General features: G+C 30.7%; 40 protein-coding genes, 9 tRNA genes, 1 rRNA gene and 10 pseudogenes (2 of these 60 cut by a window edge). 55 read left to right on the top strand and 5 right to left on the bottom strand.

Translation table 11 applies throughout. The annotated features are described in order from the left end of the window. Positions 1–1009 carry the 5' portion of a class I SAM-dependent rRNA methyltransferase gene (locus AGR56_RS04640; RefSeq protein ID WP_053241315.1) on the bottom strand. 167 nt of this gene lie to the left of the window's left edge, so only the first 1009 of its 1176 coding nucleotides appear in the window; its start codon is at positions 1007–1009; its stop codon lies beyond the left edge, outside the window. Positions 1010–1476: 467 nt separating this feature from the next. On the opposite strand from AGR56_RS04640, the gene AGR56_RS04645 reads away from it, so the two are divergent. The 11 genes from AGR56_RS04645 (at position 1477) to AGR56_RS04690 (ending at position 10362) form a co-directional block, all read left to right on the top strand. Further along, the gene (locus AGR56_RS04645) at positions 1477–2982 is read left to right on the top strand and encodes an ABC-F family ATP-binding cassette domain-containing protein (RefSeq protein ID WP_053241316.1); all 1506 of its coding nucleotides are present in this window, start codon (positions 1477–1479) and stop codon (positions 2980–2982) included. Positions 2983–3103: 121 nt separating this feature from the next. Next, on the top strand, positions 3104–3631 hold the full coding sequence (locus AGR56_RS04650; RefSeq protein ID WP_053241317.1) for a hypothetical protein: 528 nt from the start codon (positions 3104–3106) through the stop codon (positions 3629–3631). 314 nt (positions 3632–3945) lie between these two features. After that, positions 3946–4197: a hypothetical protein gene (locus AGR56_RS04655; RefSeq protein ID WP_053241318.1), complete on the top strand. Its 252-nt coding sequence runs from the start codon at positions 3946–3948 to the stop codon at positions 4195–4197. Continuing rightward, positions 4194–4397, top strand: coding sequence for a hypothetical protein (locus AGR56_RS04660; RefSeq protein WP_053241319.1), 204 nt, complete (start codon positions 4194–4196; stop codon positions 4395–4397). Before AGR56_RS04655 ends, AGR56_RS04660 begins: the two co-directional genes overlap by 4 nt. Positions 4398–4401: 4 nt before the next feature. Continuing rightward, positions 4402–4575 (top strand): hypothetical protein, encoded by a 174-nt coding sequence (locus AGR56_RS20050; protein WP_157055663.1) that lies wholly within the window; start codon positions 4402–4404, stop codon positions 4573–4575. A 387-nt stretch (positions 4576–4962) separates the two neighbouring features. After that, positions 4963–7206 (top strand): RNA polymerase recycling motor HelD, encoded by a 2244-nt coding sequence (gene helD / locus AGR56_RS04665; protein WP_053241320.1) that lies wholly within the window; start codon positions 4963–4965, stop codon positions 7204–7206. Between the two features lie 239 nt (positions 7207–7445). Next, positions 7446–8693, top strand: a complete 1248-nt coding sequence (locus tag AGR56_RS04670) for a serine/threonine-protein kinase (protein WP_053241321.1) — start codon at positions 7446–7448, stop codon at positions 8691–8693. A 138-nt stretch (positions 8694–8831) separates the two neighbouring features. Beyond that, the gene (locus AGR56_RS04675; RefSeq protein ID WP_053241322.1) at positions 8832–9149 is read left to right on the top strand and encodes a hypothetical protein; all 318 of its coding nucleotides are present in this window, start codon (positions 8832–8834) and stop codon (positions 9147–9149) included. A 154-nt stretch (positions 9150–9303) separates the two neighbouring features. Beyond that, positions 9304–9510, top strand: a complete 207-nt coding sequence (locus AGR56_RS04680) for a hypothetical protein (RefSeq protein ID WP_053241323.1) — start codon at positions 9304–9306, stop codon at positions 9508–9510. Between the two features lie 16 nt (positions 9511–9526). After that, complete coding sequence (locus tag AGR56_RS04685; protein ID WP_053241324.1) at positions 9527–9820, top strand: spore coat protein; 294 nt, start codon at positions 9527–9529, stop codon at positions 9818–9820. 131 nt (positions 9821–9951) lie between these two features. Next, positions 9952–10362 (top strand): hypothetical protein, encoded by a 411-nt coding sequence (locus AGR56_RS04690; RefSeq protein WP_053241325.1) that lies wholly within the window; start codon positions 9952–9954, stop codon positions 10360–10362. Positions 10363–10527: 165 nt separating this feature from the next. Here the strand turns inward: AGR56_RS04690 and AGR56_RS04695 are convergent, their stop codons facing one another. The 3 genes from AGR56_RS04695 to AGR56_RS04705 form a co-directional block, all read right to left on the bottom strand. Next, positions 10528–11175, bottom strand: a complete 648-nt coding sequence (locus tag AGR56_RS04695) for an HAD family phosphatase (protein WP_053241326.1) — start codon at positions 11173–11175, stop codon at positions 10528–10530. 40 nt (positions 11176–11215) lie between these two features. After that, positions 11216–11734 carry a phosphatase PAP2 family protein gene (locus AGR56_RS04700; protein ID WP_053241327.1) on the bottom strand — a complete coding sequence of 173 codons (519 nt, stop codon included), beginning with the start codon at positions 11732–11734 and terminating at the stop codon, positions 11216–11218. A gap of 216 nt (positions 11735–11950) precedes the next feature. Next, a complete protein-coding gene (locus AGR56_RS04705) occupies positions 11951–13303 on the bottom strand; it encodes a [Fe-Fe] hydrogenase large subunit C-terminal domain-containing protein (RefSeq protein WP_053241328.1) in 1353 nt (450 codons plus the stop codon). A 238-nt stretch (positions 13304–13541) separates the two neighbouring features. Here AGR56_RS04705 and AGR56_RS04710 point away from each other — a divergent pair, with 238 nt between their 5' ends. From AGR56_RS04710 to AGR56_RS04725, 4 genes are all read left to right on the top strand, one after another. Further along, positions 13542–14723: an Ig-like domain-containing protein gene (locus AGR56_RS04710; RefSeq protein WP_053241329.1), complete on the top strand. Its 1182-nt coding sequence runs from the start codon at positions 13542–13544 to the stop codon at positions 14721–14723. Between the two features lie 116 nt (positions 14724–14839). Beyond that, positions 14840–14915, top strand: a tRNA-Pro gene (locus AGR56_RS04715). Between the two features lie 53 nt (positions 14916–14968). Further along, positions 14969–15043, top strand: a tRNA-Pro gene (locus AGR56_RS04720). Between the two features lie 382 nt (positions 15044–15425). Continuing rightward, positions 15426–15746, top strand: a complete 321-nt coding sequence (locus tag AGR56_RS04725; RefSeq protein ID WP_053241330.1) for a hypothetical protein — start codon at positions 15426–15428, stop codon at positions 15744–15746. Positions 15747–15961: 215 nt separating this feature from the next. On the opposite strand, the pseudogene murC reads toward AGR56_RS04725, so the two are convergent. Continuing rightward, a pseudogene (murC, locus tag AGR56_RS04730) lies at positions 15962–17336 on the bottom strand (UDP-N-acetylmuramate--L-alanine ligase). A gap of 550 nt (positions 17337–17886) precedes the next feature. Here murC and purR point away from each other — a divergent pair. From purR to AGR56_RS04930, 40 genes and pseudogenes are all read left to right on the top strand, one after another. Further along, a complete protein-coding gene (gene purR, locus AGR56_RS04735; RefSeq protein ID WP_053241331.1) occupies positions 17887–18702 on the top strand; it encodes a pur operon repressor in 816 nt (271 codons plus the stop codon). 114 nt (positions 18703–18816) lie between these two features. Next, positions 18817–19104, top strand: coding sequence for a septation regulator SpoVG (spoVG, locus tag AGR56_RS04740; RefSeq protein ID WP_053241332.1), 288 nt, complete (start codon positions 18817–18819; stop codon positions 19102–19104). 213 nt (positions 19105–19317) lie between these two features. Continuing rightward, complete coding sequence (gene glmU / locus AGR56_RS04745; RefSeq protein WP_053241333.1) at positions 19318–20679, top strand: bifunctional UDP-N-acetylglucosamine diphosphorylase/glucosamine-1-phosphate N-acetyltransferase GlmU; 1362 nt, start codon at positions 19318–19320, stop codon at positions 20677–20679. Between the two features lie 26 nt (positions 20680–20705). Next, positions 20706–21681, top strand: a pseudogene (locus AGR56_RS04750) (ribose-phosphate pyrophosphokinase). Between the two features lie 265 nt (positions 21682–21946). Beyond that, positions 21947–22633 carry a response regulator transcription factor gene (locus AGR56_RS04755; RefSeq protein ID WP_053241334.1) on the top strand — a complete coding sequence of 229 codons (687 nt, stop codon included), beginning with the start codon at positions 21947–21949 and terminating at the stop codon, positions 22631–22633. A 1-nt stretch (position 22634) separates the two neighbouring features. Continuing rightward, positions 22635–24059 carry a HAMP domain-containing sensor histidine kinase gene (locus tag AGR56_RS04760; RefSeq protein WP_053241335.1) on the top strand — a complete coding sequence of 475 codons (1425 nt, stop codon included), beginning with the start codon at positions 22635–22637 and terminating at the stop codon, positions 24057–24059. Between the two features lie 86 nt (positions 24060–24145). Next, positions 24146–25369 (top strand): trypsin-like peptidase domain-containing protein, encoded by a 1224-nt coding sequence (locus AGR56_RS04765; protein ID WP_231017018.1) that lies wholly within the window; start codon positions 24146–24148, stop codon positions 25367–25369. Positions 25370–25407: 38 nt separating this feature from the next. After that, positions 25408–25972: pseudogene (gene pth, locus AGR56_RS04770) on the top strand (aminoacyl-tRNA hydrolase). Between the two features lie 19 nt (positions 25973–25991). After that, positions 25992–29521: pseudogene (mfd, locus tag AGR56_RS04775) on the top strand (transcription-repair coupling factor). Between the two features lie 87 nt (positions 29522–29608). Continuing rightward, a pseudogene (locus AGR56_RS04780) lies at positions 29609–30617 on the top strand (peptidylprolyl isomerase). A 121-nt stretch (positions 30618–30738) separates the two neighbouring features. After that, positions 30739–31289: pseudogene (gene spoVT / locus AGR56_RS04785) on the top strand (stage V sporulation protein T). A 69-nt stretch (positions 31290–31358) separates the two neighbouring features. Beyond that, positions 31359–32893, top strand: a pseudogene (locus tag AGR56_RS04790) (polysaccharide biosynthesis protein). 26 nt (positions 32894–32919) lie between these two features. After that, a pseudogene (gene mazG / locus AGR56_RS04795) lies at positions 32920–34378 on the top strand (nucleoside triphosphate pyrophosphohydrolase). Between the two features lie 95 nt (positions 34379–34473). After that, on the top strand, positions 34474–34749 hold the full coding sequence (locus AGR56_RS04800; RefSeq protein ID WP_053241336.1) for an HU family DNA-binding protein: 276 nt from the start codon (positions 34474–34476) through the stop codon (positions 34747–34749). Between the two features lie 372 nt (positions 34750–35121). Next, positions 35122–35376 carry an RNA-binding S4 domain-containing protein gene (locus AGR56_RS04805; protein ID WP_053241337.1) on the top strand — a complete coding sequence of 85 codons (255 nt, stop codon included), beginning with the start codon at positions 35122–35124 and terminating at the stop codon, positions 35374–35376. Positions 35377–35435: 59 nt separating this feature from the next. Beyond that, positions 35436–35732: a sporulation protein YabP gene (gene yabP / locus AGR56_RS04810; RefSeq protein ID WP_053241338.1), complete on the top strand. Its 297-nt coding sequence runs from the start codon at positions 35436–35438 to the stop codon at positions 35730–35732. A 10-nt stretch (positions 35733–35742) separates the two neighbouring features. Further along, positions 35743–36102 carry a spore cortex biosynthesis protein YabQ gene (yabQ, locus tag AGR56_RS04815; RefSeq protein WP_242851316.1) on the top strand — a complete coding sequence of 120 codons (360 nt, stop codon included), beginning with the start codon at positions 35743–35745 and terminating at the stop codon, positions 36100–36102. Positions 36103–36220: 118 nt separating this feature from the next. Then, entirely contained in the window at positions 36221–36502 is a 282-nt protein-coding gene (locus AGR56_RS04820) for a septum formation initiator family protein (RefSeq protein WP_053241339.1), read from the top strand. Positions 36503–36558: 56 nt separating this feature from the next. Next, positions 36559–36969: a S1 domain-containing RNA-binding protein gene (locus tag AGR56_RS04825; RefSeq protein ID WP_053241340.1), complete on the top strand. Its 411-nt coding sequence runs from the start codon at positions 36559–36561 to the stop codon at positions 36967–36969. A gap of 308 nt (positions 36970–37277) precedes the next feature. Then, positions 37278–37367 (top strand) — tRNA-Leu (locus tag AGR56_RS04830). A 10-nt stretch (positions 37368–37377) separates the two neighbouring features. Next, positions 37378–37453: transfer RNA gene (locus AGR56_RS04835), tRNA-Met, on the top strand. Positions 37454–37466: 13 nt separating this feature from the next. Further along, positions 37467–37556, top strand: a tRNA-Leu gene (locus AGR56_RS04840). 10 nt (positions 37557–37566) lie between these two features. Next, positions 37567–37642: transfer RNA gene (locus AGR56_RS04845), tRNA-Met, on the top strand. Between the two features lie 4 nt (positions 37643–37646). Next, positions 37647–37723 (top strand) — tRNA-Met (locus AGR56_RS04850). Between the two features lie 648 nt (positions 37724–38371). Next, positions 38372–40762 carry a stage II sporulation protein E gene (spoIIE, locus tag AGR56_RS04855; RefSeq protein WP_053241341.1) on the top strand — a complete coding sequence of 797 codons (2391 nt, stop codon included), beginning with the start codon at positions 38372–38374 and terminating at the stop codon, positions 40760–40762. Between the two features lie 334 nt (positions 40763–41096). Then, entirely contained in the window at positions 41097–42485 is a 1389-nt protein-coding gene (gene tilS, locus AGR56_RS04860; RefSeq protein WP_053241342.1) for a tRNA lysidine(34) synthetase TilS, read from the top strand. Then, entirely contained in the window at positions 42485–43021 is a 537-nt protein-coding gene (hpt, locus tag AGR56_RS04865; protein WP_053241343.1) for a hypoxanthine phosphoribosyltransferase, read from the top strand. Before tilS ends, hpt begins: the two co-directional genes overlap by 1 nt. Positions 43022–43104: 83 nt before the next feature. After that, positions 43105–44913 carry an ATP-dependent zinc metalloprotease FtsH gene (ftsH, locus tag AGR56_RS04870; protein WP_053241344.1) on the top strand — a complete coding sequence of 603 codons (1809 nt, stop codon included), beginning with the start codon at positions 43105–43107 and terminating at the stop codon, positions 44911–44913. Positions 44914–45258: 345 nt separating this feature from the next. Next, positions 45259–46929, top strand: a complete 1671-nt coding sequence (locus AGR56_RS04875; protein WP_053241345.1) for a formate--tetrahydrofolate ligase — start codon at positions 45259–45261, stop codon at positions 46927–46929. A 15-nt stretch (positions 46930–46944) separates the two neighbouring features. Then, a pseudogene (locus AGR56_RS04880) lies at positions 46945–47726 on the top strand (type III pantothenate kinase). 4 nt (positions 47727–47730) lie between these two features. Continuing rightward, positions 47731–48696, top strand: a complete 966-nt coding sequence (gene dusB, locus AGR56_RS04885) for a tRNA dihydrouridine synthase DusB (protein WP_053243279.1) — start codon at positions 47731–47733, stop codon at positions 48694–48696. 154 nt (positions 48697–48850) lie between these two features. Beyond that, positions 48851–49324 (top strand): transcription elongation factor GreA, encoded by a 474-nt coding sequence (gene greA, locus AGR56_RS04890; protein WP_053243280.1) that lies wholly within the window; start codon positions 48851–48853, stop codon positions 49322–49324. A gap of 15 nt (positions 49325–49339) precedes the next feature. After that, positions 49340–50889: pseudogene (lysS, locus tag AGR56_RS04895) on the top strand (lysine--tRNA ligase). 160 nt (positions 50890–51049) lie between these two features. Next, positions 51050–51124 (top strand) — tRNA-Asn (locus AGR56_RS04900). 247 nt (positions 51125–51371) lie between these two features. After that, positions 51372–52763 (top strand): glycine--tRNA ligase, encoded by a 1392-nt coding sequence (locus AGR56_RS04905; protein ID WP_053241346.1) that lies wholly within the window; start codon positions 51372–51374, stop codon positions 52761–52763. A gap of 579 nt (positions 52764–53342) precedes the next feature. After that, a complete protein-coding gene (murD, locus tag AGR56_RS04910) occupies positions 53343–54725 on the top strand; it encodes a UDP-N-acetylmuramoyl-L-alanine--D-glutamate ligase (RefSeq protein WP_053241347.1) in 1383 nt (460 codons plus the stop codon). 674 nt (positions 54726–55399) lie between these two features. Beyond that, positions 55400–55515: ribosomal RNA gene (rrf, locus tag AGR56_RS04915) — 5S ribosomal RNA — on the top strand. 7 nt (positions 55516–55522) lie between these two features. Further along, a tRNA-Asn gene (locus AGR56_RS04920) sits at positions 55523–55597 on the top strand. Positions 55598–55761: 164 nt separating this feature from the next. Beyond that, positions 55762–56352, top strand: a complete 591-nt coding sequence (locus AGR56_RS04925; protein ID WP_242851317.1) for a lysophospholipid acyltransferase family protein — start codon at positions 55762–55764, stop codon at positions 56350–56352. 421 nt (positions 56353–56773) lie between these two features. Then, positions 56774–57671 carry the 5' portion of a 2-isopropylmalate synthase gene (locus AGR56_RS04930; protein ID WP_053241348.1) on the top strand. It continues 452 nt past the right edge of the window, so the window shows 898 of its 1350 coding nt (coding positions 1–898); it begins with the start codon at positions 56774–56776; its stop codon lies off the right edge, out of view.

Raw genomic sequence — 57671 nt, forward strand, 5'->3', positions numbered from 1 at the left:
GTGAACATGAGCAGGTAACTAAAAATCCGCCTGGTTTAACAAGCTTCATTCCTCTAAGATTAATTTCTTTGTAGCCCTTGGAAGCACTTTTTATAGTAGTCCTTGATTTTGTGAAAGCAGGTGGGTCCAGTATTACAACATCAAAGGTTTTACCTTCATCTGACCATTCTCTAAGTACATCAAAGGCATTATGACATTCAAATTTCACTGTATCAGATAAATTGTTAAGCTCAGCGTTTTTTCTGCAGAAATTAACTGCATGCTGAGATATATCTACACCAAGAACGCTTTTAGCACCGGCAATTCCAGCATTAAGCGCAAATGACCCAGTATGGGTAAAGCAGTCTAGTACAGTACTGTCTTTGCATATTTTATGTATTGCTTTTCTGTTTTCCTTTTGATCAAGGAAGAAACCTGTTTTTTGACCCTCTGCAATGTCAACATAATATCTAACACCATTTTCTGTTATTTGAACCATAGTATTAAAAGGTTCGGATAAAAATCCTTTTGTTTGTTTTAAGCCTTCTTTTTCTCTTACAGCTGCATCGCTTCTTTCATAAATTCCCTTTGCACCGTAATCTTCTTGTAGAATTTTAACGATAGTATCTTTGTATTTATCTATCCCAAGAGCCAAAGATTGAATTACATAATAGTCTTCAAATTTATCTATTATAAGACCAGGTAGAAAATCAGCTTCACCAAAGACAAATCTACAGCTTGAAGTGTCTATAACTTTTTTTCTGTATTCCCATGCAGCTTTAAGCTTTCTTCTAAAAAATTCTTTATCTATTTCTTCATTTATGTCTCTTGTTAAAATTCTTATTGTTATTTTAGAATTGTCATTTACATATCCTTTACCTATAAAATGATTATTATGAGCATATACTTCAACTATGTCACCATTTTCATATGTACCATAGTAGCCTTCTATGTCAGATGAGAACACCCATGGATGACCGAATTCTGCTAAAAGGTTTTTTCTCTTAATTAAATAAAATTTGCACGCCACTCTTACTACCTCCAATAATTTGAATGTATTACCTGGAAACTTTAAATTGACTAAAAGTTTTTGATAACATTTAATTTATGTAAAGTTAGTTCACAGTGCACAATTCACAGTTCACAATGAATGACAATTTTCTTCCGTTTCACTACGGAAAATTTTTAGATTTATCTGACCATAGGAAAGATAAATTATCCTTAACTGTGAACTGTGCATTGTGAATTGTGCACTGAAAAAATATTACTTGTAGAACTAATATTTTCGCTTTTTCAAGTATTACATTTATATTTAAAGTTTATTACCTATAGAATTATACCATACAGTAAAATTATGTGTTAAAAAGAAATAAAAATGCTTTGACTTTCGAGTATTATTAATTTAATATTTTATTATATATTTTAAAAAATTACGGAGGTAAGCGATGAGCATTTTTAACAGTTAAAAATGTAAATCATGGTTTTGGGGATAGAGCTATTTTTGAAGATGTATCCTTTAGACTTTTAAAGGGAGAACACGTAGGTCTTATAGGTGCTAATGGTGAAGGTAAGTCTACATTTATGAATATAATTACAGGTAATTTAATGCCAGATGAAGGTACAGTTACCTGGTCAAATAAGGTTAGAGTTGGCTATATGGACCAGCATGCTAAATTAACTAAGGGAATGAGCATTAGAGATGCTTTAAAGGGTGCATTTAAGTATCTTTTTGATATGGAAGCTGAAATGATGCAAATTACGGACAAGATGGCAGAAGCTTCTCCAGAGGAATTGGAAAAACTTATGGAGGATATGGGTACTATCCAGGATACTTTAGATAACAATGGTTTTTACACTATAGACATAAAAATAGAAAGCGTTGCAAAGGGACTTGGACTTACAGGTATAGGCCTTGATAAGGATGTTTCTGATTTAAGTGGTGGACAGAGAACAAAGGTACTTCTGGCAAAATTACTTCTTGAAAATCCTGATATTTTATTACTAGACGAGCCTACAAATTACCTTGATGAAGAGCACATTGAATGGTTAAAAAGATATTTGAAGGATTACGAAAATGCCTTTATTTTAATATCACATGATATACCTTTTTTAAATGAAGTTATAAATCTTATATACCACATTGATAATAGAAGACTTACAAGGTATGTTGGAGATTATGACAATTTTCAGAGAGTTTATGAAGCCAACAAAAAGCAGATTGAAGCTGCATATGAAAGACAGCAGCAGGAAATTTCAAAACTTGAAGACTTTGTTGCAAGAAATAAAGCTAGAGTTGCTACAACAGGTATGGCTAAATCAAGACAAAAGCAGCTTGATAAAATGGAAAGAATAGAATTAGACAAGGAAAAACCAAAGCCAGAATTCAATTTCAAGGAAGCAAGAGCAGCTGGAAAACTTATATTTGAAACAAGGAAACTTGTTATAGGTTATGATGAACCGCTTACAAAACCATTAAATCTTATGATGGAAAGAGGACAAAAAATAGCTTTAGTTGGCGCAAATGGTCTTGGAAAAACTACACTTTTAAAAAGTCTTCTTGGGAAAATTCCTGCCTTATCTGGTGAAGTTGAACTTGGAGATTATCAGTATTTAGGTTACTTTGAACAGGAAATAAAAGAAGCAAACTACAATACTTGTATAGATGAACTTTGGAAAGAGTTCCCTTCCTACAATCAATATGAAATAAGAGCAGCCTTGGCAAAGTGCGGACTTATGACTAAGCATATTGAAAGCAAGATAGCGGTATTAAGTGGAGGGGAGCAGGCTAAAGTAAGGCTTTGTAAACTTATTAATAGAGAAACCAATATATTAATACTAGACGAGCCTACTAACCACTTAGATGTAGATGCTAAAGATGAATTAAAAAGAGCATTGCAAGAATACAGGGGAAGTATATTGCTTGTTTGCCACGAACCTGAATTTTATAGGGACGTTGTTACGGATATTTGGAATTGTGAGGATTGGACAACGAAAATTGTATAATTGATATTGAGTAAAGAAGTCATAAGAAATGGCTTCTTTATTTTTTGTTAATTGTAATAATATACAAAATGTAATAATATATAGAATATAAATGATAATAAATGATGAAAGAGGGAGAATAATGTTTTATCATAAATTTGAGGCAATTGCATCATGGTACGGTTATGATTATCAAGGTATTCTTTCAATATATTATGCTATAAAAAAAATTAACAATTTGATTGATAGTATGTATGATGTCAAAAAAATGGAGATTAAAGATATATATAAGGCAATAGATGGATATAGTATTGAATTGGAGTATATGGAGGATTTTTCGATAAAATTTAATAAGAAATATGTATCAATTCATCAAGTTAAGAGTGGAGAAGGAAGTCTTAAGGAAAGTGATGTAAGAGATACATACTTAAAGCTATTAGAAGAATATAGTGAAGATAATAGAGACATAGTTGGTTATTTTCATGTAAATAAAAGTGGAAAGTTAAATGGTATTAAAGCGACATTACAGAATGGTATAGAGAGTTATTTTAATAGTTTAAAAATAGAGTTATTAGAGTTAAAGAATAAAGAATTAGGTTCAAAGAAGGGTGAAAAAGGTAGTGCAATACAAATTCTAAGATCATATATGGTAGAGAATAATTCTAATTGAGATAGAAGCACTGCATATAGCACCATTTACAGGAATTCACATGTTTAAAGGGAAACCTATTCAAACAATGGTTGGATTTATGCTAGTACAGGGCATTGACCAATTGTATGAGTTTGTGAAAAAAAAGTGGATGGAATCAAATTGCAGAGGTTATTACTGAACCATGGGGTGGAAAGACCTGTGAGGTTATTACAATTGATGGGAGTATTCTAAGGTTCTTTGAAATAAATGCGTGCATACAAAAATAAACATGTATTTTTAATATCTTTATGATAATATATATTATATAATTCATCTTAAGGAAGTGATGTTCTATGAATTGGAAAGAAGTTAGAACTTTGTATCCAGAACAATGGGTTAAATTGCATATAGTTAAATCACATAAAGAAAATGACTATTTATATATTGATGAAATGGATGTTATTCAAGCAATTTCAAATGACAAAGATGCTACTCATGAACTTGCTAATTGCAAGGGCAATTATATTGTATTTCATACGAGTCATGATACTATAAGAACTAAAATAATAAATAACATGGGGCTATTTAGGAGGATTCCAAATTGAAGCTTGAATATAAAAACGGATTATTGTATACGTCAATTAAACTCAAATATGGCAGCAAGATAGTTGAAATAAACAATATTGTGGTTGATACAGGAGCTTCATTTTGCATTATTGAACCTTCAGCTATTGAGATGCTTGGAATCACAATAAGTAAAGATGATGAGATTGAAAACGTTTTACGGTGTAAATGGTGCTTATAGTTATGTGAAAAGAATAGCTGAGAGTATTATCATAGATAAAGTAACCTTAAATAATGTAGAATTTTATTTAGGAACAATTGATGAAAATATTAATGGATTATTAGGACTTGATGTTTTAATTAAATCTAAGTCTATCATTAATCTCAATAAAATGGAAATTGAGATTAAGTACAACTAAATTACTATTAGGCGTTTAGTTTAATATTTAAATTATTGGATAACGAAAATAGTTTAATGCAGCATAGTTAATAAGATAGCTTAAACAGCAGTGTTTAGGCTATTTTTGTTTTAAATAGATATTTTATTTAAAGAAAATGCCATAATGCAGGAAAAGGTAATAAGAGTTTATTTAAAAATGGCTAAGATATGCATTAACACAAAAAGACACTTGTTCACTGACAAATGTCTCTATATTGACATAACGAAATAAAAATGATACACTAAATTAGAATTACTCACAATACTATATAATATAATCTTACAATTAAATTATACAGTATTGCGATGCTGATGTCAATAGTACTGCGAAAAGTATTTCATTATTTATGAAAATAGGGGGTATATCATGAACAGAAACGATGTTGAATGGAAGCTTGAAAATGAATGGCTGCAGGGGGTTCTTAAAGAAGTTCAAAAACAGTATAATGAAAAACGGGATTTTAAAGAAAAGTTTAAAAAAGACGGTATTGAAACACAAAGGGAACTTTGGCAGGAGATAGGGTCAGTTTCTGTGAGCAATGGACTTGAGCAAATTGTAGACTTTATGCAGTATATTAATACGATGAAAATGGAGAAGAGAAACTATGAGTTCACCAGAAAACTTGAGGAAAAATATGAGAGAATACTTTTATCACCCTATTTTGGAAGAATTGATTTCCTTGAAAAGGGAGATAAGAAAGCTGAAAAGTATTATATTGGAATCTCAAATCTTATTAATGATAATTATGATATTCTCATATATGACTGGCGCGCACCTGTTTCCAGTATGTTTTATGATCACGAAATTGGAGAGGCTAGTTACGAATGTCCCGAAGGAATTGTAGATGGGAAGCTTACAATGAAAAGACAGTATAAAATTAATAATGGTAAGCTTGAGTATATGTTTGACAGCAATCTTAAGATAGACGATGAAGTGCTGCAGGATATCTTGAGTAAAAGCACTGATAGCAAGATGAAGACAATAGTAACAACTATTCAGAAAGAGCAGAATAAAGTGATTCGCAATGAGGAGTACAAAAATCTGATTGTTCAGGGCCCTGCCGGAAGTGGGAAGACCTCTATTGCTCTTCATAGAATTGCCTATCTCTTATATAAACATAAGGATAAAATAAAACCTCAAAATATAGTAATATTCTCTCCAAATAATATTTTTAATGATTATATTTCTAATGTATTGCCGCAGCTTGGAGAAGACAATATGTACCAGACTACTTTTAAGGAATATATGCATGCAGCATTAGGAAATGGTTTTATAAAGGAAAATTATTGCGAGATGATGGAATATATCCTTGTCTCTAAGAAGCAAGATTCTTACCAAAAGAGGATTAGCAGTATAAAGTTTAAGTCTTCCATGGAATTTGTAGATATACTAAAACGATATGTATCCTATTTGGGAAATATGGATATAAATTTTAGAGATATCATTTTTAGAGGTAATTTGATAATTTCCTCTAAGGATATACAAGAATTATTTTTTAAAGATTATGCACAGCTTCCATTGAAAAGGAGGCTTGAAAAGATAAGGAAAAGAATTTTGTTCCTTTTAGAGTCTTATAAAGAACTACGGATAGAAGAAGTGGCTAGCGACCTTAAGGATTCAGATTCCTATATGGATAAAGTGGAAATTATGAGACGAAGTATACTTATTGTAAAGGAAGAAATGAAGAATATTTATTATGAAATCAATAGAGCCACAGAACTTGATTTGATGGATATTTATAAAAAACTTTTTGAGAAACTTGAGTTTTTTTGTGCAAGTTCAAATGTTAAGCACAGCAAGACTGAAATTGATGAAATTAAAAAGTATACTTTAGAAAACCTAAAGAATGGAATACTTAATTATGAGGATCAGCTGCCACTTTTATATCTAAAGGGGGCGATTGGCGACCTTCCAAAAGCGTCAGAAATCAAATATGTTATTATTGATGAAGCACAGGACTATACACCGTTACAGTATGAGATATTTCATCAACTTTTCGGGTCTGCCAATATTACAATATTGGGAGATTTGCATCAATCCATCAATCCGTTTATGAATGTAGGAGATTATAGTAATATAGCCAGTATATTTTCAAAAGATAATACCTGCATAATAAACTTAACCAAAAGTTATAGATCAACAGTGGAAATCACTAAGTTTTCAAGAAGGTTGCTTAATAAGGAGATTTCTGCTGAATGTGTAGAAAGAAGTGGAGATGAGCCTTTACTCCTTGGCTTCATAGATGAAGAGGCTATAAAAGAAAGACTTCTTGAGGATATAAAAATGTATAACGAAAAAGGTTACAAATCAATTGGTATTATAACAAGAGACGTAAACGAAGCAGAGGAGGTATACAGTTTCTTAAAAGACAAGGTACATGTTAAAGCCATAATAAAGGATGATGATGAATATGTAAGTGATACATTGATAATTCCGTCTTACCTTTCTAAAGGATTAGAATTTGATGTGGTACTTATATATAATGCAGGAGATGGAAATTATAGTTGTGAGGAGGAAAGACTGCTGCTTTATACTGCTTGCACCAGAGCACTTCATGTTTTATGCATATACTATTCCGGTAAGAGTACACCATTACTGAAAGGAATTTAATAAATGTAATAGTGTATTAAAATATTATTTATTCCGATGCATCCTTATCCTAGGTTGGAAGGTTTATCAAATTGATATTCAAATAACTTATTTATTTAAGTACAAATTTGTGAATTATTGATACATCATACCCCTCTAAATAATTTATATTATGCGTATAAACTTATGGCATCTTATATGCTGAGCAAGGAAGACGTAAAAATATATGTAGACGAGTTTTATAAGTTGGTGGTGAAAACATGCTAAATCAAGGACAGATACTAGAAGGAAAATACGAAGTGATAAGGATTTTAGGACAAGGCGGTATGGGAACAGTGTACCTCTGCAAGAATAATAGACTAGGAAATCTTTGGGCAGTTAAAGAAGTAAATAGTGAGTGGAAGAATAAAGTTGATCTTCTTGCTGAGCCTAATATACTAAAGAATTTAAATCACATAGGAATCGTACGAATTATTGATATATTTTATGAACATGATAATTTATATATTGTGGAAGATTATATTAAGGGGAAGAACCTAAAGGAGTATGTAGATGCTGATGGCCCTCTGTCTTCAGAATTGGTGATAGATATGTCATTTCAGTTGTGCAGTATATTAGATTATCTTCATAGCCTTAATCCACCAATTATATATAGAGACTTAAAGCCATCTAATATAATGATAACACCAAGCAACAAGGTAGTGCTAATCGACTTTGGAATAGCACGAGTCTATAAGGAAGGGCAGGAAGGCGACACTATGGTTTTAGGTTCTAAAGGATATATAGCACCGGAACAGCTTATGAATAATCAATCTAATGCAAAAACTGATATTTATTCTCTTGGTGTAACTATGTTTTTTATGCTCACAGGAAAAACCATAAGTTTAAATGCGGATGCAATGTGTAAAGAAAATTATCCTACACATGCAGCTGAAGGTTTAGTTAAAGTTATTCAAAAGGCTTTAACTGTAAATGCTGAAATCCGTTATAGTAATGTAAAGCTGATAATGTCTGAACTTAGTACTATCATGTCTGATAAGGAATGTAATAAAACAAAGTTAATGAATTCTAATAAGTCTTATGCCAAAGATGATAAAACAGTTCTTGTACAGAATAAAAAGCATAGTAAGAGAGTTAAACTAACCATAATAGCAGTGCTTGCGTGTATAATAATTTTGTCTATTTTTCTAATATCAATTATTAGTAAAAAAGAATCTGATAAAAAAGATTTTGAAGCTCCTGCTGTTCATAAAACATCTGTGAAGACTGAATCGAAACAGTTGAATAAGGCTTACGAGAAATCAGGAGAAGAGCAAAAAAATCAAGAGCAAAATTCTAGTGATAAACTGAAAAGTCAGAAACAAAATTCAAATGAGCAATTGAAGAATCAAGAAGAGCAAAGAGAAGAACTGAATAATGTGGAGGAGAAGCGAGGGCAAGGGCTTAAAAAGTCAGAAGAGAAACAAAACAAGAAGCAAAAAAAGTCTAAAAAAAGCCAAAAAAGTTAAGTATGATTACAAAAAGGATAAGGATTATTGAATAAGGTATTAAATGAACATTAAGAAATCTACATTGTAAGCTCCTTTATAAAATCTTCATATGAATAAGGTAATATATAATAAAGTTAAAAATCTGGAGGGATTTATATGAATTGTCATGGAGGTAATGAAGGAAAACAAGGTACTCATAACCATAGTCCACTTAAGCACATGTTTCATATGATTATTTGCTGCGGTTTACCAGTAGTTATTATAGTACTTTTACCAACTATAGCTAGATTTAGTCCTGGAGCAAGTAGAGTATTAGGATTAATAACACCGTTTTTGTGTCCATTAATGATGATTGGAATGATACCGATGATGATGAAGAGTATGAAGGGTGATAAAAAGAAAGATTGTTGTGATGATAAAAATAATGAGATAGAAAATGGAAAAGTGCCTAAATTAAATAAAACTATTAAATAGTAATAGTGTGATATTATTAGTTGTTTAGAAATGCTTTTAATTTAGGCATTTCTTTTTATTTATATTCATTTTATTTTTTAAATGTTTAATATGCATACAAGTTGCACATACTAGCTTAGAAAAAATATATAAAGAATAAAAAGGAGGAATGAAGATGAGAAAGCTTTCAGAAGGAGAATTGATTTCCTTGACTGGAATATTAAAGCTTGAGAGTGATGGTTTAGCAGTTTCAAGGACAATGCACCCACTTATAAAGGACGATGAATTAAAGAAACAAGCAGAAGCAGGCATATTAGCTGCGGAAGGTAGAGTTAAAGGATTACAACAATTTATTAATGAGAACAGTGTTACAAGATCATAAAAAGGAGGAAAAAGATATGCCAAGTATTTTAGACAATATAGTTAGAAGCACTACAGATATAAATGATGAGGTTATATGTGCAAATATGCTTGCATCGGCAAAATGTGCGGCAGATGCATATTTAAATGCAATGATGACAAGTACAACACCAGAATTAAGATCACTTTATTCAGCAAGTCTCAATGAAGTTGTTGCTGGTCATTCAGCACTTACTGAGTTAAGTGTAAATAAGGGCTGGGCTAAACCATATACTCCACCTGTGGATCAATTGACAGAAGTTATAGATAAGTCTCAAAGAGTAGTTGAATAATTTTAGAGTTTTAGAAAACGGGGTTGCCGCACTAAATGCAAAAAATTCATAAATCTAGTAGGTAAGTTGTAAATAATTACTGATAAGCAGACATATTATATAGTAATAAATTGATCATTAAAGGAGTAACTATGTTTGTATTTATTCTTTTTCTTATAATTATAGGTGTGTCTGCTTATTTTATATTAACCTATAGCAAAAAAATAGAAGAACAGAAGCGAAAGATTATGGTTTTGTCTAGACAAAATAAAAAGTTAAAAGCATCAATAAAGGGAAACCCTAAGGTTTATAAAGAAATAGATAATATTATTGTAAAATATATCTCTAGTAACTACTCAATTGGAATCGTAAATTGCGATACTTTATTATATATAGCACCTATAGAGAATACTTTTATTTTAGGTAAAATAATGGAGGGCTTAAATGTTGAAGTACTAGATGAGTGTATTGTTAATAATGAAAATTGGTATGAAATTAGATTTCATTCAAATCAAAATATAAATAATAAAGGCTGGATACAGGAAGACTATATAACCTTTTAAGATGATTGAAATTTTTAAAGATTTTCTCCGAAGATGCTTTGCACGTCAAAGGTGAACTCTTTGGCAAAACCAAAAGTTAAGGTGATTTTTCTTCCGCTTTGCTACAAAAAAATTATTAATTTAAATTAAAGAATTTTCCTATAGAAAAACGGAGAAAAATCATCATTATGCTGTGAGTTCCTCAAAGCTCAAAATAAATTTATCTGCTTCTTTTTTTAGACGTTCTATTTCTGTTATTGAGTATTTATCATGTACGGCTATTACCTTCATTCCTGCTTTTTTAGCAGAAAGTACAGCAGCAAGTATATCTTCGAATACAACACATTCACTTGGATCTGCACCGAGCTTTTTTGCTGCAAGCAGGTATACGTCTGGAAAGTCCTTGCATTTTCCGGTTTCATCAGTTGTGGTAATTGAATCAAAAAAATCATATATACAAAGTCTTTTTAAAACGGTATCGATAAGAAAGGTACAATTGCTTGTAGCAAGACCTATTTTTATGTTTTTAGACTTTAAAAATTTTAAATATACTTTAACGCCGTCTTTTAGTTCTACGTCATTTAAGTAATGTTTATATGCCATTTCGTTCCAATCGTTCATAATGTCATCTATAGAATCAGGTATGTTAAATCTATTCTTGAAATATTTTGCTGTTTCAATAAAGTTGAGATGCTCAATATCCCTTCTAAGGTCTTTTGGAATTTCTATACTAAACCTTTTTAGGTATTCTACATCTATTTGTTCCCAAACCCACATGGAATCAATTAAAGTTCCATCCATATCAAAAATAGCTGCTTTTATTTTATTGCACATAATTATTCACCTCAATTATAATTTTAGCACAATTACTATATTAATTTAAATACAAAAAAGAGCATAAACTTCCGAGGAGTGTCCCAAAGGCTACATCTGTAGGATAGTGAACACCTAGATATATTCTGGATACTCCAACAAGAGTGCTTAAAACTAAAAATAGCAATGAGAGCTTGGGAAAAAACAGGCTAATCATTGTTGACATTGTAAATGCAGAAGTTGTATGACCTGAGGGAAAAGAATAGTTGTCCACGTCTATTTTTATGACATTCAGGTTGGTAAGTTTTATATAAGGTCTTATTCTATTAACGCTTTTCTTTATTATATTAGATAGAAGAGTACTTAATATCATTGCAGAGGTTAATTTGAAGCCAAGTGAGTTTATAGAGAATTTAGTTAATGCTAATGCTGCAAGACAAGATGAAACTCCAAATATAACTGAACCAATGTAAGTTACGCAGGTCATAAGTTTATCCAGAGCAGTACATCTTATTTTTAGATTAAGTATTTCTAAAATATCTACATCATGTTTCTTAATATTTAACAGAAAATTACCCATAATAATACAACCCCTTTGTATGGATATACTACCTCCAAGTTTTAAATTAATAAATATACTTTTGCCAGCATTTAACTTTTATAAGGTCAATGCACTGTGAACTAAACCAACATTATTTGTGTAATGTTGGCATTTTTATTTTTTAGTTTGGAGGTAGTTTCATTATATATTAGTTATAGTATACATTTGCATTGTTAAGGGTGTATTAAATAGGGTTTAAAATTCTCTTTCAAATATTTCTACCTTATGATGATCTTTAAAATCTTCTTCTGAATTTATGCCGATTTTAGCTAGAATGTCTTTCATACAGCTGCTATTAAGGGAAATTTTAATTTCTGAGTTTTCTGCTGTTCTGTTAGCATGAAATGTTCCTTTATCTATTGGAATTATGGCTTTGGGTCCACCGACACATCCACCAACACATCCCATGCCTTCTAGAAAATTGGCTTTCATTTCTCCGTTCTGAGCTTTTTCAAGTATAGCTTTGCAATCTTTGACGCCATCAACATGTAGTGATTTAAATAAATTTTTTTTATTTGGAAATAACTGAGCAACAGCTTCATTTACTGCTGTAGATACTCCACCTGCACGGGCATATAGTCTTCCTTCTCTTGAAGCATAGCTTTTTGTAGGCTCAGGGGTTAATTCCTCAGGATATACATTTAGAGTATCAAATATATCTTTTAATTCTTGAAATGTAAGTACAAAATCTATAGCTCCTAAAAGATCCTTTTGTTTAATTTCAGCTTTTTTTGCTATACAAGGACCCACGAAAACGACTTTGCAGTCTGGATTTAATTCTTTTATTACTCTACCAGAAGCAATCATTGGAGAAACTGATGGAGATACGTATTTAACTAAATCTTTATAGGCTCTTTTTACCATTCCAACCCATATAGGACAACAACATGAGGTTATAAGTAGGTCGTCTTTTGAATTTACATGTTCATCGAATTCAACAGCTTCTTTTAAAGTAAGCATATCAGCAAAAAAAGCAACCTCAACCATGTCAGAAAATCCAATTTTCTTAAATGCAGCTCGTAATTTATCAAGAGTTACATTTTCGCCAAATTGACCTGCAATTGCTGGGGCTACTGCAGCAATTACAGTCTTATTATTCTTCATTAGTTCAAGAATTGGTAGAAATTCGGTTTTGTCTAATAAAGAATCTGACGGACAAACTTCTACGCATTTTCCACAATCTGTGCATAAGTCAGCATCTATGTATGTGTTTTGCTTTTGTTTATCTAATAGTATAGCATCAAATGGGCAAGATTTTTGACATGCAGTTTCTTCACCATCATTTGTACACTTAGTAGAACAATCCTTTATTTTTTCAACAAGCTTTATATCTGGATTATAGTTTTTAATTGCTTTTTTCAAAGCATCAGTAAATTCATCTATAGTAGTAAATTTTATATTTGTTCCACATAAAGATGATATTACTTTAGCAAGCTCCTCTTTGTTCACAGAATCATCTGAAAGCACATGGTAAACGAAAGAATCAAAGGTATCTGAATAATAAGAGTCAACTAAAGATTTAAATAGCTCTGTATATTTGTCAATCAAGATAATCACTCCTTTATTTTGAACTGTGTTTTAAAAGTGTTGATATTATATGTTAAAGTCTATTAACAATATTCTTTTAGATATAGTCTTATTTTTAGTATATCCAATTTTATATGTATCTATTTTGCAAATATTATTTTAAAGATAGACAAAAAAATTTATTGTTATAAAATTTATTATTATAGGCAAATAAATAGCTTAGTTGAAATAATTGTAATAATTTAAGGGGGAAATAGTAGTGAAAGATGTTGTAAAAAAGATACTTCTATGTGCAGCGATAGTTGTTTTAATTCAGGTATTACCAGCTGGAAAACTTATTTTTGCAGAAACAAATAGTGGACAAACTAGCTCTGATACTTCAGTTCAACAAACAACAAGTTCTTCAAATGCAACTGAAGTTAATAAGATTGATGAAAAGACAGGTGTAGCTCTTAATAAAATATGGACTATTAAATTGTCAAAACCTGTAAATTTTTCTACGGTTACTAATGACATAATTAAAGTTATTGAAAAAGATACTGGCAATTCTTTTCAAATAAACTTACATATTCAACAGTCTGATCCAAGTTGTATAAACATAATTCCAGTAAATGATTATGCACCTAGTAAAGAATATTCAATTGTTATTTCAAAGAATTTAAAATCTCAAGATGGTTCTAATCTAAAAAGTGATGTTACAATGGATTTTAAGACGCAAGATTTGCCAGTATCTGCGGATAATATAAACATTTCAGTTATGCAATTTAATGATTATACTCTTCCAAATGAGGTTCAGGCTAAGATGCCTGATGGAACCACCAAGCAATGGGATGTTCAGTGGAATAATAATAGTATTGATACGAGTATCGTTGGAACATATACTTTTACAGGTACGTTGAATGGAACAAATGTGAGTGTTAATTTAAATTTGAATGTAACACCATATCAAATAACATCTGCAAGCAATGGGACAAGAAATCAATCTGCTCTACAAATAAGTCATCTTAATTATTTAATGGCAAGTAAAGCAAATAGAGATTCTGTTGAAGATGCAGCAGCAAAGCTTAATGGCAATAGCGAAACAAATACGTGCGTTTATTTTGCTAGTGAATCTTATAGAAGAGTTGGATTTGCTATACCTACTTGGGTTTGTAATACTCACAAATTTAGCGATTTGCTTACAAGCTATGGATGGAAAAAGGATTATAATAAGGATAATTTGATTTCAGGAGATCAGGCTTTTACTAAAAATGATTCGACAGGGTATCCTAATCACACATATACTTTTGTAAAATGGGTTAATGATAATGATCATTCATGGGCCTATATAGTTGATAATCAAAGAAGTATTTTTAATGACGGGCTTCATAAAAGAGATATATTACTTGTTGATACAGATCAATTTACTGCTTTTCAATATTTTATGTACAAGCCTAATTAACAGTTGAATTAGTGCACAGTTCATAATTCACAGTTCACAGTGAACTGTGAATTGTGCACTTTTTTAAATTTACTATTGATTTTTTATTAAAGTTTGTGTATAATAGTACATGTTTGCGGGGTGTGGCGCAGATGGGAGCGCGCGTGGTTTGGGACCATGAGGTCGCAGGTTCAATCCCTGTCACCCCGACCAGTATAAAACTCATATTATATGAGGTTTTATTGTTTTATTCAAAAGTAATTTCACGGGGTGTAGCGCAGTGGTAGCGCGCATGCTTCGGGAGCATGATGTCGCAAGTTCAACTCTTGTCACCCCGACCAAATTAGTTAACAGTAGATGCGAAGTAACATTGCTGAAGGAACGGTTTAAAAAAATTCTAACAAATCTTAGTAAAAAAATCATAAAATACTTAGATATTTCAATTTGTATAAGCTATAGCGAGTTATTGAAATATCTTAGGATTTTATGATTTTTTACCTTAGATTTATGGAATCTTTTTAATGTGACGAAGCAATGTTACTTCGCATTTTTGTTTAAAAAAGCTTATTAAGGGTAAACTATAAGTGATTCACTGAAGTCTATATATTATGGTTTTTAAAATATATTTTGCAGGTTGGCTTTATATCGGTATTTTAGGAAGCAAAATGTAATAGATTTATAGTGTTTGGGTTTATTAAAATTATAGGTAGGGAGTGTTTTTTTATGACGAATTTTTTGATTTCAGCAGCAGTTGATATAGTCCTTATTTTTGCATCGTATTTTATATTTAGAAGTGTAATAAGTGGTCCTACAAGACATAAAATATATGAAAAATTTATCAGTTCCTTTGGTAAGTTTGTTATATATATTTTTGTGGTTTCAACTGTTATAACAGGTCTGGCTGCCTTTATACTATATAGAACAAGATATGTTGGATATCTTAATATAGCAGCTCCAGCATTAGTTTCAATATTTATAGGATTTGTTGTATCTACTGTGCCAACAAGAGGAGTAAATGAGAATAAAAAAAATCATGCGCATTAATTATTTTTCAGTGCGTTAAATAAAGTTTATAAATCTAAAGCCTCAATTTCAAGAAAATGCAATAAATCTTAATAGAAAAATCACAAAATACTTAGATATTTCAATCTGTCTGAGCGGTTAGCGAGTTATTGAAATATTTTAGGATTTTGTGATTTTTCTATTTTAGATTTATGAATTTTTTTAATGTTACAAAGAATTATTACTTTGCAATATTTTTATTTTAAGAACATCTCGCCTACTTTGTACACGTCTCCTGCCCCTATTGTGAATAGAACGTCTCCTTCAGTTAAATTTTCTTTGAGATAAGTTACTATATCATCAAAGCTGTGGAGGTTTTTACATGGAACACCATTTTTTCTTATTTCGTCTCCAAGCATATTGGAGCTCACAACACCTGTATCTTTTTCTCTTGCTGCATATATATCTGCTAAAACTAATGCATCAACATTTGAAAATGCATTAGCAAATTCATTAAATAAACTTTGAGTTCTTGAATAAGTATGAGGTTGAAAAACGCAGAATATTCTTTCATGAGGATAATTTTGTGCAGCTGCAAGTGTAGCCTTTATTTCAGTTGGATGATGTGCATAATCATCTATAACTGTAACACCATCCTTGGTGCCCTTTATTTCAAAAACGTCTGTGAGTACCATTGAAACTTTGAATTCCAGCTATTATTGAATTAGCATCAATGTCAAGTACAAGAGCAGTAGCTATACTTGCAAGGGTATTTAAAATATTGTGTTTACCAGGTATATTTAATCTTATATTAAATAAAAATTTATTTCCATTGTAAACATCAAATACTGCACAGCCATGATCATCATAACCTATATTTTTAGCAGTTATTTTACCATTTTCTATACCATAAGACACTATATTGCATTTTGCTTTTGAGGCAACACGAGCGGTTCTTTCATCATCATAATTTGCTATCAAATATCCATCTTCAGGTATTAAATTTGAGAACTTTGTAAAAGTCCTCTCAATATCATCTATATCCTTATAGTAATCAAGGTGATCAGCATCAATATCCAATATGACACCTATATAAGGGAAAAATTGAAGGAAGGATGCTTTATATTCACAGGCTTCTGTAATAAAATAATCACTTTTGCCAGCACGTACATTTCCACCTATTATATCTAAATCTCCTCCTACCAAAATTGTTGGATCGAGATTTGCTTTTAATACTATGTGGGAAATTATAGATGTTGTAGTCGTTTTTCCGTGAGTTCCAGATACTGCAACGTTAAATTTATGATCTTTCATTAGGGTGCCTAGAAATTCAGCCCTGGTTACAAGGGGGATGTTCAATTCTTTTGCACGTATTAATTCAGGATTATCATTAGGTATTGCAGCAGTATACACTATAAGATCTACATTATTTATATTACTGCTGTTATGACCTATATATATTTCAGCACCATTTTTTTCTAGTTTATCTGTAGCAAGGGATTTTTTTGCATCAGAACCAGAAACTTTATAATTGTGCTCAAGTAGGATTTCAGCAAGACCACTCATACTAACTCCACCTATTCCTATAAAGTGGATTTTTTTATTTGAATCATGTTTAAAATTAAAAGACATAAGCCATTCACTCCTAATATTTATAATATAGATGTTACCTGAAAGGTTGAAACTGCCAATTTAATAGTTTTATACAGGTAACTTGTAAAGATTAAGAGTAGAGAGTAGAGAGCAAAGAGTGGAGTGAAGGTGGATTTTTCTACGTTTTACTATGAAAAATCTTTAATTATTAAAACACAATGAAGCTTAGCAAACATAAGCAAAGCGATTTGAAAAAATTGGCAAAAGCATTAAGTTTTAAGATTTTCTGTGGTAACAGAAAATCATCCTTCACTCTACTCTCTACTCTGTACTCTTTACTCTATAATTTGACAAAATTAAAATGTTACCAAAAATATTATAGTCAATTTAAAAATTCTCAGTAGTTTCATATGGTATTCAGTTTTAATTATATACGAATATGCATAAAAACAATACATAAATTCAAAAAAAGTTTAAAGTTTTAAATATAACTATTGCTTAACAATAGAAATAAGAATAAAATATGAATAATAGCAAAAAATAATTTGCTATAGTTCGTATACAGAATTTAAATAGAACAGGTGGTAAAATGGAAAAGTTCAGCAGAAATAATAGAGTTTCAGCTATAACTAAAATTTTAATAGAAAATCCAAATACTATCATTAATCTAAATACATTTACTGAAAAGTTTAATGCAGCAAAGTCTACTATAAGTGAAGATATTGTGATAGTAAGAGATGCAATGGAAAGACTAAAATGTGGAAAAGTAGAAACAATTTCCGGAGCAGCAGGGGGAGTCAGATATATCTGTGATATATCTGATGAAGAAGTTGAACGATTTATAACAAGTTTATGTTTAATTTTGAGACAAAAGGAGAGAATAATACCAGGGAACTTTTTATACATGACAGATATAATGTCTGATCCTAAAATAATACGCTCAGCTGGATTGATACTTGCTAAACAATTTAATCATATTGACATTGATTATGTTGTTACAGTTGAAACAAAAGGTATTCCTCTTGCGTATGAGGTTGCGAAGCTTTTGGGAGTTCAACTTGTTGTTGTTAGAAGAGGTAACAAGGTCACAGAGGGACCAGTTGTTACTATAAATTATGTAACAGGTTCATCTAAAAGAATTCAAAGCATGTCTTTATCTAGAATGTGCATGAATAAAGGAAGCAAATGTATATTTATAGATGATCTTATGAAAGCTGGAGGGACAGCATTTGGAATAGCAGATTTACTTAAAGAATTTGATAGTGAACTAGTGGGAACAGGTGTACTTGTAGATAATATGGAAAACCCTCAAAAATTAGTTCAGGATTATTATTCAATGGTTCAATTTAAAGGCATCTCAGAGGATAATTTTCCAATTGTTGAGCCTTCACCAGAACATAAATAATAAAATTTTCAAAAAATTTAATTTTTTTTTTAAAAAAATTAGAAGGAAAAACATAAGTTATAGAGAATATTATATTTAAATCATAAAGGTAAAGCATCTTTGGAGGTGTATTGTATGCAGATTACAGATGTAAGAATAAGAAAAATTACTTCAGAAGGAAAAATGAAGGCAATTGTTTCAGTAACTTTTGATAATGAATTTGTTGTTCATGATATAAAAGTTATTGAAGGACAAAATGGTCTCTTTATTGCTATGCCTAGCAGAAAGACACCTGATGGTGAGTTTAAGGATATAGCTCATCCAATAAACACATTGACTAGAGAAAAGATTCAGACAGCAATATTGGAAGAATATGAAAAAGTAAAGAATGAAGAAGAAACAAAAACAGAAACAGAGGAATAAAATAAAAAGGAGTTTAAGAACTCCTTTTTTATTTTTTTGAAATATTACACTATTGAAATTATGTTTACAATAAAATATAATAAAACTTGTTTAAAGGTTTTATTATATTTATATAGAAAAAATACAATGTTTAAAACTTTTATGTAGTTTCAACATATATAGTATGTGAAGGGAGTTGAAAATCGTTAGCTGTGTAAGCTGAACGATGTTAAAATGTATAATTGTGCGTTGATATTAGCAGCAGGTAAAGGCAAAAGAATGAAATCAGATTTGCCTAAGGTGCTGCATAAAGTATGTGGTAAAGAAATGGTTAATATAGTTATAGATACTATGAAAAAATCTGGAATAGATGATGTAAATGTAATAATAGGAAAAGGAGCAGAACTGGTAGAGGAAGCAACAAAAAAGCAAAATGTATCTTATTCTTTTCAAAAGGAACAATTAGGGACAGGCGATGCGGTCAAATGTGCTAGGGAGTTTTTGAAAGGAAAAAAAGGTACTGTTGCTATATTTACAGGTGATGCTCCTTTAATTACGGAAAGTACTGTAAAGAAGACCCTTGAATTTCATGAGGTTGGTGGATATGCAGCTACTGTCTTGACTTCTATAGTAGATGATCCGGAAGGATATGGTAGGATAATAAGAAATAAAGATGGTTCTTTAAAGAAAATAGTAGAACATAAGGATTGCAATGAAGAAGAACTTTGTGTTAAAGAGATAAACTCTGCGATGTATTGTTTTGATATTGAAAATCTTCTTAATAATTTGGATAAAATAAATAATAATAACGCTCAGGGTGAATATTATTTAACTGATGTTATAGAAATTTTAGAAAGCCAAGGAAAAAAGGTAGGAGCCATTTCAGTTCCATTTGAACAAACTTTGGGTATAAATTCAAGAGTACAGCTTTCAGAAGTTGCTCAAATAATGAAAAAAAGAATAAATAATTTTCATATGGAAAATGGAGTTACAATTATAGATCCGAATAATACATATATAGGACTAGATGTTGAAATTGGTTCAGATACCATAATATATCCTGGTAACGTTCTTGAAGGTAATACAGTTATTAAAGGAAATTGTACATTATATCCTAATTCTAGAATAGATAATAGTGTTATTGAAAAAGGTGTAACAATTCAAAGCTCAGTAATACTTGACAGCCATGTTGGAGAAAATACAACAGTTGGACCTTATGCGTACATAAGACCAGAAAGCAAAGTTGGAAATAATGTTAGAATTGGTGATTTTGTTGAAATCAAAAAGTCTACAATAGGAGATGGTACTAAGGTATCACACTTGACATATATAGGGGATGCAGAAGTAGGTGGAAATTGTAACTTTGGATGCGGAACCGTAGTTGTAAATTATGACGGAAAAGAAAAACATAAAACTATTATAGGAAATCACTCATTTATAGGTTGCAACACAAATTTAGTATCTCCAGTTACTGTAGAAGATAATACATATATTGCTGCTGGGTCAACTATAACAGATAAGGTTCCAGAGGGAGCGTTTGCAATTGCTAGAGCAAGACAAGTAGTAAAAGAAGGATGGACTAAAAAAAGGGATTAAGTAAATAAAGTTAGGGAGGAATTTTTATAAATGATAAACCATGGAAAAATATAAAAATTTTTACAGGAAATTCTTATCCTGAGTTAGCACATGATATTGCGGACATAATTGGAGTTAGTGTTGGAGATTCTAAAGTGTCTAAATTTAGCAATGGAGAAACGTCTGTTGATATTAATGAAACTGTAAGAGGAACAGATTTGTTTTTGGTTCAAACTTTATGTGAGCCAGTTAATGATAATATTATGGAACTTCTAATTATGCTTGATGCATTTAAAAGAGCATCGGCAGGAAGAATTACAGCTGTTATTCCTCACTATTCATATGCAAGGCAAGATAGAAAGGCTAAAGCAAGACAGCCGATTACAGCTAAATTAATGGCTGATTTAATTCATACCGCAGGTGCAGACAGAGTTCTTACCATGGATTTACATGCCCCTCAAATACAGGGCTTTTTCGATATACCTGTTGATCATCTCGAAGGAGTTCCTATAATAGCTAAATATTTTAAGAATCTAAATCTTGGTTGTGAAGATGTTATTGCTGTTTCACCAGATATAGGAGGGGTAAAAAGAACAAGGAAGTTTGCAGAAAAACTTCATATACCTATAGCTATAATAGATAAAAGAAGACCTAAGCCTAATGTTTCAGAAGTAATGAGCATAATAGGTGACGTTAAAAATAAGAAGGTAATACTTGTTGATGATATGATAGATACTGCTGGTTCAATTGTAAATGCAGCAGAAGCTCTTCTTAAAATGGGGGCAAAAGAAGTTTATGCTTGCTGTACCCACGGAGTTTTGTCAGGACCGGCAATTGAAAGATTAGAAACTCTCCAATAAAGGAAATTGTAACGTTAAATACGATTCCTGTTGAAGCTGAGAAAAAATAGATAAAATAAAAGTTTTATCTGTAGCACCTATATTTGCTGAAGCTATAAGAAGAATATATGAAGACATATCAGTAAGCAAAATTTTTTCAAGAGGAATAAAAACTGCGAAGTAACAATGATTTATCACCTAAGATTTATAAAGCTCTATTTAAACTGTTTTTTCATCACTATTACTTCGCTTTCACGGTAGTGTAAGGAAAAAGTTTCTCCGTTCCTATGGAATTTTGGGTATTAACTTATGCAATCAATTATTGGCTTATTTAATAAAAAAGGCGGTTTTAAACCGCTTTTTTAGTTAATAATGTATAATGATGATGATTTAATTAAAAAAGTGTGCTAAATTATAATTATATAATATTTGGAGTTTGGAGTGAGTATATGGATAATACATTAGGTAAGGTACTAATAGTCGATGATGACGAAAATATAAGTGAAGTAATAAAGCTATACCTTGACAGCAGTGGATATTCAACTAGAGTATGTAATGATGGAAAAGAAGCTGAGGATAACTTTTTAGAATATAAGCCAGATATAGTGCTTTTGGATATAATGCTGCCTAAAATAGATGGAGTAGATGTACTTAAATGGATAAGAAAAGAATTTAACACTCCAGTTATAATGCTTACTGCAAAAGGAGAGACATTTGACAAAGTCCTTGCACTTGAACTTGGAGCCGATGATTACATAGTTAAGCCATTTGAACCTAAAGAACTTATAGCAAGAGTAAAAGCAGTGCTTAGAAGAACGAGCATGGAAGATGTATCAAAAAACGAATTAAGTTTTGAAGATTTAAAAATAGATATGAGTTCTTATACTGTAATTTATAAGGGCGAAGAAATAAAGATGCCTCCTAAAGAGTTTGAACTTTTATTTTACCTTGCTAACAATAAAAATAAAGTTTTTACAAGGGAGCAGTTACTCTGTGAGGTTTGGGGTTATGATTATCCGGGAGATTCAAGAACTGTTGATGTACATGTAAAGAGACTAAGAGAAAAGTTAAAGGGTGGAGCCAACTGGCAGATAGAAACTGTGTGGGGTGTAGGATACAAATTTGAGGTTAAGTAGCATGAAAAATGGATTGTTTTCTAAAATGATAGCAGCCTTTACCATAATTATTTCACTTAGTTTTGTAGTGACTTCAGCTATTTTATCATTTTGGTTTCAAAATTACTACTTAACTCAAAGAAGAAATCAAATAGTAAGCCAATCTCAATTTGTGAGGACCGTAGCCCTTCAATATTTTGCAGGCAATATATCACAGGAAAGAACCAATGATACTCTTGAAGAGTTATCAGGATACTTAAGTGCAGATATAAAAGCAGATATGTTTATTATGGATATGTATGGTTATATTCATGCAACATCCAATCCCCAGTATGATAAATTGATAGGAAAGCAAATTGTAAGTAAGGATATAAAGGATATAAAAAGCGGTAAAATGGTGGAGAATACTAATGTCTATAACGGGATATTTGACAAAGCTGTTCATACTTATGAAATTCCTATAACTTATAATGGTACATTTGAAGGAATTATAATGATAAATACCTCCGTTACTGACATTAAGCATCCACTTAGAAGAGTATATATAATAATATGGATATCAGCTATATTGGCAATAATCGCAGCATGCTTTGTAATTTATTATTTTTCTCAAAAAATTATAATTAAACCTTTAGGAGAAATTAATAGTGTTGCAAGAAAAATAGCAAAAGGTGAAGTTGACAAAAGGGTAGGTATTGAATCAGATGATGAAATAGGTGAACTTGCGGAATCCTTTAATTTTATGGCAGATTCTCTTGAAAAAGTAGAAAATAATAGAAGAGAATTTATATCAAATGTATCTCATGAGATTAGATCACCTATAACCTCTATAAAAGGATTTATTGGCGGTATACTTGATGGAATAATACCTCAGGACAGAGAAAAATATTATTTATCTTTAACTTATGATGAAATAAATAGGCTTACAAGGCTTGTAAATGATTTACTTGATTTATCTTCTATGGAGGCTGGGCATTTAAAATTAAATATTGTAAAATTAAATATTAATGAGATGATAAAGAATACTGTAATTAAATTTGAAACAAAAATAAATGAAAAGAAACTAAAGGTTGATGTATGCTTTAATTCTGATGCCTTGTATGTTTTAGGTGATGAAGACAGAATAAATCAAGTTTTAACTAATCTTATAGATAATGCTATAAAGTATGTAAATGATGATGGAAAAGTAGTAATAACCACAAGAGGAAAGTCAAATAAAGCATATATATCAATTTATAATAATGGTCCCCAAATTAATGAAGAGGATTTTAAGCATATATGGAATAGATTTTATAAATCAGATAAATCACGTACTACTAAGATGAGTACTGGTCTTGGACTTCCTATTGTAAGAAGTATACTTACACAACATGGTGAGGATATACATGTTGAAAATAAAAAAGAGGGCGGAGTTGAGTTTACTTTTTCACTTAAATTAGTAACTTAATTTATTGAATTATAATAATTTATTCATAATTCTTTAAACTACTAAGCTTATAATATAATAAATAATCCTATATGGGGGTGCACTAATTGCCAAACGATGATAATGAAATAAAGGATGTTGACTGGAGAGAAGTGAATATAGAAGACAGCGATAGCAGTTTGGGTCAAATTAAGTTCAAGAAAAACAGAAATAAGACTAGGTTAAGATCAGCACTAAAATTTGTTTTTATGATAGCTGTTGCGTCTATTTCTGGTGCTGTTACGGCTGCGTATATTGTTAATGTTAAGTACTCAGATTCTTTGGTGAAAAGCAATACTCCAATATTTCAGAAAAAGAAAGCGTTAAGTAGCAATAATACTAATAGTGATACTTCGGTAACTGAAAATTCAATAAATAAAGTTGCACAGGAAGTAGGACCGTCAGTTGTTGGAGTAAAAAATAGTTTAAATGGATTTGATGGAAAAAGCCAAGAGTATGTAGGTTCTGGAATAATAATAAGGTCAGATGGGTATATTGTAACTAATTACCATGTTATACAAGATCAAAGTGCTATAACTGTTAAATTGCCTAATGGAAAAAACGGTAATGTATTTAAGGCTAAACTCATTGGATATGATAATTTGTCTGATTTAGCTATAATTAAAATAGATTCACGTAATTTGCCTGCAGCAGTATTTGGAGATTCTTCAAAGATTAAGATTGGAGATAGTGCTATTGCTATTGGAAATCCCTTAGGACAAGAATTTCAAGGCTCTGTTACATCAGGTGTTATAAGTGCTATAAATAAAGATATAAATTTGCCAGACGATACAAATGGGGAGATTTCAAAATATAAAATTATTGAAACAGATGCGGTAATAAATCAAGGTAACAGCGGTGGAGCGTTATGCAATGAAAACGGAGAAGTAATAGGAATAAATAGTCTTAAACTTGGAGATAAATATGCTGATTCTGGCATGAGTGTTGCAATATCAGTAAATGAAGCAAAAAAAATAATAGATGAAATTATAAAGAATGGAAAAGTAACAAGGCCATTTCTTGGAGTAGTTGGAGGAACAGCACTTGCTGATAAAAACAATGGAATTCAAGGAGCTTACGTAAAATCAGTTGTTAGTGGAAGTGGACTCGCAAAGGCTGGAATAAAAGCAGATGATATAATAGTTGAACTAGATGGAGTTAAAGTAACAAGTATTGATGATATAAGAGATATAATTCAGGATAAAAAGATTGGAGATAAAATACCATGTAAAGTATATAGAAAGGGTAAATATATAAAGTGTGAAGTTGTATTATCTGAAAATAAAGAATAAATTTAATAATTTAAGTAATGAAAGTAGTGATAAATAATATGTTTTTAGTAGTTGGACTTGGAAATATTGGAGAGGAGTATGCACACACTAGACATAACATTGGTTTTGATGCAATAGATGCCTTAGCAGATAAGTTCAATGTTTCTATAAATAAAGCTAAGTTTAAAGGAATGTATGGAAGCTTAAATATAGGAGAAAATAAAGTTATACTTTTAAAGCCGTCAACATACATGAATTTAAGTGGAGAAAGTGTTGTAGAAGCTGTGAATTTTTACAAAATAAAGAAGGAAAATATCATAGTGCTTTATGATGATATAAGCTTTGAGGTTGGTAGGTTTAGGATAAGAAGAAAGGGAAGTGCTGGAGGGCATAATGGAATTAAAAATATTATACAGAATTTATCTTCAGATGAATTTACAAGGGTGAAAATAGGTGTTGGACAGCCTAAAGGTGATCTTGTAAAACATGTTCTTGGGCATTTTTGTGATGAAGATAGGAAAAAAAGTGGAAAAAATTTTTAAAATAACTTGCGATGCAGTTGAACTTATTATAGACAAAGATGTTGAAAGTGCTATGAATAAATTTAATTGCATTGAAGTTTAATAAATTTAGAGGTGTTAAGATGAGACTTAAAGGGCTTATGCAGCCTTTGAAAAGTGATAAGAGATTTCAAGATGCTGTTCTTAATATAAAAAATCGTGAGTTCCCTATAGAGCTATGTGGAATCTCCGAATCAGGAAAAAGCTATCTTATAAGCGGGCTGTATGAAGAAACAGATAGCCCATTTTTGGTGATTACAGATAGTGATATTGAGGCTAAAAAAATATATGAAGATTTGTCTTTGTATATGTCAAATGTTTATTATTTTCCTACTAAAGAGATAGTTTTCTACAATATATATGCAATATCTGGTGATTTGAGGTGGGAAAGGTTAAACGTTATAAAGCACATGCTTTCTAAAGGGAAGAAGATAATAGTAACCTGTGCTGAAGCTTTAATTTCTACATATATACCAGTAGACTTATATAGAAAATATACTTTTAAACTTTCACTTGGAGCAAACTTAAATCTAGATGATTTTATAACAAAACTTGTTCAATCGGGATATGATAGGGTTGAATGCGTAGATGCCAAAGGTCAATTTTCTGTAAGAGGAGGAATACTTGATGTATACCCACCAACGTCTGTAGTACCATACAGAATTGAACTTTTTGGAGATGAGATCGATTCAATTAGAAGCTTTAATACCGAATCTCAGAGAAGCATAGAAAAGGTTAATAAAATAGAAATTTTTCCGGCAAAAGAAATAGTGCTTCCAGATGAAAATATAAAATATGGATATGAAAAAATAGAAAAAGAACTACAAACTTCATTAAAGGCATTTTTAAATAAAGATGAAAAAGAAAATGCAGAAAGGCTAAAAAAGACTATTGAATATAATCTAGAAAGTCTTAAAGAAAAAGGTGGATTTGAAACTATAGATAGTTTTATGCCTTACTTTTTTAAGAGCACATCGTCATTTTTTGATTTTATGAAAGATGCGGTTATCTTTATAGATGATTTTGAAAGATGTAGAGGCAAAATTGAAAGTGCTTATTATGAATTTGAAGAGAATTATAATGGATTTTTACAAAGAGGTGATATACTTCCAGGGCAAGGTAATATGGTTATTTCTAAAGATCACCTATGGATTATGTTAAATGAAGAAAAAAGTTGTGAAAATGTTTTCTCTTGAAAATTCAACTGATAAAAATTTAACAAGCAAAAGCTTTTATTTCAAGGAAGTTACTCTTTTGAGTTATCGTGGGCAAATGGAACTTTTAATAAATGATATAAAAGAAAAAAAGAAAAATAATTATAGAATATTAATACTTAGTGGTACTAAAGCTAGAGGGCAAAGGTTGGTTGATACTTTAAGGGATTTAAAAATTGAAAGTGTATATCGGGATGATGTTTCTGAGATAAATTGTGGTGAAGTTGTAGTTACGTATGGCAGCCAGCTTAAGGGATTTGAATATCCTGAACTTAAGCTTTGTTTAATAGCAGATAAAGAGGTATTTGGAGAGTCTAAAAAAGAAGAAAAAAAATAAAACAAGAAAAAATCAAAAAGGTGTAAGCAAGATAAAGAGTTTTACTGAACTTAAACCAGGAGATTATGTTGTACATGTTAATCATGGAATAGGTGTATTTAAGGGAATAGAGCAGCTTGATGTTCAAGGACATAAAAAAGACTATCTTACACTTAGCTATGCTTTAGATGATAAACTTTATGTTCCAGTAGAACAGCTTGATTTAGTTCAAAAATATGTTGGAAGTGAAGGAAAGGCTCCTAAAGTAAATAAACTTGGTGGAAATGAGTGGAATAAAGCTAAAAATAAAGTAAGAAAATCAATAAATGAAATTGCTGAAGAACTTGTGAAATTATATGCAGTAAGGTCTACGGTAAATGGATTTAAATTTTCCAAGGATACTGTTTGGCAAAAGCAATTTGAAGAAGAATTTCCTTACAATGAAACCCCTGATCAAATGTTTGCTATAGAAGAAATAAAAAAAGACATGGAAATTGGAAAGGTAATGGACAGATTAATTTGCGGCGATGTTGGTTATGGAAAAACAGAAGTGGCAATAAGAGCTGCATTTAAATGTGTAATGGACGGTAAGCAGGTAGCGTTTTTAGTTCCAACCACAATTTTAGCTGAACAACATTATAATAACTTTGTAAAAAGGTTTTCAGATTTTCCAGTTAAGGTTGATATGATAAGCAGATTTAGAACAGCTGCGCAGCAAAAAGTTACATTAAAGGCGCTTAAAGAAGGAAATGTAGATATAATAATTGGAACTCATAGGATACTTAATAAGGAAATAAAATTTAAAGATTTAGGACTTTTAATAATAGATGAGGAGCAAAGATTTGGAGTGACTCATAAGGAAAAATTAAAACAGTTTAAAAAGAATATAGATGTACTTACTCTATCTGCGACACCTATTCCAAGAACTCTTCATATGTCGCTTACTGGAGTTAGAGATATAAGCGTTATTGAAACTGCACCAGAGGAGAGATACCCTGTTCAGACATATGTAGTTGAATACAATGATCAGCTTATAAGAGATGCTGTAATGAGAGAAATAAGCAGAAAAGGACAGGTATTTTTTGTTTATAATAGGGTTGAAAATATAAAGGAAATGAGTTCTAATATTTCAAAATTGATACCAGAAGCAAGAGTTGCTATAGCGCATGGGCAGATGACAGAAAGAGAACTTGAAAAAGTTATGATTGAATTTGGAAATAATGAATATGATTTACTGCTATGTACAACAATAATAGAGACAGGTATTGATATTCAAAATGTAAATACTATGATAATATATGATGCAGATAAAATGGGGCTTTCACAGCTTTATCAACTTAGAGGAAGAGTTGGAAGAACAAATAGAATGGCATATGCTTACTTCACTTATAGAAAAAATAAAATCTTAACAGAAGTTGCAGAAAAAAGGCTTAAAGCTATAAAAGAGTTCACAGAGCTTGGTTCAGGATTTAAAATAGCTATGAAGGATCTCGAAATAAGAGGAGCAGGAAATATAATGGGTTCTGCCCAGCATGGTCATATGGCATCAGTAGGATATGATTTGTATTGTAGAATGCTTGAAAATACTATAAAGCAAATAAAGGGAGAAATAGATGAAGAACCTGTAGAATCAACCGTTGATCTTAAAGTGGATGCATATATTCCTTCTTCATATATACAAGATGAAACTCAGAAAATCTCTATTTATAAGAAGATAGCAGCTATAGATTCATACGATGAAATGATGGAGGTTCAAGAAGAATTACAAGATAGATTTTCAGATATACCAGAGGCGGTTAATAATCTTATAGATATAGCATATTTAAGAAGCATCGCAAGCAGCCTTGGAATACTTGAAGTGAAGGATAAGAATACGCAAATAGAACTTCAATTTGAAAATAATGAAAAAATTAACGAAAGTTTAATAAAAGGGTTACTTCAGAATTATAGCAAGGAAATTGTGTTTAAAATGGGTGAAAAGCCGATAATATTGTATAGTTTGAAGAATATAAAAAGAGATGAGATGATAAAAAAATTAAAAGAACTTTTACAATATATGAAGTCCATAGTTGAAACAAAGTAATTTTATGATAAAATAAAAATTTGTGCATAATAAAGTTATTAATATGAAACTTAATTAAATAAATAATTAGAAAAGCGAGGTAAATTTATGAAAAGTGCTAAAAAGATCATAAGTGCATTAATGCTAGGAATGTTTGTATTTTCAGCTGCCGGATGCGATATGATAGAAAAGACACCTGAAGGAATTTCAAAACAAGTGGTAGCGAAAGTAAACGATGAAAAGGTAACAAAAGGAGAAATTGACAAGCTTGTAAAGCAATCTGGAGTAATTGCAAGTATTGAGCAGCAGTATGGAACTAATTACACAAGTAATGAAGAAGCAATGAATGCATTAAACCAGCAAAAAGGGCAATTGCTTGATAGTAAAATAACTGAAGTGTTATTTTTACAGAAAGCAAAAGAGCTTAAGTTAATGCCAAGTGATTCGGAATTAAATAAACAAGTAACGTCTCAATATAATTCAGCTAAGAAACAATATAAAACAGATACTGAGTGGAAATCAGCATTAAAGCAGGCTGGTTATACAGAAGATGAGCTTAAAGAACAAATGAAAAACGGTATAATAGAACAAAAAAGTCCTAAATTACATATATAAGGGAATAAGCATAAGTGATTCAGCTGCAAAATCATATTATGAAAAGAATCAAAGCAGCTATACAGAAAAAACAAACACAATTAATGTATCACATATTTTACTTAAAACTGAAGATGAAGCTAAAAAGGTTGAAACAAGAATAAAAAATGGAGAAGATTTTGCTAAAATAGCTAAAGAGGTATCCACTGATACTGGCTCAAAGGATAAGGGTGGAAGTTTAGGAGATATACAACAAGGTGATACAAATTACGATGCAACTTTTATGGCAGCAGCATGGAAATTAAAAGCTGGAGAAGTTAGTCAGCCAGTTAAAACTCAATTTGGATGGCATGTAATAAAGTGTGTAAAGAAAACAGAGTATCCTGTAAAGGCATTTGATAAAGTTAAAGCAGATATAAAGAGCACTCTTTTAAAACAAAAACAACAAACTAAGTTACAAGATACTATTACTAAATGGAAAAAAGCGGCTAAGATAACTAAATACGAAAAAATCTATAAATAAAAAATCCATAGAAGGTAACTTCTATGGATTTTTTTATAAAGAAAACTATGCATATATGCATAAAATTTCAAAATAAGTTGGATACTATAAATGTAAAAAAAATTTAGGAGGGAAACAAGTGATGAAAGCAACAGGTATTGTTAGACGTATAGACGATCTTGGAAGAGTTGTAATACCAAAGGAAATAAGAAGAACTCTTAGGATAAGAGAAGGAGATCCTTTAGAAATATTTACAGATAGAGAAGGGGGAGTTATTTTAAAAAAATATTCACCTATAAATGAGCTTAACGATTTTGCAAAGGAGTATGCAGAATCATTAAATTCTTCAATAGGGCAAATGGTAGCAATTTGCGATAAAGATGCAATAATATCAGTTAGTGGATCAGCTAAAAAGGAATATGTTGATAAGAGAGTAAGCGACGAAATTGAAAGCTTAATGGATGAAAGAAAGTCATTTAATATGGCTGAGGAAGGAAAGCCAATGCCATTATATGATGAAGATGAGGCAGAAGGAAAATATACGGCACAAGTTGCTGCTCCAATAATAGCAGAGGGTGATGCTGTGGGTGCAGTAGTTATTTTTCAAAGGATGAAGATGCAAAATTTGGAGAGATGGAAGAGAAAATGGCGGAAACAGCAGCACTATTTTTAGGAAAACAAATGGAACAATAATATAATATAGTAATAATACCTCTAAAATTTAAATATTAATACTTATAGAAATTTTGGAGGTATTTTAATATGAAAAAACAATCTTTAATAAAAGGCACTTTTATATTAGGTATAGCAGGCATAATTGCGAAATTCTTGGGATTATTTTTTAGGTTTCCCCTTGTTATGCTTATAGGTGATGATGGAATAGGATATTACCAAATGTCATATCCGTTGTATACATTTTTTATTGCTGCAGCATCTGGAATACCTGTAGCTGTGTCTAAAATGGTTTCAGAGAGAAATGCAGTTGGAGATACAGAGGGAATAATATTAATACTTAGAAAAGCCATTATTCTTATGGTTATGCTTGGAGGAGGATTTACACTATTCCTTTTAGCATTTTCTAAAGAACTTGTAAGATTTCTCAATTGGGACAGCCATGCATTATATTCACTGATGGGGATAGCTTTTGCACCGCTATTTATATCTATAGTAAGCCCATTTAGAGGCTTCTTTCAAGGACTTCAGAATATGACACCTACGGCTATATCTCAAATACTAGAGCAAATTGGAAGGGTAATTGTAGGAGTTGGACTAGCATATCTATTTTTAAATAAAGGAGTAGAGTATTCGGCAGGTGGAGCAGCTTTTGGGGCAACTTTTGGAGCTATAATGGCTGGAATATATTTATTTTACAAGTACATTAAAGCTGAAAAACAATTGGGAAAAATAAAAATTAAAAATGATAGTTCTATTTTAACTAAAATAATATGTATAGCTATTCCAGTGTCACTTGGTTCCGCAGTAGGAAGTATAATGAGTCTTTTAGATTCTATTCTTGTACCTCAAAATTTGCTTAAAGCAGGATTTGATTATAGGCAGGCTACTGAGCTATATGGACAACTTACAGGAAAAGCATTTGTGCTTGTTAATGTTCCTCTTACATTATCAATGGCGCTTTGTATCTCTATTGTGCCAATGATTTCAGAAGCGTTTATTTTAAAAAGAAAATTTCAACTAATAAGTAAAGTTGACACAGCATTAAGAATGTCAATGGTAATAGCAATACCATCTTTTTAGGGCTATTTTTTATGTCAAATCCAATAATGAGATTAATATTTCCAGGACACTCAGCAGGAAGCGATATTTTAAAATATTTAAGTATTAGCATACCATTTATAATTTTATTTCAAACAACTACAGCGATATTGCAGGGTGTAGGAAAGTATTTATTGCCTGTAATAAATTTATTTATAGGCTGTGTGGTTAAGGTATTTATAACTATACATTTAGTGCCATCACCCAATATAAATGTTTATGGAGCTGTAATAGGGACTATAATTGGATATTTTGTTGCTACTATATTAAATGTAGCAGCGTTCAGTATAAAGTTAAAAATTAAGCCTAAATACTATGATATTTTAATAAAACCTGCTTATGCCTCAATTATTATGATAATAAGTGTTGTATTTATTTATACGTATGTTTATAATAAAACAATGAATAATATAATAAGTTGTGGCATATCTGTGCTTTCAGGTGTTATAATTTATTTTATATTAATTATTGTTTTTGGAGTATTTAATTATAGCGATATTAAACGAAGATTTGTTAAAGGATAAATAAAGGAAAAGAGGTAGAAGTTTTAGTGATTAAAATTGTTGGACTTGGACCTGGATCGAAGGATGCAATTACTTTTGGTACCTTAGAACTGCTAAAAAGCAGTAGTAATGTTATTCTAAGAACAGAAAAACATCCTACAGTAAAGTATCTAAAAGAAATGGGCATAGCATTTCAAACTTATGATGAAAAGTATGAGAAAAGTGAAAGCTTTGATGATGTGTATAGTTCTATAGCTGAAGATATAATAAAAAGATATTCCGAAGCTGGAGAAGTGGTTTATGCGGTCCCAGGGCATCCTCTTGTTGCAGAAAAGTCTGTCGAGATATTATTAAAATTATGTAAAAAACAAAACATAGAAGCAGAAGTACTTCCTGCAGTAAGTTTTATAGATGTTGTCATGGAAAGACTTCAAATAGATCCAGTTAGAGGTCTTAAAATAATAGACGCGTTTGATATAAAAAATCAAATTTTAGATAAAAGAATAGGACTAATAGTAACTCAAGTGTATAATAAGTTTATTGCATCAGATGTAAAATTAGCGCTGCTTGAGTATTATAAAGATGATACAGAAATATATTTTATAAGAGCCGCAGGAGTAAAAGATACAGAGAGTATACGCACAATGCCTTTGTATGAGCTTGATAGGCAGGGAGATATAGATTATTTGACATCGATATATATACCACGTGATGTAGAAAACAATAAAGATTTCTATGACTTACTTGATATTATGGAGAAGCTTAGAAGCAGTGATGGTTGTCCATGGGATAGAGAACAAACGCATGAATCTATAAAGAAATCTATGATTGAGGAAAGTTATGAAGTTGTTGAAGCTATTGAAAAAATGACGATAATATGGTTATTGAAGAACTTGGAGATGTACTTTTTCAGATAGTTTTTCATGCTCAACTTGGAAAAGAAGAAGGAATGTATAATATCAATGATATAATATCTGGTATATGCAGTAAAATGATATATAGGCATCCCCATGTATTTGGAGATTCAAACTGTGAAACATCTTCAGACGTAATTAAAAAGTGGGATGAAATAAAGAAAAATGAGCAAGGATTAAAATCTCATACTGATGAATTAAAACATGTACCTAAAATTTTGCCAGCACTTATGAGGCAGATAAGGTTCAAAAGAAAGCTGCAAAAGTTGGATTTGATTTGGACAGCATTGAAGGTGTATTTAACAAGGTTTTAGAGGAGTTTTATGAGGTAAAAAATGAATATAATGCTAGCAAAAAGGATAGAATATTAGAAGAAGTTGGAGATTTAATATTTTCTGTAGTAAATGTTGCTAGATTTCTTGACATTGATAGTGAGTTTGCATTAAATTATACTATAGATAAATTTATAAAACGCTTTGAGTACATAGAAAACGAAGCTTGTAATAATAACTTGAGATTAGAGGACATGACATTAAAGCAAATGGATGATCTTTGGAATAAGAGCAAATCAATTGAAAAAGACAAAATTTAATAAAAATATCTTTCGAAAGAAGGATTTTTATAATTAATGCAGAATATGCTAATGTATAGTTAAGCATACTCTTAAAATTTAAGGAGGTAACAAAAGTGAATAAAGCAGAATTAATAGCTAGTATAGCAGAAAAAGGAAATTTAACTAAGAAAGATGCAGAGACAGCATTAAAAGCATTTATAGAAAGTATTGAAGAATCTTTAGAGAAAAATGAAAAGGTTCAATTAGTTGGTTTCGGAACTTTTGAAACTAGAGAAAGAGCTGAAAGAAAGGGTAGAAACCCAAGATCAAAAGAAGAAATAACAATACCAGCGTCTACTGTACCAGTATTTAAAGCAGGAAAAGAATTTAAAGAGAGAGTAAATAAATAATAAATTTAGGCACAAATTAAAAATCCCGGTTAATCCGGGATTTTTAAGTATAATCCTACACGAGGTTTGGGCGGAGCCATTATCCTTCTAGAACAAGAAATAGGCACTCATAAAAATACACGAGGTTTGGGCGGAGCCATTATCCTTCTTACAGTCAGATAAATCTTAAAACTTAATGATGCTCAGCTTTGCTGAACGAAATAAATATAGGTGATTTTAAAAGTTTGGAATAAGCATTAATAAGATTTTAAATTTTCTATGGTGAAATGAAAGAAAATTATTTTTTATTGCGCATTGTGTATTGTAAACTGAATTAAATATGGTTTCACTGAATATTTGTTTAAATCATATAATAACGATTGGGAGGAAAAAATGAGACTAGATAAATACTTGAAAATTTCAAGAATAATAAAAAGAAGAACTGTTGCTAAAGAAGCTTGTGAAAGTGGAAGAGTATCTATAAATGGAAAGGTTGCAAAACCAAGTACAGAGGTGAAAGAAGAAGATGTAATAGAAATTAGATATGCTTCAAAGGTATTAAAAGCTAAAATTTTAAATATTTCAAGCCATGTACTTAAAGAAGAAGCAAAACAAATGTATGAGGTAATATCAGGTGAAGAAATTTAGGTTATAACTTGCGAATATTCTACATATATATTAAAAAGTAGAATAGGAGGTAATCTGGTATGGAATCAAAAAAAGAATCAAATACTGATAATAGTAAGAAAAGTCTTATGACTATAGAAAATAGAAAAAAGCTTTTATTGACAGGTGTGAGTGAAGTTGTCAGCTTTAATGATGAGCAAATTATACTTAATACTAATGTAGGTTCACTTGTTATTAGAGGAAGAGAACTTAAAATGAATAAATTGGATGTACAAAATGGAGATATAGTTATAATTGGAGTAGTCAATTCCTGCGTATATAACAGCAATGAGGATAAGCATAATAAAGATAGTATTTTGTCAAGATTATTTAGATAGGTAATAAATTATGATTTTGACTATATATGATCAGTTTGTTTTTTTATTATGCAATTTCATAGCAGGAATTGTAGTCGCAGGACTTTTTGATTTATATAGAGTTATAAGAAATATAAAAAAAGTAAATAGAATTTTGGTTTTTATACAAGACATAATATTTCTTATTTTATGCGGATTTATTGTATTTGCATTCTTATTGTATACAAATGAAGCTTACATAAATATTTATGTATATGTATTTATGATATTAGGAATAATTTTTTATGTTAAGGTAATAAGCCGTGGGTATGTAAAGGCTGTTGATACTATAATAAGAAAGTTAATGAAACTTACTAGAATTATTGTAAATTTTATAATTTTTCATTTTTGAATCAATATTCTTAAATAAAAAATAAAAATTAGTTAATAAATAGCTTGAATAAATCTAAAAAAGCTTTTAAAATGTATATATGGGTATTAAGTTTTAACTCTAGAGGAGAGTTTTATTTATGAGTAAAAAGTCAAAACTAAAAATTATAATACTTATGGTTTTTATTATAAATATAGGATATATATTTGTTAATCAAGAACTCACTATGTTAAGAATAAAAAATGACATAAAGACTAAACAGGAAACCGTAGATAAGCTTAGCAGTGAGAATAGAAAATTACAGGATCAAATTAAACTTACTAAGACTGATAAATATACTGAAAAGCTCGCAAGGGAAAGATTGGGTCTTATAAAAGAAGGTGAAACTCCTGTAATGGATTCAAGTGAAAAAAATAAATAGCTTAATAAATTATAATTAACATACACAATATAAAATCAAGGAGGAGTCTTTTTAATATGACCTTAAAGGCAGGAAGTATTTTAGAAGGTACTGTTGTTAATATCACCAATTTTGGAGCTTTTGTTGAAGTAGATGGAAAAACTGGACTTGTTCATATATCCGAGGTGGCAGATTCATTTGTTAAGGATATAAGAGAATATTTAAAGGAAAAGGATAAAGTAAAAGTTAAAGTTCTTTCCGTAGATGACAATGGAAAAATAAGTTTATCGATAAAACAAGCTTCTGCACCTAAGAAATCAGCAAGACCAATTGAGATAGATTGGGTAAAGAAAAGTAAGCCACAGCCAACTGTTAATTTTGAGGATAAATTATCAAAATTTTTAAAGGACAGTGAAGAAAAATTTCAGGATTTAAAGAAACATCAAGATTCTAGAGCTAGAGGTTATAGAAAAAATTCAAGTAATTAAGATGGCTTTTAAAGGGAAGCATATCTATTTAAGAGGGTTTAATACCCTCTTAAATTTTGCCTTAAATTAATATATGTATATAGGAGGATGTGAAAAAAGGTATTCTATAGGTTTTACTATACAGCACATAAAGCCTTATGAGCGGCTCGTAAAAAAGAATACCTATATTTTTCACATGCTCCTATAGATGAACAACTTGAAACTTACAATTTTTGGGTTTCTTAATAAATAAATAAAAAAGTTTAAAAATGTTGTTGACAATAGTCTATGTATCATATATAATAAATATTGTCGCTGATGAGTGACATGCCGAAGTGGCGGAACTGGCAGACGCACAGGACTTAAAATCCTGCGATGCTAATCACATCGTACCGGTTCGATTCCGGTCTTCGGCACCAAATAATATATCGCGGGGTGGAGCAGTTGGTAGCTCGTCGGGCTCATAACCCGAAGGTCATAGGTTCAAGTCCTGTCCCCGCAACCATTAGTTTTTATATGCCGAAGTGGCGGAACTGGCAGACGCACAGGACTTAAAATCCTGCGATGCTAATCACATCGTACCGGTTCGATTCCGGTCTTCGGCACCAAGTAGCATATCGCGGGGTGGAGCAGTTGGTAGCTCGTCGGGCTCATAACCCGAAGGTCATAGGTTCAAGTCCTGTCCCCGCAACCATTATGGCGGAATAGCTCAGCTGGCTAGAGCATTCGGTTCATACCCGAAGTGTCGTAGGTTCAAGTCCTATTTCCGCTACCAAAAGACTGTTTGAATAAAACAGTCTTTTTTTATGTCCTTAATTAGAAGCACAATATATATGAACAACTTGAAACATAGAAATTATAAGTGCCAAATGTATTCTGTTAAATTAAAATTTAACTCAATGCACAATTCACAGTTCACAATGCACAATGAAGGTAGATTTACCTTTTGCTACGCTCAGGTAAATCTTAGAACTTGATAGTGTCAGTTTCGCTGAGCACTATATTTTAAGCACCTTGAGCATATTAAGTTTTTGGATTTTTCGAAGCATAGCGGAGAAAAATCGTCCTTCATTGTGAACTGTGCATTGTGCATTGTGAATTGCGTCAACTTTCAGTTTAACAGGATTAATTTGGCATTAGTCATTTTAACCTTTCAAGTTGTCTATCTATGTATATGTACTTTAAAATACTAAAATTTCACATGCAGCACTGTAAAAAAAGACGTAAAATACAAAAATAAAAAATCATGTTTAGTCATAATGTAAACTTATAGTATTTTATATATAGTAAAAATAAGTAAATAAGTATTGTAGGGATAAATGTCTTAAAAAAAACTTTTTGAATAAACATCAATTGACAAACATTTCCAGAACACTTTGATATAATTAACCTAAATTGTTTGTTATGGGTGGTGGATGTTATAATGCAATACGATAGCAATGTATTAACTTATGAGAGGGTTGCTAAGGAAAATAAAAAAGATACTAAAGTTAATAATGTAAACAAAATATTCATGATAAAACTTATACTATTTGCAGTGAGTTCGTTTTTTATAAGTAGGGTTGTAATTGTAGATTCTATGGCTCCGTTTGGAATTGCTTTTACAATTGTAATTTTAAATTTTAAGTTTGATAAAAAGATAGATACGGTATCGTGTATTTCATCTGCACTTGGATATATTTCTATTCATAGTGAACTTAAGGATTTCCATATGTATGTAATATCTATTTTAATTATGGGGGTTATATCCTTTACATTAAGCAAAATAACAAAGATTAAAAAACTGATTTTTATGTTTTCAACTATTTTTATAGAATTTACTATTTTTAAGTTCTTAATTTTAAATTTAACTATTGAGTCTGCCATTTTATTTTCTTTAATACAAGTGGCTTGTACCGTATCATTATATTATATTCTGAATTACTGTATTATATGTTTCGATAATATTAATTCTAGACATCTTTTTTCAAATGAAGAAATCATAAGCATGGCTATAACGATTTCTATTGCCATTTCAGGTACTAAAGGAACTGAACTTTTTGGTGTATCAATAAGAAACACATTATCGATGCTTTTTATACTAATTCTCGCATATGTAAGTGGAAGTGCAGTAGGAGCAGCATCTGGTATAGCTTTGGGTGCAATAGTTGGTATGAATACAGATAATATGCTTGTGTATATAAGTGTATTTGGTATAGCTGCATTAATAGTAGGAATTTTTAAGGAATCAGGAAAGCTAGTATCTGGAGCATCATATGTTATTATTTTGTGTATATTAATTTTATATTGTAAGGATCATGGAGATTTAAATTTTATAGAGGTTTTTTTAACCAGTGCAGCATTTGTAATAATACCAGATAAGGTTTATGAAAGAATTAGAAGTGAAATTAGCTGGGATAAAAAGCAGGAAATTATAAATGATAATTATATTGAGAAAATAAAGAATATTTTTGTGAATAGACTTGATAGTTTTTCTGAAGTTTTGTTTACAATGTCAAATATACTAAATAATTTAGCAGATAATGATAAACTTGCACTTAAAACTAAAAGCTGTGGACTCATTGAAAATCTTGCAGATAGGGTATGTGGAAGCTGTAATATGAGAAGTATATGTTGGAAAAGGGAAACTTATTATACTTATGCAGGATTTGAAGAACTTATCCAAAACTACCAAAATAATATATTCAAAATTCCTAAAGAGATAGAAAAGAAATGTATAAAGAGAACAGCACTTATTAAAAATACAGAAGATATAGTTAATAATTATATTATCAGTGAAATGTGGAGAATGCAATTAAGCAAAGGAAGAGAAATTATGTCCTCACAGATAAATAACATGGGAGGATCTATTAAAGAAATATTATCTGAATTTAAAAGTGAACTAAAAATTGATAGTGATATGGAAAGAAAGCTAATAAAAGCTTTAAGCAAAAATAATGTTGAGTTTAAAGACTTAATATGCCTAACTTCTAAAAATGATAAATTAATGATAAAAATGACTATGCCGGCATGCGGAGGAAGGCAAATTTGTGTTAAGGATGTACTGCCTATTATAAATAGATCAGTAGAGAAAATTATGTGTGTTGGAGATGACGGCTGCAGTATATCTCCTGAAAATAATTTATGTACTGTAATATTTGAGGAAACTCCTAAATATTATATAGCATCATATGTTAGTAGAGTTTGTAAGAATGGTGAAAAACAAAATGGAGATAGTTATAGCTTTGGAAAGACAAAAGATGGAAACTATATGATGATAATAAGCGATGGTATGGGATATGGACCACAGGCACAGCGTGAAAGTAAAGCAGTTGTGGATTTAATAGAAAAGTTTACAATGGCAGGGCTTAATCAAAATACGGCTATAAATGCTGTTAATTCTATTATGACCCTTAAATTTAATGAAGATGAAAAATTTTCAACAGTTGATCTATGCAAGGTAGACCTTTATTCTGGTAATGCTGATTTTTTAAAGGTTGGTGGAGTTAATAGCTTTATAAAGCGTAAAAATAAGGTTCAAGTAATTAATTCAAAGACATTACCCATTGGTGTACTAGACAAAGCAGATATTCAAATTACAAGTAAAAATGTACAAAATGGGGATGTAATAGTTATGATAAGTGATGGAGTAATGGATTGTAAGAAAGAAGATACAGGCGAAGCTAAATGGATTGTAGATTTTTTAAGTAAATGTGACGGATCTAAACCTAAAGAACTTGCAGATGTGATTATAAATAAAGCTTTAGAATTTTGCAATGGAAAGGCAGAAGACGATATGACTGTAATAGTAAATAAAGTATATAATTTATATTAAGTATAAAGTAATTTTTAAAATTGTGGTATAATGAAAAAGCAATATGCATACGTGAAAGTGCATGAAAACTTTAAAAGCTACTTTTGATGTTTTACAGGTAATTTATAAACATTAAGAGTACGGAGTATAGAGTACAGTGAAGGATGATTTCTCTTCCTTACATCAGAGAAACCTAAAATTATAAAAAGATGATGTTAAGCATGTTGAATGAATGCAATTGTGCATTATCTCAAAATGATGTTAGCAGTAAGTTTTAAGATTTTCTGTGTTAACAGAAAAATCATCTATCACTGTACTCTGTACTCTCTACTCTGGTTAAGTGGGAGTGTTATTTTTGATAAATAAGGTTATAGAAACTATAGAAAGAAACTCTATGTTTAATAAGGGAGATAGGGTCGTAGCCGCTGTTTCTGGAGGCCCTGATTCTATTTGCCTTCTTCATCTTTTAAATTCTATTAAAGATAGGTTTGGCATAGAAATCTGCGCAGCTCATGTTAATCATTGCCTAAGGGGCGCAGAAGCCGATGAAGATGAAGGGTTCGTAAGAGCGTTTTGTAAAAAACTACATATAGATTTTTATGTAAAAAGAATTGATGTAAATAAACTTGCTAAAGAAAAAAAATTATCTAGTGAACTTGCTGGAAGAGAAGCAAGGTACGATTTCTTTGAAGAAGTAAGAAAAAAGTTTTGTGGAAATAAGATAGCAATTGCACATAATGCCAATGATAGGGCTGAGACAATCCTTATGAGGATAATAAGAGGTACTGGATTGGATGGGATGGTAGGTATAAAACCAATAAGAGATGAAGTCTTTGTAAGACCACTTATAAATATAAGCAGAGCTGAGATAGAAAAGTACTGCTTTGACAATGAGATTTCTCCAAGAATAGACAAGACAAATCTTGAGAGGTTATATACGAGGAATAAAATTAGATTAGATTTAATACCTTACATAATGAGTAATTTTAATGAAGATGTAGTGGCATCCTTGAATAGATTAGGTGATATTGTAAGCATCGATAATGACTATATGCAAAAAATTGCAGATAAAAAATACAATAATTATTGTTATCGTGGTAAGAAAAATATTATAATAAAAAAAGAAGCTTTTTGTGAGCATGAAGCTATTTTGTCAAGGATACTAAGAAGAGCCATAAGTGAGCTGACTGGAAATGTATATAATATTGAAAAAAAACATATATCAGATGTAATTCATATTGAAAAAATAGGAACAGGTAAAAAGGTTGATCTCCCTAATAATATTGTTGCACGCAATAATTATGGAGATATTTGTTTTGAAATTAAAGAAAATGATATTATGGATAGTAAGAAAATATATGAGGCAAGCATAGAAAATTTAGATGTAATATCGTTTGGTGGTTTTAAATTCGAATTTACGCTGCTAAAGAGTAAAGTTAGCGTAAAACTAAATCAAGATGATTATGTGAAGTATTTCGATGTGGATAAGGTAGGAAAAAGTATAAACATAAGATATAGAATTGATGGTGATAAATTTAAGCCCCTTGGCATGAAAAGCTATAAAAAGCTTAAGGATATATTTATTAATCTTAAAATACCACGTGAAGATAGGATAAAAATTCCACTTGTATGCTTTAACGGAGAAATAGGATGGATTGTAGGGCATAAAATAAGTGAAGATTTCAAAATAGATGATAAAACAAAAGCAATTTTAAAAATAAAAGTTGAAAGAGAGGATAACTAATGAGGGAAGACATTGAAAAAATATTGATTGATGAGGAGCAAATAGGTAAGAAAATTAAAGAAATTGGTAACAATATAAGTAGAGACTATAAAGGAAAAGATCTTATACTTATAGGAGTGCTAAAAGGTTCAGTAATGTATATGGCTAATCTTGCTAAAGAAATAGATATTCCATGTACAATGGATTTTATGTCAGTATCAAGTTATGGTAATTCCACAACTTCATCAGGAGTAGTGAAAATATTAAAAGATTTAGATGCTAGTGTTGAAGGAAAAGATGTATTAATAGTAGAAGATATAATAGATTCAGGAATTACTCTTAAATATCTTCAAAAATATCTTAGAGCTAAAAATCCAAATAGTGTAGAAATAACAACACTTTTAAATAAGCCAGAAAGGAGGAAGGCTGATATAGATGTAAAATATATAGGATTTGAAGTTCCAGATTATTTTTTAGTTGGATATGGACTTGATTATGCTGAAAAGTATAGAAACTTGCCTTACATAGGTATTTTAAAGGAAGAAATTTATAAATAATTAATATATATTTTATTGTAAACAAAAATGTGTTGTGATACAATCTTAAAATAACTAACTATACATAGAGAGGGGGGCCTAGAGTGAAAAAAATTTCTAGTGCTACGGTCTGGATTGTAGCAATTATATTGTTTATTGCAGCTATATTTGCGTTGTCTCAACAAGGAAAAAGCAGCAATATAATAAGTTTTAATGAATTTCAAAAAGAATATACTCAGAATAATATAAAGAGCTTCCAAATGAAAGATGATAAGATGACAGTTGATGGAAAACTAAAGGATGGAAGAACTTTTGAAACAGTTGTACCACTTGAAAGATTAGATCAATTTCTTTCAGATCATCCTAATAATGGAGAAGTTGAAGAGTCTTATGTACCTCCAACAAATGTTCCAGCTTGGTTTAGCTGGATACCCAATATACTACTCATATTAATGATGGTAGTACTTTGGGTTATGTTTATGCAGCAAGCCCAAGGTGGTGGAGGAAAAGGTGTCATGGGTTTTGGAAAGAGTAAAGCTAAAATGACATCACCAAATGATACGAAAAAGCGAATAACCTTTGAAGACGTTGCAGGCGCCGATGAGGAAAAGGCAGAACTTGAAGAAGTAGTTGACTTTTTAAAGCAGCCTAAAAAATATATGGAAATGGGTGCAAGGATACCTAAAGGTGTTCTTTTAGTAGGACCACCAGGAACTGGAAAAACTTTACTTGCCAAAGCTGTTTCTGGAGAAGCAGGAAGACCATTTTTCAGCATATCTGGTTCTGATTTTGTTGAAATGTTTGTTGGTGTTGGTGCTTCAAGAGTAAGAGATTTATTTGAACAGGCAAAGAAAAATGCTCCATGCATAGTTTTCATAGATGAAATTGATGCTGTAGGTAGACAGAGAGGTGCAGGACTTGGTGGTGGTCATGATGAAAGAGAACAGACACTTAACCAACTTCTTGTTGAAATGGATGGTTTTGGAGTAAATGAAGGAATAATTGTGATTGCAGCTACTAACAGACCAGATATACTTGATCATGCGCTTTTAAGACCTGGTAGATTTGACAGACAGGTTTTTGTAGGTGCACCAGATGTTAAAGGCAGAGAAGCAGTATTAAAAGTTCATTCAAAGAATAAGAAACTTGATCCTGATATTAAACTTGACGTACTTGCCAAAAGTACACCTGGCTTTACAGGAGCTGATCTTGAAAACTTAATGAATGAAGCAGCACTTTTAGCTGTTAGAGATAAAAAAACTTCAATAGGAATGACTGAACTTGAAGAAGCAGTTAAAAGAGTCATAATGGGACCAGAAAAGAAGAGTAGAGTAATAGATGAAGAAGATAGAAAACTTACAGCTTATCATGAAGCAGGTCATGCAGTTTTAGGAAGATTACTTCCAAATGGAGATCCTGTTCATCAAGTAAGTATAATTCCTAGAGGTATGGCTGGTGGTTATACAATGCATCTTCCAGAGAAAGATAGTTCTTATATGTCTAAGAGCAAACTTCTTGATGAGATGGTTGGTCTTCTTGGAGGAAGAGTTGCAGAAAAACTTGTAATTGGAGATATAAGTACTGGAGCTAAGAGCGACATAGAAAGAGCAACAAGTATTGCAAGAAAAATGGTTATGGAATATGGTATGAGTGAAGAACTTGGTACTATTAGCTTTGGTAAAGATCAAGATGAAGTATTTCTTGGAAGAGATCTTGGAACAAATAGAAACTTTAGTGAGGAAATTGCAGCTAAAATTGACAGCGAAATCAAAAAATTTATTGATGATGCATACATGAGCGCTGAGAAGTTACTTAAGGAAAACATGTCAAAGCTTGATGGTGTGGCAAAAGCACTTCTTGAAAAAGAAAAAATTGAAGCTGATGAGTTTGAGGAGATATTCCAAAACAGTTAATGCAATATAGGACTTTAAAAAATAAAATTCATTTTTCGTATTAGAATGAAGAAAAATTTTCGTAGATGAAAAAATAGTGTTGAGAGAACAATTTAATAAATTTTAGAGGGTACATTTTAAAAAGACTTAGAAATTTCAATCTGTTTGAACCACAGTGAGTTATTGAAAATTTGTTAGGATTTTTAATGTACCCCTTTAGATTTATAAATTTTATTTAATGTGATGAAACATTATTTTTTTACACTTATTGTGATATAATTAAAAAGTGATTTTTGATAAAGCTATAAAACGAAGGGAGGTTCCGCTGTTAAATATATATTGTTAGGATAACGGCGGTGTTTATTTATGAAAACTGATATTGAAATAGCTCAAGAAGCTAAAATGGAACCTGTAGTTAAAATTGCTAAAAATATTGGACTCACAGAAGATGATATTGACTTATACGGTAAATATAAATGTAAGATATCACTTGATGTTTTACAAAAAAACAAGGACAAAAAAGATGGAAAGTTAATACTTGTAACAGCTATAAATCCAACTCCGGCGGGAGAAGGAAAATCAACTGTAACTGTTGGACTTGGTGAAGCATTGTGTAAAATGAATAAAAACACTGTAATTGCATTAAGAGAACCATCGCTTGGACCTGTATTTGGAATTAAGGGTGGAGCAGCTGGCGGTGGATACGCGCAAGTGGTGCCAATGGATGATATTAATCTTCACTTTACAGGAGATATGCATGCTATAACTTCAGCAAATAATTTACTATGTGCTGCTATAGATAATCATATTCATCAAGGAAATCCTTTGAGAATAGATCAAAGGAGAATTGTGTTTAAAAGAGTCATGGATATGAATGATAGAGCACTTAGAAGTATAGTTGTAGGCCTTGGCGGAAAGGTTAATGGATTCCCAAGAGAAGATGGGTTTATGATTACAGTAGCATCTGAAATCATGGCAATATTATGTCTTGCAAATAATCTTATGGATCTAAAGGAAAGAATGGGGAATATACTTGTAGCCTATGACCTTGATGGAAATCCTGTATATTGTAAGGATTTAAGGGTTCAAGGAGCAATGGCTCTTTTAATGAAAGATGCTATAAAGCCTAATTTGGTTCAAACACTTGAAAATACTCCAGCAATAATACATGGAGGACCTTTTGCTAATATAGCTCATGGATGTAATAGTATATTAGCTACTAAAATGGCATTAAAACTTGGAGATTATGCTGTAACAGAAGCAGGTTTTGGTGCGGATTTAGGAGCAGAAAAGTTCCTGGATATAAAGTGTAGATACGGCAATCTAAACCCAGATTGTGTTGTTATAGTTGCAACAATGAGAGCCCTTAAGCACCACGGAGGCGTTGCTAAGAATGAATTAAATACGCCTAATGTTGAGGCTCTTAAAAAGGGTATTTCAAATCTTGAAAAGCAAATTGAAAACATTAAAAAGTATGGTGTGCCTGTAGTTGTTGCTATAAATAAATTTATAAGTGATAGTGATGAAGAAGTTAAATACATAAAGGAATTCTGCAGTAAGCTAGGAGTTAAAGTTGCGCTTGCCGAAGTATGGGAAAAAGGCGGAGAAGGTGGACTTGAACTTGCAAAACAAGTAATAGATGTACTTGAAAAAGAGAAGAGCAATTTCAAATGCTTGTATGATGAAAAGCTTAGTATAAAAGAAAAAATGAATATAATAGCAAAAGAAATATATGGTGCTGATAGTGTTGAATATACAACTCAAGCAGAAAAACAAGTAAAAGAAATAGAAAAGTTTAATTTGGATAAACTACCTATATGTGTTGCAAAGACGCAGTATTCATTATCAGATAATCCATCACTTTTAGGAAGGCCAGAAGGATTTAAAATAACTGTAAAAGAAGTAAGGGTATCTAACGGAGCGGGATTTATAGTAGTGCAAACAGGAAATATAATGACTATGCCAGGACTTCCTAAAATACCAGCCGCTGAAAAAATGGATATATTTGAGGATGGTTCGATAGTTGGATTATTTTAAGGAGTGTAAATTATTGTGATATTGGTTTTAGATGTTGGAAATACAAATATAGTTTTAGGAGTATATGATGATAAAAAACTTGTAGCTGAATGGAGACTCGCAACAATGTCTGTAAGAACAGCTGACGAATATGGAATACAGGTTTTAAATCTTTTTCACCATGATAAGCTTAATCCAGATGATGTTGAAGGTGCTATAATTTCTTCAGTTGTTCCTAATGTAATGTATTCTCTCGAACATATGATAAGAAAGTATTTTAAAATTTATCCAATAGTAGTAGGACCTGGAGTAAAAACTGGAATAAATATAAAATATGATAATCCTAGAGAAGTCGGGCAGATAGAATAGTTAATGCTGTGGCTGCCCATGAATTATATAAAAGATCTCTTATAATAATAGATTTTGGAACAGCTACTACATTTTGTGCGGTTAGAAAAAACGGTGACTATCTAGGTGGAGTAATATGCCCAGGAGTAAGAATATCTTCAGAAGCATTATTTCAAAAAGCTGCAAAGCTTCCTAGGGTAGAGCTTATAAAGACTCCTAGTTTAATTTGTAAAAATACAATATCTAGTATGCAAGCAGGCATTGTCTATGGATATATAGGTCAAGTTGAATATATAGTGGAAAAAATGAGTAAAGAACTTATTGAACTAGGAGAAGAAAAGCCATTTGTAGTTGCAACTGGAGGACTCGCTAAACTTATAAGTGAAGAATCGGATAAAGTTGATGTTATTAATCCTTTTATTACACTTGAAGGACTTAGAATAATTTATGAAAAAAATAGAAGTAGGTGATTTTTTGAAAATATCGGGGCTTGAGTTTGAAAATAATGTATTTTTAGCTCCTATGGCTGGTGTTACAGATATTGCCTATAGAGAAATATGCAGAGAAATGGGATGCGGACTTACTTACACTGAAATGGTAAGTGCCAAAGCTCTATATTACGGAAGCGAAAAAACAGAAGAGCTATTTAGAATATCAGAAGAAGAGGGTACAGCTGCTGTTCAAATTTTTGGTAGTGAACCTCTTATTATGGCAAAATCATGCGAAATATTTAATAAAGACAATAGAATATGTATTATTGATATCAATATGGGATGTCCAGCACATAAGATAGTAAAAAATGGTGAAGGTTCAGCACTTATGAAAAATCCTAAATTGGCAGCTGAAATAGTAAGAGAAGTAAAAAAAGCTACTTTTAAACCAGTTACGGTTAAGTTTAGAAAGGCATTTGATGAAAATAGTATAAACGCAGTTGATTTTGCAAAGATTATTGAAGAAGCTGGTGCAGATGCTGTAACAGTTCATGGGAGAACAGCTGTGCAAATGTATACGGGAAGGGCCGATTGGAATATTATAAAAGCTGTAAAAGATAATGTAACTATTCCTGTAATAGGGAATGGAGATGTATTTTCTCCAGAGGCTGGACTTAGATTGGTTAATGAAACAAACTGTGATGGAATTATGATCGCAAGAGGTGCGCTTGGAAATCCATGGATATTTAGTCAAATAGGGGAAAATATAAAAAATGGAACATATTCGCATCCAAGTGATGCAGAAAAAATAGATATGTGCATGAAGCATTATAAAACAGCCCTAAAGTATTATAATAAGAACAGAGTTGTTCGAGAAATGAGAAAGCAAGTAGCTTGGTACATAAAAGGAATAAAGAACTGTACAGAGATTAAATGTGACATCAATACAGCTAAGACCAGTGAAGAGGCAATAGAAATTTTAGAGGAATACAAACAAAATTTATTATAAATATTGTAATTAAAAATTAAAAATGGAATAAATATATTGTAATATACAAATCAATATTGACAATAATAAGGTGCTGCTTTATAATAACTTAAATCAATATATTTATGAGGGTTTAGACTTTAATCTTATGTAAAGGGGAGAATTATAATGAGTGATGGAAAAAAAGTATGTCATTACTTATTCAGGAGTAAAAAAATTAGAAGAAGAATTACAGTATTTAAAAACTACTAAAAGAAAAGAAATAACTGAAAAAATAAAATTAGCTCTTTCATTTGGTGATCTAAGTGAAAATTCTGAATATGATGAAGCTAAAAATGATCAGGCATTTCTCGAAGGAAAAATAGCTCAAATAGAGAACATGCTTAAAAATGCCGTAATTATAGATGAAAGCGAACTTAAGAACGATGTTGTGAGCGTTGGATCAAAAGTTAAAGTAATGGATTATGAATTTGATGAAGAGGTTTTATTTTCAATAGTGGGTTCCGCTGAGGCTGATCCTATGGAAAATAAGATATCAAATGAATCTCCAGTAGGTAGCTCTCTTATCGGCAAAAAAGTTGGAGATGTTGTAGAAGTTCAAGTTCCAGATGGCGTGAATAAATACAAAATATTGGACATAACAAGATAATTTGGAGGTGTAGTAATGTCAAATGAAGAAAAGCAGTTGACAAAAGACGAAATTAAAAGGAGAAAGCTTGAAGCAAAAGCTGAGGCTGAAATGAATGATCTCTTAAGAGAGAGAAGACAAAAGTTAGAAGCGCTTCAGGCACAGGGTAAAGATCCTTTTGATGTATATAAGGTTGAAAGATCACATACGTCAGAACAAATAAGAGATGATTATGATAATTTAGAAGGAAAAGAAGTATCTGTTGCTGGAAGACTTATGTCTAAAAGAGTTCATGGAAAAGCAGGATTTTCTGATATATATGATAGATATGGAAAGATACAGTTATATATAAAAATAGATGATGTTGGAGAAGAAAAGTTAAAAGAGTATAAGACTTTTGATATAGGAGATCTCTTATCAGTTAAGGGTAAGGTGTTTAAAACAAAAACTGGTGAGATAACTTTACATATAACTGATTTTGAATTAGTAGCTAAGTCATTAAAACCACTTCCTGAAAAGTTTCATGGACTTAAAGATCCTGATTTGAAATATAGACAAAGGTATGTAGACTTAATAATAAATCAAGATGTAAGAGAAACATTTATGAAAAGAACAGCAATAATAAAAGCAATTAGGGAATTTTTGGATAATAAGAATTATATAGAGGTAGAAACACCAATATTAGCAACTATAGCTAGTGGTGCATCTGCTAGACCATTTACAACACATCATAATGCTCTTAGCCTGGATATGTATTTAAGAATTGCAACAGAATTGTATTTAAAGAGATTAATAGTTGGTGGATTTGAAAGAGTATATGAAATAGGAAAAGATTTTAGAAATGAAGGTATAGATGTAAGACATAATCCTGAATTTACTATGATTGAATTATATGAAGCATATGCAGATTATAATGATATGATGGAAATTACAGAAAATATGGTTGCCTATGCTTGTAAAAAAGTAAATGGAACTACAAAAATAACATATGAAGGAACAGAAATAGATTTAACACCACCATGGAGAAGAATAACTATGGTAGATGCAGTTAAGGAATATGCTGGAGTAGACTTTAGTAATGTAAAAACTGATGAAGAAGCAAGAACTATTGCAAAAGAAAAGCATGTTGAACTTAAAAAAGAACTGAAAGATTGTACAAAGGGCGATATCTTAAATGCGCTATTTGAAGAATACGGCGAAAAAAATATGATACAGCAACATTTATATGCGATTATCCAGTTGAAATTTCACCTCTTACTAAGAAAAAGAGAGGAAATCCTGAATTTACTGAAAGATTTGAAGGATTTATATATGGAAGAGAAATATGTAATGCATATTCAGAATTAAATGATCCTATAGTTCAGAAGGAAAGATTTTTACAGCAGCTTAAGGAAAGAGAACTTGGTGACGATGAAGCTTACATGATGGATGATGACTTCATAAATTCTCTTGAAATAGGTATGCCGCCAACAGGTGGTATGGGAATGGGAATAGATAGGCTTGTAATGTTCCTTACAGATTCATCTTCAATAAGAGATGTAATACTGTTCCCTACAATGAAACCAGCTCCAAGTAAAGAACAATAGTGTTTTAATATAGATGGAAAGTTGAAAATTTATGAGAAATTGTGGCTTTCCATCTATGTTTTTGTCTAAACAAGAAAAAATAAAAAAAACTCAAAAAAGTATTGCATTTTTTTAGATAGATGGTATAATAATATACGTGGTAAGCAAGACCGCAAAACATTCCGCGATAGCTCAACGGTGGAGCACTCGGCTGTTAACCGATAGGTTGAAGGTTCGAATCCTTTTCGCGGAGCCATTTTATTTTTTGATAATTCAATATGGATACAATGATGAAGATGAGTAGTTGTGTGTTTTTTAGAGAGATTGTGGTTGGTGAAAACAGTTAAAAATACATAGTGAAGTGGAGTCTTTGGAGTAATGATATAGTATAAAGTAGGGCTATTGCCAAAAAGGGTGGAACCGCGGAATTTTATTTCGTCCCTTTGAGGTGATAGCTTTTTTTGTACATAAAAATAAAAGATAAATTTTAGGAGGTAATTAATATGGCTGTTGAAAAGACTATGGATAAAATAGTATCACTAGCAAAAAGTAGAGGATTTGTATATCCAGGATCAGAAATATACGGAGGACTTGCAAATGCATGGGATTACGGTCCTTTAGGTGTAGAACTTAAAAATAACGTAAAAAAAGCATGGTGGAAAAAATTCGTACAAGAAAGTAAGTATAATGTTGGATTAGATTGTGCTATTTTAATGAACAGAGAAGTTTGGGTTGCATCAGGACACATTGGGGGATTTTCAGATCCACTTATGGACTGTAAAGAGTGTAAAGCAAGATTTAGAGCAGATAAATTAGTAGAAGAAGATTTAATAGCCAAGGGAGAAGAAAATACCAGTGCTGATGGATGGACTAATGAGCAATTAAAAGATTATATAGAAAAAAATGATATAAAATGTCCAAAATGCGGTGCTAAAAGTTTTACAGACATAAGAAAATTTAATTTAATGTTTAAAACTTTTCAAGGCGTAACAGAGGATGCGTCATCAGAAATATATTTAAGACCCGAAACAGCACAAGGAATATTTGTTAATTTTAAAAATGCTCAAAGAACATCAAGAAAAAAGATACCTTTTGGAATAGGACAGATAGGAAAAGCTTTTAGAAATGAAATAACTCCAGGTAATTTTACTTTTAGAACAAGAGAATTTGAACAAATGGAATTAGAGTTTTTCTGCAAACCTGGAACTGACTTAGAATGGTTCAATTATTGGAAAGATTACTCGTGGAACTTTTTACTTAGCTTAGGATTAAATAAAGAAAATTTAAGATTTAGAAATCATTCACCAGAAGAACTTGTATTTTACAGTAAGGCAACATCTGATATTGAATATCTATTTCCATTTGGATGGGGAGAACTTTGGGGTGTAGCAGATAGAACTGATTATGATCTAACACAACATATGAATCATTCAGGGCATGACATGAACTATATAGATCCAGTGACAAATGAAAAGTATGTTCCATATGTTATAGAGCCATCACTAGGTGCAGATAGAGTAACCTTGGCATTTTTAATTGATGCTTATGATGAGGAAGAACTTGAAAATGGAGATAAGAGAACTGTACTTCATTTTAGTCCTGCACTAGCTCCAATTAAAGCTGCAGTATTGCCATTAAGCAAAAAATTATCAGATAAGGCTTCTGAAGTATATGATAAGTTAAGTAAGAAATTTAATATAGAATATGATGAGGCAGGAAGCATAGGAAAGAGATACAGAAGACAGGATGAAATAGGAACACCGTTCTGTATAACTGTAGACTTTGACACATTAAATGATGAGTCAGTTACTTTAAGAAATAGAGATACAATGGATCAAGTTAGACTAAAAATAGATGAACTTGATACATTCTTAGAAGAAAAAATTGAATTTTAATAAGAATTAATTATATTAAAAGCAGAAAGATATTATATTGTTCTTTCTGCTTTTTTATTTATGGCTTTATTTTATGTTTATATATAGATAGCAACGTAAAACTTGAAAATTTCAATAGTTGAAGCGGTATATCTATAGATAAATACCTTGAAATATAGAAATTACAAGTACCAAGTGTATCCTGTTAAATCAGATACTGTACTTTCTACTTTGTAATTTTACTTTCAATATTTTTTAAAATATAGATTTATTCAAAAAAGAAAAATGCCGGATTCAAAAATCCGGCAAAATAGGGTTTAATCATGGGGATATGTTATATGTTCAATTAAAACTTGGGGAATTATATTAATGTTTTCCTTACGGCACGAATTTATTATATCACAACATGCATTTATTTTTCAATACCCTACACTAAAGTTTTTATATTAATTAAATTTATTAAATTTCGACATGAATAAATTGATGAATCTTGTTAGATTGTAAACCAGTTATACATAAGTTAAATTAAAGAAGCTTTAAGTCCTTTTTATTTTAATTCAAAGTGGTATAATAAAAAATTAGAAATAGGAGGATGGAGAAATGAATAAGAATTTTGAAGAATTTAAACAATTTATTTTAGGAAAGAAAACAGCAGTAGTTGGTATGGGTATAAGCAACAGACCTTTAATACATTTTTTGGTTGAACTTGGTGCAGAAGTAACTGCTTTTGATAAAAAAAGCAAAGAACAATTAGGTGCCGATGTCGTAAGTGAATTTGAAAAAATTGGAGTAGAGTTAGAACTTGGAGAAAATTATCTGGATAGATTAAAAGGATTTGAAGTTATATTTAAAACACCTTCCATGAGAATAGATAGTGAAGCTTTGCTAAAAGCAAAAGAAGAGGGCTCATATATAACTTCTGAAATGAAAGAGTTTATAAAGTATTGTCCTGCAAAAATATTTGGTGTAACAGGCAGTGATGGAAAGACAACAACAACTACTTTAATATACAACATGTTAAAAGAAGAAGGATATGTAACATGGGTTGGTGGAAATATAGGTATGCCTTTATTTTCAAAAATTCAACAAATTAAACCTTCTGATAAAGTGGTATTAGAACTTTCAAGTTTCCAACTAATGACTATAGATATATCGCCAGAAGTTGCGGTTATAACAAATTTAAGTCCAAATCATTTAGATATACACAAAGATATGAATGAGTATATAGAAGCTAAAAAGAATATATTTAAGTTTCAAGGTAAAAATGATATCTTAGTACTTAATACGGATAATGATATAACTAGAGGTATGGTTAAAGAAGCTAAAGGTAGGGTTTTTACATTTAGCAGAAAAGAAAAAGTTGAAGTAGGAGCGTATTATAGTAATAATAAATTATATTTACTTGGAAAAGAAGTTTGTGATAAAGATGAAATAGTTATTAAAGGAATGGATAATGTAGAAAATTATATGACTGCATTTTGTGCAGTTAGTGCTGATGTTTCTATAGAAAGTATGAGGAAAGTTGCAAAAACTTTCTCAGGTGTTGAGCATAGACGTGAATTTGTAAGAGAACTTAATGGAGTTAGATATTATAATGATTCTATAGCCTCAAGTCCAACTAGAACACTTTCAGGATTAAATGCATATGGAAAACCGGTTATATTAATAGCAGGGGGATATGACAAGCATATACCATTTGAACCATTGGCTGAAAAAGGATATGATAAAATTAAAACCCTAATACTTGTTGGAAATACTAAATATAAAATCAAAGAAGTATTTGATAAATTTGAAAAAGAAAAGGGAATTAAAGTTCCTATTATAATGACTGAAACTTTTGAAGAAGCTGTTAATGAGGCTAGGAGAATAGGACAAAAAGGAGACATAGTAACATTATCTCCTGCGTGTGCAAGTTTTGATATGTTCCCTAATTTTGAAGATAGAGGAAAAAAATTTAAGGATATAGTTAATAAGTTAAGGTAGAAGAAATTAGCCTATATAGAGTCAATCTTAAAGATTAAGATCAGAGAGTACAGAGTTGAGTGAATGCATTAAAATATTAACTTTCACCATATTCTGTACTTTTGCATTTTATTTTACAACTTGTAAAAGTTAGAGGATATAAAAAGTTATTTAATTATTTCGAAACTTCAAGGTGACTTTAATATATGAATCAAGTAATGGAGATATAGAGATAAAAATACATCAGATCGAAATAAACTGTACTTGGAGTGTCAGTATAAAAGAAAATGAGAAAAATGAAGAAAAACTTTAATAATCGAATGTAACTTCAATTACTCTGCTATAAGTATAGAAATCATTTATATAAACATGTTATTATATTAAAACGTCGTCGCGAGATGACAGTGATTAATGAGTTCTGAAAAGACATAAAAAAAAAGTGTTGACAGAGCAAATTAAACATGATATTATAAATAAGCTGTCTCGTGCAGCACATTGAACTTTGAAAATTAAACAGAGAAGAATTAAGTAAACCAGCAATTCTTTTGAATAGAAGAAATTCTATTTAATATATAAAGCGATGAGCTTAGGAATACAGCAGGTCATTATATATAAGTAATGATGAGAGAATTTTGGGAAAGACGAGGAAATAAAATAGGTTAATAACTATTTATTAGCGTGTTTTGTTGACGAAGTATTGCACAAAAGCTTAGTTGTAACACCCGTTCCCATTCCGAACACGAAGGTTAAGAACTAATACGCCGATGGTAGTGCAGGGGAGGCCCTGTGTGAGAGTAGGACGTTGCCGGGTAAGATATTCCGCGATAGCTCAACGGTGGAGCACTCGGCTGTTAACCGATAGGTTGAAGGTTCGAATCCTTTTCGCGGAGCCATTTTATTTTTTGGAGAATTAGAGGTATAAATATGAAAACGATTTTTTTATATGTTTATTTTGGAATTTATATAGTTATAACATTATTTTTTCAAATTAAGACTTGCATATGTAAAACGATACAAAAGTGAGGATGAGTATGAAAAATTAGTTCATAAAATTGTTATGAGCTGGTCCCGAAATATACTTAAGACAGTTGGAGTAAAAGTAAATATAAAGGGACTTGAAAATATACCTGATGGAACGTGTGTTTTTGTTTCCAATCATCAAGGAAATTTTGATTTTTTAGTAATACTTGCCAATATAGATAAGCACATAGGCTTTTTAGCTAAAAAAGAAATTTTAAAATTAAGAATTGTAAGCAGCTGGATGAAAAAAATGCATTGTGTTTTTATTAATAGAAGTGATGTGAGAGATTCGCTTAAGGCTATTAATCAAGGTGTTGAAAATATTAAAAATGGTTATTCTATGGTTATTTTTCCGGAAGGAACTAGAAGCAAGGCAAGTGAACTTGGAGAATTTAAAAAGGGAGCATTAAAGCTTGCGACTAAAACAGATGTACCTATAGTTCCAATAGTTTTAGATAGAACTTATAAAATTTTTGAAGAAGGAAACGGTAAATTAAAATCTGGGACCGTTGAAATGTCAATTTTAAAGCCAATTAATATTAGTGAGATGGATAGAAAACAAAGAGCAGATTTGTCGGAAATGCTTAGGAATAAAATAAATGATGAACTTAAAGTTATTAAACAATAAAATAGGATTTGTATTTATAAATACATACAAAACGATTTAATCATTTTGTATGTATTTTTTTAGGCTTTGTTTTAATAAGTGTGATATTTTGTAATACCTATAAATTAAATTTCATGCTAATAATAATTCACTTGCAAAAATCTATAAATGCATGTAGATTCTAAAATAAAATGAAATTTATATATAAATAAATTCAAAAATACAAAATTCATAATTGAAATAATAAATTTAATATGTTAATATATTCATATAAAAGCTATTATACTTATTAAAAAACCTATAGATATTAAAGAAATAATTAATATAAACTCAATATGTATAATATTTATACAATAAATGCTGTATATACTAATGTTTTAAGATGAATAATTTTAAAAAAATAAGTCATTTTTATTTTTGGGTAGGAAGTGAAAGTGTTAAAATGAATAATTTTAATTATGTAAATGAAGGTAAAGAACCGAATTTCTACAGAGAGATATTCCCATATTCTGAAGTCCCTAAGATTAGATTTGATGGTAGTGAAAACCGCATAGATTTACCGGAATCCATATGGATAACAGATACTACATTTAGGGATGGTCAACAATCTATGACCCCATTTACAGTGGAACAGATAGTTAAAATATATGACTATTTAAATAAACTTGATAACAATTCTGGTGTAATTAGACAAACTGAATTTTTTTTGTATAACGCACATGATAGAGAAGCAGTTTTAAGATGTATGGATAAGGGGTATAAATTTCCTGAAATAACTACATGGATAAGAGCTAATAAAAATGATTTTAAATTAGTAAAGCAAATGCATGTAAAAGAGACAGGAATATTAATGTCATGCTCCGACTATCATATTTTTAAGAAGTTAGGTCTTAATAGACAAGAAGCTTTGAAAAAATACAGTGAAATTGTTGAAGAGGCTCTTTCAAACGGAATAGTTCCAAGATGTCATTTGGAGGACATCACCAGGGCTGATTTCTTTGGATTTGTTGCTCCTTTAGTAAATAACTTTATGGATTTGAGTAAAAAGTATAATATTCAAGTTAAGATAAGAGCATGTGATACACTTGGATTAGGAGTAAGTTTTCCAGGCGTAGAAATGCCAAGAAGTATTCCAGGTATAATAGGTGGACTTAAAAGAATTTGCAATGTGCCATCAGAAGCGTTAGAATGGCATGGACACAATGATTTTTATTGTGTTGTACCAAATGCTGTTTCGGCGTGGTTATATGGATGTTCATCGGTAAATACTACATTACTTGGTATAGGTGAAAGAACTGGAAATTGTCCATTAGAAGGCATGATATTTCAATATTGTCAAC

It is taken from the genome of Clostridium sp. DMHC 10, from assembly GCF_001270375.1.
In the GTDB taxonomy this organism is placed as follows: domain Bacteria; phylum Bacillota; class Clostridia; order Clostridiales; family Clostridiaceae; genus Clostridium_S; species Clostridium_S guangxiense.

Bases quoted from the DNA above. Each gene is read 5' to 3' on its own strand.
- helD (WP_053241320.1), top strand. From the start codon at position 4,963: ATGAACAGAAACGATGTTGAATGGAAGCTTGAAAATGAATGGCTGCAG.
- AGR56_RS04655 (WP_053241318.1), top strand. From the start codon at position 3,946: ATGAATTGGAAAGAAGTTAGAACTTTGTATCCAGAACAATGGGTTAAA.
- hpt (WP_053241343.1), top strand. From the start codon at position 42,485: ATGAGGGAAGACATTGAAAAAATATTGATTGATGAGGAGCAAATAGGT.
- purR (WP_053241331.1), top strand. From the start codon at position 17,887: ATGGAAAAGTTCAGCAGAAATAATAGAGTTTCAGCTATAACTAAAATT.
- murD (WP_053241347.1), top strand. From the start codon at position 53,343: ATGAATAAGAATTTTGAAGAATTTAAACAATTTATTTTAGGAAAGAAA.
- spoVG (WP_053241332.1), top strand. From the start codon at position 18,817: ATGCAGATTACAGATGTAAGAATAAGAAAAATTACTTCAGAAGGAAAA.
- yabP (WP_053241338.1), top strand. From the start codon at position 35,436: ATGGAATCAAAAAAAGAATCAAATACTGATAATAGTAAGAAAAGTCTT.
- yabQ (WP_242851316.1), top strand. From the start codon at position 35,743: ATGATTTTGACTATATATGATCAGTTTGTTTTTTTATTATGCAATTTC.
- glmU (WP_053241333.1), top strand. From the start codon at position 19,318: ATGTATAATTGTGCGTTGATATTAGCAGCAGGTAAAGGCAAAAGAATG.
- AGR56_RS04725 (WP_053241330.1), top strand. From the start codon at position 15,426: ATGACGAATTTTTTGATTTCAGCAGCAGTTGATATAGTCCTTATTTTT.
- AGR56_RS04675 (WP_053241322.1), top strand. From the start codon at position 8,832: ATGAATTGTCATGGAGGTAATGAAGGAAAACAAGGTACTCATAACCAT.
- AGR56_RS04805 (WP_053241337.1), top strand. From the start codon at position 35,122: ATGAGACTAGATAAATACTTGAAAATTTCAAGAATAATAAAAAGAAGA.
- AGR56_RS04760 (WP_053241335.1), top strand. From the start codon at position 22,635: ATGAAAAATGGATTGTTTTCTAAAATGATAGCAGCCTTTACCATAATT.
- spoIIE (WP_053241341.1), top strand. From the start codon at position 38,372: ATGCAATACGATAGCAATGTATTAACTTATGAGAGGGTTGCTAAGGAA.
- AGR56_RS04875 (WP_053241345.1), top strand. From the start codon at position 45,259: ATGAAAACTGATATTGAAATAGCTCAAGAAGCTAAAATGGAACCTGTA.
- AGR56_RS04690 (WP_053241325.1), top strand. From the start codon at position 9,952: ATGTTTGTATTTATTCTTTTTCTTATAATTATAGGTGTGTCTGCTTAT.
- AGR56_RS04925 (WP_242851317.1), top strand. From the start codon at position 55,762: ATGAGCTGGTCCCGAAATATACTTAAGACAGTTGGAGTAAAAGTAAAT.
- AGR56_RS04820 (WP_053241339.1), top strand. From the start codon at position 36,221: ATGAGTAAAAAGTCAAAACTAAAAATTATAATACTTATGGTTTTTATT.
- AGR56_RS04825 (WP_053241340.1), top strand. From the start codon at position 36,559: ATGACCTTAAAGGCAGGAAGTATTTTAGAAGGTACTGTTGTTAATATC.
- AGR56_RS04685 (WP_053241324.1), top strand. From the start codon at position 9,527: ATGCCAAGTATTTTAGACAATATAGTTAGAAGCACTACAGATATAAAT.
- AGR56_RS04695 (WP_053241326.1), bottom strand. From the start codon at position 11,175: ATGTGCAATAAAATAAAAGCAGCTATTTTTGATATGGATGGAACTTTA.
- AGR56_RS04680 (WP_053241323.1), top strand. From the start codon at position 9,304: ATGAGAAAGCTTTCAGAAGGAGAATTGATTTCCTTGACTGGAATATTA.
- AGR56_RS04700 (WP_053241327.1), bottom strand. From the start codon at position 11,734: ATGGGTAATTTTCTGTTAAATATTAAGAAACATGATGTAGATATTTTA.
- AGR56_RS04905 (WP_053241346.1), top strand. From the start codon at position 51,372: ATGGCTGTTGAAAAGACTATGGATAAAATAGTATCACTAGCAAAAAGT.
- greA (WP_053243280.1), top strand. From the start codon at position 48,851: ATGGAAAAAAAGTATGTCATTACTTATTCAGGAGTAAAAAAATTAGAA.
- AGR56_RS04670 (WP_053241321.1), top strand. From the start codon at position 7,446: ATGCTAAATCAAGGACAGATACTAGAAGGAAAATACGAAGTGATAAGG.
- AGR56_RS04650 (WP_053241317.1), top strand. From the start codon at position 3,104: ATGTTTTATCATAAATTTGAGGCAATTGCATCATGGTACGGTTATGAT.
- AGR56_RS04755 (WP_053241334.1), top strand. From the start codon at position 21,947: ATGGATAATACATTAGGTAAGGTACTAATAGTCGATGATGACGAAAAT.